This window comes from Bacillus sp. AY3-1, from assembly GCF_008368785.1.
GTDB classification, from domain to species: domain Bacteria; phylum Bacillota; class Bacilli; order Bacillales; family Bacillaceae_G; genus Bacillus_A; species Bacillus_A wiedmannii.
In genome coordinates this window covers 518243-575608 of sequence record NZ_QORZ01000016.1, presented here as the reverse complement: position 1 = coordinate 575608, position 57366 = coordinate 518243, and the positions used below count along the sequence as shown (strand labels likewise).

68 protein-coding genes and 4 pseudogenes (2 of these 72 only partly in view) are annotated in these 57366 nt (G+C 32.9%); 21 read left to right on the top strand and 51 right to left on the bottom strand.

All coding sequences use genetic code 11. From position 1 onward, the window contains the following. Positions 1–1234: the 5' portion of an APC family permease gene (locus DN389_RS14265; protein ID WP_098802876.1), read on the bottom strand. Its footprint begins 35 nt before the window's first position; only the first 1234 of its 1269 coding nucleotides appear in the window; the start codon lies at positions 1232–1234; its stop codon lies off the left edge, out of view. Positions 1235–1376: 142 nt separating this feature from the next. Between DN389_RS14265 and DN389_RS14260 the strand changes: the two are divergent. Continuing rightward, positions 1377–1810, top strand: a pseudogene (locus DN389_RS14260) (Lrp/AsnC family transcriptional regulator). A 31-nt stretch (positions 1811–1841) separates the two neighbouring features. Here DN389_RS14260 and DN389_RS14255 read toward each other — a convergent pair. The 4 genes from DN389_RS14255 to DN389_RS14240 all read right to left on the bottom strand — a co-directional run bounded on the left by DN389_RS14255 (position 1842) and on the right by DN389_RS14240 (position 4844). Then, positions 1842–2702: a DegV family protein gene (locus DN389_RS14255; protein WP_060487101.1), complete on the bottom strand. Its 861-nt coding sequence runs from the start codon at positions 2700–2702 to the stop codon at positions 1842–1844. A gap of 475 nt (positions 2703–3177) precedes the next feature. After that, entirely contained in the window at positions 3178–3630 is a 453-nt protein-coding gene (locus tag DN389_RS14250; protein ID WP_060631216.1) for a spore coat protein, read from the bottom strand. Positions 3631–3644: 14 nt separating this feature from the next. Beyond that, positions 3645–3845 (bottom strand): spore coat protein W, encoded by a 201-nt coding sequence (locus tag DN389_RS14245; RefSeq protein WP_000342253.1) that lies wholly within the window; start codon positions 3843–3845, stop codon positions 3645–3647. Positions 3846–4211: 366 nt separating this feature from the next. After that, positions 4212–4844 carry a spore coat protein gene (locus DN389_RS14240; RefSeq protein ID WP_149237294.1) on the bottom strand — a complete coding sequence of 211 codons (633 nt, stop codon included), beginning with the start codon at positions 4842–4844 and terminating at the stop codon, positions 4212–4214. 829 nt (positions 4845–5673) lie between these two features. Between DN389_RS14240 and DN389_RS14235 the strand changes: the two genes are divergently transcribed. Beyond that, positions 5674–6105: a GNAT family N-acetyltransferase gene (locus DN389_RS14235; protein ID WP_060487105.1), complete on the top strand. Its 432-nt coding sequence runs from the start codon at positions 5674–5676 to the stop codon at positions 6103–6105. A gap of 247 nt (positions 6106–6352) precedes the next feature. Further along, on the top strand, positions 6353–6526 hold the full coding sequence (locus tag DN389_RS28445; RefSeq protein ID WP_088122379.1) for a hypothetical protein: 174 nt from the start codon (positions 6353–6355) through the stop codon (positions 6524–6526). Between the two features lie 118 nt (positions 6527–6644). Here DN389_RS28445 and DN389_RS14230 read toward each other — a convergent pair whose 3' ends face one another. Both DN389_RS14230 and DN389_RS14225 read right to left on the bottom strand, forming a co-directional pair. Beyond that, positions 6645–7415 carry a GNAT family N-acetyltransferase gene (locus DN389_RS14230; protein WP_098189787.1) on the bottom strand — a complete coding sequence of 257 codons (771 nt, stop codon included), beginning with the start codon at positions 7413–7415 and terminating at the stop codon, positions 6645–6647. A gap of 259 nt (positions 7416–7674) precedes the next feature. Further along, positions 7675–8454, bottom strand: a complete 780-nt coding sequence (locus tag DN389_RS14225) for a BC_2878 family exosporium-associated protein (RefSeq protein WP_098802880.1) — start codon at positions 8452–8454, stop codon at positions 7675–7677. Positions 8455–8707: 253 nt separating this feature from the next. Here DN389_RS14225 and DN389_RS14220 point away from each other — a divergent pair, with 253 nt between their 5' ends. Further along, positions 8708–9028: a hypothetical protein gene (locus tag DN389_RS14220; protein ID WP_046954336.1), complete on the top strand. Its 321-nt coding sequence runs from the start codon at positions 8708–8710 to the stop codon at positions 9026–9028. 54 nt (positions 9029–9082) lie between these two features. Here the strand turns inward: DN389_RS14220 and DN389_RS14215 are convergent, their stop codons facing one another. The 5 genes from DN389_RS14215 to DN389_RS14195 all read right to left on the bottom strand — a co-directional run bounded on the left by DN389_RS14215 (position 9083) and on the right by DN389_RS14195 (position 14609). Next, a complete protein-coding gene (locus tag DN389_RS14215) occupies positions 9083–10618 on the bottom strand; it encodes an MDR family MFS transporter (RefSeq protein WP_098189785.1) in 1536 nt (511 codons plus the stop codon). 23 nt (positions 10619–10641) lie between these two features. Continuing rightward, the gene (locus DN389_RS14210) at positions 10642–11349 is read right to left on the bottom strand and encodes a cytoplasmic protein (RefSeq protein WP_098189784.1); all 708 of its coding nucleotides are present in this window, start codon (positions 11347–11349) and stop codon (positions 10642–10644) included. 18 nt (positions 11350–11367) lie between these two features. Further along, positions 11368–12078 carry a bactofilin family protein gene (locus DN389_RS14205; RefSeq protein ID WP_098189783.1) on the bottom strand — a complete coding sequence of 237 codons (711 nt, stop codon included), beginning with the start codon at positions 12076–12078 and terminating at the stop codon, positions 11368–11370. Positions 12079–12091: 13 nt separating this feature from the next. Beyond that, positions 12092–12715: a YhbD family protein gene (locus DN389_RS14200; protein ID WP_098802882.1), complete on the bottom strand. Its 624-nt coding sequence runs from the start codon at positions 12713–12715 to the stop codon at positions 12092–12094. Positions 12716–12872: 157 nt separating this feature from the next. Further along, positions 12873–14609 carry an ABC transporter substrate-binding protein gene (locus tag DN389_RS14195; protein ID WP_149237293.1) on the bottom strand — a complete coding sequence of 579 codons (1737 nt, stop codon included), beginning with the start codon at positions 14607–14609 and terminating at the stop codon, positions 12873–12875. Positions 14610–14710: 101 nt separating this feature from the next. Here DN389_RS14195 and DN389_RS14190 point away from each other — a divergent pair, with 101 nt between their 5' ends. After that, positions 14711–15937, top strand: coding sequence for an MDR family MFS transporter (locus DN389_RS14190; protein WP_098802884.1), 1227 nt, complete (start codon positions 14711–14713; stop codon positions 15935–15937). A 77-nt stretch (positions 15938–16014) separates the two neighbouring features. Here DN389_RS14190 and DN389_RS14185 read toward each other — a convergent pair whose 3' ends face one another. From DN389_RS14185 to DN389_RS14150, 8 genes are all read right to left on the bottom strand, one after another. Further along, on the bottom strand, positions 16015–16683 hold the full coding sequence (locus tag DN389_RS14185; RefSeq protein WP_098189779.1) for a YjgB family protein: 669 nt from the start codon (positions 16681–16683) through the stop codon (positions 16015–16017). A gap of 16 nt (positions 16684–16699) precedes the next feature. Next, on the bottom strand, positions 16700–17557 hold the full coding sequence (locus tag DN389_RS14180) for a gluzincin family metallopeptidase (RefSeq protein ID WP_098802886.1): 858 nt from the start codon (positions 17555–17557) through the stop codon (positions 16700–16702). Positions 17558–17772: 215 nt separating this feature from the next. Next, positions 17773–18168 carry a hypothetical protein gene (locus DN389_RS14175; protein ID WP_000847587.1) on the bottom strand — a complete coding sequence of 132 codons (396 nt, stop codon included), beginning with the start codon at positions 18166–18168 and terminating at the stop codon, positions 17773–17775. Between the two features lie 77 nt (positions 18169–18245). Beyond that, entirely contained in the window at positions 18246–18488 is a 243-nt protein-coding gene (locus tag DN389_RS14170; protein WP_000638305.1) for a GlsB/YeaQ/YmgE family stress response membrane protein, read from the bottom strand. 172 nt (positions 18489–18660) lie between these two features. Then, positions 18661–19626, bottom strand: coding sequence for a nucleoside hydrolase (locus tag DN389_RS14165; protein WP_098189777.1), 966 nt, complete (start codon positions 19624–19626; stop codon positions 18661–18663). Between the two features lie 77 nt (positions 19627–19703). Next, a complete protein-coding gene (locus DN389_RS14160; protein ID WP_000621879.1) occupies positions 19704–19892 on the bottom strand; it encodes a DUF3970 family protein in 189 nt (62 codons plus the stop codon). Between the two features lie 69 nt (positions 19893–19961). Further along, positions 19962–20747: a class I SAM-dependent methyltransferase gene (locus DN389_RS14155; protein ID WP_098189776.1), complete on the bottom strand. Its 786-nt coding sequence runs from the start codon at positions 20745–20747 to the stop codon at positions 19962–19964. A gap of 196 nt (positions 20748–20943) precedes the next feature. Next, complete coding sequence (locus DN389_RS14150; RefSeq protein ID WP_098189775.1) at positions 20944–21312, bottom strand: hypothetical protein; 369 nt, start codon at positions 21310–21312, stop codon at positions 20944–20946. A 451-nt stretch (positions 21313–21763) separates the two neighbouring features. Between DN389_RS14150 and DN389_RS14145 the strand changes: the two genes are divergently transcribed. The 7 genes from DN389_RS14145 to coaW all read left to right on the top strand — a co-directional run bounded on the left by DN389_RS14145 (position 21764) and on the right by coaW (position 27152). Then, entirely contained in the window at positions 21764–21916 is a 153-nt protein-coding gene (locus DN389_RS14145; RefSeq protein WP_071723536.1) for a YqbF domain-containing protein, read from the top strand. Between the two features lie 290 nt (positions 21917–22206). Continuing rightward, a complete protein-coding gene (locus DN389_RS14140) occupies positions 22207–23409 on the top strand; it encodes an MFS transporter (RefSeq protein ID WP_000269247.1) in 1203 nt (400 codons plus the stop codon). A gap of 153 nt (positions 23410–23562) precedes the next feature. Beyond that, positions 23563–23862, top strand: coding sequence for a hypothetical protein (locus DN389_RS14135; protein WP_098802889.1), 300 nt, complete (start codon positions 23563–23565; stop codon positions 23860–23862). A gap of 170 nt (positions 23863–24032) precedes the next feature. Continuing rightward, complete coding sequence (locus DN389_RS14130) at positions 24033–24395, top strand: hypothetical protein (protein WP_060487121.1); 363 nt, start codon at positions 24033–24035, stop codon at positions 24393–24395. Positions 24396–24574: 179 nt separating this feature from the next. After that, positions 24575–25774, top strand: coding sequence for an LL-diaminopimelate aminotransferase (locus tag DN389_RS14125; RefSeq protein ID WP_142343662.1), 1200 nt, complete (start codon positions 24575–24577; stop codon positions 25772–25774). A gap of 56 nt (positions 25775–25830) precedes the next feature. Beyond that, complete coding sequence (locus tag DN389_RS14120) at positions 25831–26229, top strand: 3-hydroxyacyl-ACP dehydratase FabZ family protein (RefSeq protein ID WP_087983795.1); 399 nt, start codon at positions 25831–25833, stop codon at positions 26227–26229. A 92-nt stretch (positions 26230–26321) separates the two neighbouring features. Further along, on the top strand, positions 26322–27152 hold the full coding sequence (gene coaW, locus DN389_RS14115) for a type II pantothenate kinase (protein WP_098189772.1): 831 nt from the start codon (positions 26322–26324) through the stop codon (positions 27150–27152). A gap of 6 nt (positions 27153–27158) precedes the next feature. Here coaW and DN389_RS14110 read toward each other — a convergent pair whose 3' ends face one another. The 6 genes from DN389_RS14110 to DN389_RS14085 all read right to left on the bottom strand — a co-directional run bounded on the left by DN389_RS14110 (position 27159) and on the right by DN389_RS14085 (position 30975). After that, positions 27159–27668: a 2'-5' RNA ligase family protein gene (locus DN389_RS14110; RefSeq protein WP_098189771.1), complete on the bottom strand. Its 510-nt coding sequence runs from the start codon at positions 27666–27668 to the stop codon at positions 27159–27161. Between the two features lie 117 nt (positions 27669–27785). Then, positions 27786–28265 (bottom strand): CcdC family protein, encoded by a 480-nt coding sequence (locus DN389_RS14105; RefSeq protein ID WP_064469807.1) that lies wholly within the window; start codon positions 28263–28265, stop codon positions 27786–27788. Between the two features lie 41 nt (positions 28266–28306). After that, the gene (locus DN389_RS14100) at positions 28307–28978 is read right to left on the bottom strand and encodes a DUF4052 family protein (protein WP_060487127.1); all 672 of its coding nucleotides are present in this window, start codon (positions 28976–28978) and stop codon (positions 28307–28309) included. Beyond that, a complete protein-coding gene (locus tag DN389_RS14095) occupies positions 28975–29847 on the bottom strand; it encodes an ABC transporter ATP-binding protein (RefSeq protein ID WP_098189770.1) in 873 nt (290 codons plus the stop codon). The genes DN389_RS14100 and DN389_RS14095 overlap by 4 nt, the downstream gene beginning before the upstream one ends. A gap of 2 nt (positions 29848–29849) precedes the next feature. Next, entirely contained in the window at positions 29850–30224 is a 375-nt protein-coding gene (locus DN389_RS14090; protein WP_000805192.1) for a GntR family transcriptional regulator, read from the bottom strand. 163 nt (positions 30225–30387) lie between these two features. Next, positions 30388–30975, bottom strand: coding sequence for a DUF4825 domain-containing protein (locus tag DN389_RS14085; protein ID WP_149237292.1), 588 nt, complete (start codon positions 30973–30975; stop codon positions 30388–30390). Between the two features lie 439 nt (positions 30976–31414). On the opposite strand from DN389_RS14085, the gene DN389_RS14080 reads away from it, so the two are divergent. From DN389_RS14080 to DN389_RS14060, 5 genes are read left to right on the top strand one after another with little or no spacing between them, the layout of a single operon-like run. Beyond that, positions 31415–31555: a YrzI family small protein gene (locus tag DN389_RS14080; protein WP_000156189.1), complete on the top strand. Its 141-nt coding sequence runs from the start codon at positions 31415–31417 to the stop codon at positions 31553–31555. Between the two features lie 27 nt (positions 31556–31582). Then, positions 31583–31726, top strand: coding sequence for a YrzI family small protein (locus DN389_RS14075; RefSeq protein ID WP_000142721.1), 144 nt, complete (start codon positions 31583–31585; stop codon positions 31724–31726). Between the two features lie 28 nt (positions 31727–31754). Next, positions 31755–31898, top strand: coding sequence for a YrzI family small protein (locus DN389_RS14070; protein WP_060487131.1), 144 nt, complete (start codon positions 31755–31757; stop codon positions 31896–31898). A gap of 25 nt (positions 31899–31923) precedes the next feature. Beyond that, positions 31924–32064: a YrzI family small protein gene (locus DN389_RS14065; protein ID WP_000669812.1), complete on the top strand. Its 141-nt coding sequence runs from the start codon at positions 31924–31926 to the stop codon at positions 32062–32064. 25 nt (positions 32065–32089) lie between these two features. After that, a complete protein-coding gene (locus tag DN389_RS14060) occupies positions 32090–32230 on the top strand; it encodes a YrzI family small protein (RefSeq protein WP_064473550.1) in 141 nt (46 codons plus the stop codon). Between the two features lie 241 nt (positions 32231–32471). On the opposite strand, the gene DN389_RS14055 is transcribed toward DN389_RS14060, so the two are convergent. Then, positions 32472–33557, bottom strand: a complete 1086-nt coding sequence (locus DN389_RS14055; RefSeq protein WP_000837880.1) for an AI-2E family transporter — start codon at positions 33555–33557, stop codon at positions 32472–32474. A 149-nt stretch (positions 33558–33706) separates the two neighbouring features. Here DN389_RS14055 and DN389_RS14050 point away from each other — a divergent pair, with 149 nt between their 5' ends. Further along, positions 33707–34528 carry an HNH endonuclease gene (locus DN389_RS14050; RefSeq protein WP_060487133.1) on the top strand — a complete coding sequence of 274 codons (822 nt, stop codon included), beginning with the start codon at positions 33707–33709 and terminating at the stop codon, positions 34526–34528. A gap of 228 nt (positions 34529–34756) precedes the next feature. Here DN389_RS14050 and DN389_RS28805 read toward each other — a convergent pair whose 3' ends face one another. From DN389_RS28805 to DN389_RS13940, 23 genes and pseudogenes are all read right to left on the bottom strand, one after another. Then, positions 34757–34849 carry a putative holin-like toxin gene (locus DN389_RS28805; RefSeq protein WP_001289320.1) on the bottom strand — a complete coding sequence of 31 codons (93 nt, stop codon included), beginning with the start codon at positions 34847–34849 and terminating at the stop codon, positions 34757–34759. Between the two features lie 223 nt (positions 34850–35072). Further along, the gene (ssuD, locus tag DN389_RS14045) at positions 35073–36185 is read right to left on the bottom strand and encodes an FMNH2-dependent alkanesulfonate monooxygenase (RefSeq protein WP_098802896.1); all 1113 of its coding nucleotides are present in this window, start codon (positions 36183–36185) and stop codon (positions 35073–35075) included. A 76-nt stretch (positions 36186–36261) separates the two neighbouring features. Beyond that, positions 36262–37110 (bottom strand): ABC transporter permease, encoded by an 849-nt coding sequence (locus tag DN389_RS14040; protein WP_098802898.1) that lies wholly within the window; start codon positions 37108–37110, stop codon positions 36262–36264. A 16-nt stretch (positions 37111–37126) separates the two neighbouring features. Then, positions 37127–38113, bottom strand: coding sequence for an aliphatic sulfonate ABC transporter substrate-binding protein (locus DN389_RS14035; RefSeq protein WP_149237291.1), 987 nt, complete (start codon positions 38111–38113; stop codon positions 37127–37129). 18 nt (positions 38114–38131) lie between these two features. Then, entirely contained in the window at positions 38132–38887 is a 756-nt protein-coding gene (locus tag DN389_RS14030; protein ID WP_088122400.1) for an ABC transporter ATP-binding protein, read from the bottom strand. A 171-nt stretch (positions 38888–39058) separates the two neighbouring features. Beyond that, positions 39059–39583, bottom strand: coding sequence for a ribonuclease FAU-1 family protein (locus tag DN389_RS14025; protein WP_088122401.1), 525 nt, complete (start codon positions 39581–39583; stop codon positions 39059–39061). A gap of 169 nt (positions 39584–39752) precedes the next feature. Continuing rightward, positions 39753–40239 (bottom strand): annotated as a pseudogene (locus DN389_RS14020) (NUDIX hydrolase). After that, positions 40232–41281: a hypothetical protein gene (locus DN389_RS14015; protein ID WP_149237290.1), complete on the bottom strand. Its 1050-nt coding sequence runs from the start codon at positions 41279–41281 to the stop codon at positions 40232–40234. Before DN389_RS14015 ends, DN389_RS14020 begins: the two are co-directional and overlap by 8 nt. A gap of 12 nt (positions 41282–41293) precedes the next feature. Beyond that, positions 41294–41767, bottom strand: coding sequence for a tetratricopeptide repeat protein (locus DN389_RS14010; protein ID WP_137036125.1), 474 nt, complete (start codon positions 41765–41767; stop codon positions 41294–41296). 137 nt (positions 41768–41904) lie between these two features. Continuing rightward, the gene (locus DN389_RS14005) at positions 41905–42594 is read right to left on the bottom strand and encodes a phosphopantothenoylcysteine decarboxylase domain-containing protein (RefSeq protein WP_048566190.1); all 690 of its coding nucleotides are present in this window, start codon (positions 42592–42594) and stop codon (positions 41905–41907) included. A 12-nt stretch (positions 42595–42606) separates the two neighbouring features. Further along, a complete protein-coding gene (gene aacC / locus DN389_RS14000; RefSeq protein WP_131233603.1) occupies positions 42607–43407 on the bottom strand; it encodes a BA2930 family N-acetyltransferase in 801 nt (266 codons plus the stop codon). 324 nt (positions 43408–43731) lie between these two features. Then, positions 43732–44979, bottom strand: a complete 1248-nt coding sequence (locus tag DN389_RS13995) for a glutathionylspermidine synthase family protein (RefSeq protein ID WP_149237289.1) — start codon at positions 44977–44979, stop codon at positions 43732–43734. Between the two features lie 20 nt (positions 44980–44999). After that, a complete protein-coding gene (locus tag DN389_RS13990) occupies positions 45000–45611 on the bottom strand; it encodes a hypothetical protein (protein WP_149237288.1) in 612 nt (203 codons plus the stop codon). 197 nt (positions 45612–45808) lie between these two features. Beyond that, on the bottom strand, positions 45809–46999 hold the full coding sequence (locus DN389_RS13985) for a DUF418 domain-containing protein (RefSeq protein WP_149237287.1): 1191 nt from the start codon (positions 46997–46999) through the stop codon (positions 45809–45811). 300 nt (positions 47000–47299) lie between these two features. After that, complete coding sequence (locus tag DN389_RS13980; protein ID WP_088063933.1) at positions 47300–47710, bottom strand: GNAT family N-acetyltransferase; 411 nt, start codon at positions 47708–47710, stop codon at positions 47300–47302. 56 nt (positions 47711–47766) lie between these two features. Beyond that, entirely contained in the window at positions 47767–48705 is a 939-nt protein-coding gene (locus DN389_RS13975; RefSeq protein WP_098802909.1) for a DMT family transporter, read from the bottom strand. 69 nt (positions 48706–48774) lie between these two features. Further along, on the bottom strand, positions 48775–49296 hold the full coding sequence (locus DN389_RS13970; protein ID WP_098802911.1) for a DinB family protein: 522 nt from the start codon (positions 49294–49296) through the stop codon (positions 48775–48777). Between the two features lie 15 nt (positions 49297–49311). Beyond that, the gene (locus DN389_RS13965) at positions 49312–49812 is read right to left on the bottom strand and encodes a GNAT family N-acetyltransferase (protein WP_098047767.1); all 501 of its coding nucleotides are present in this window, start codon (positions 49810–49812) and stop codon (positions 49312–49314) included. Positions 49813–49846: 34 nt separating this feature from the next. Beyond that, the gene (locus DN389_RS13960; protein WP_088063774.1) at positions 49847–50392 is read right to left on the bottom strand and encodes a GNAT family N-acetyltransferase; all 546 of its coding nucleotides are present in this window, start codon (positions 50390–50392) and stop codon (positions 49847–49849) included. A 15-nt stretch (positions 50393–50407) separates the two neighbouring features. Beyond that, entirely contained in the window at positions 50408–51109 is a 702-nt protein-coding gene (locus tag DN389_RS13955; RefSeq protein ID WP_149237286.1) for a nucleotidyltransferase domain-containing protein, read from the bottom strand. 16 nt (positions 51110–51125) lie between these two features. Continuing rightward, on the bottom strand, positions 51126–51809 hold the full coding sequence (locus DN389_RS13950) for a DNA alkylation repair protein (protein WP_075307548.1): 684 nt from the start codon (positions 51807–51809) through the stop codon (positions 51126–51128). Between the two features lie 241 nt (positions 51810–52050). Then, positions 52051–52236, bottom strand: a pseudogene (locus DN389_RS13945) (cysteine synthase family protein); the annotation flags it as partial. An 11-nt stretch (positions 52237–52247) separates the two neighbouring features. Continuing rightward, complete coding sequence (locus DN389_RS13940) at positions 52248–52637, bottom strand: VOC family protein (RefSeq protein WP_098802914.1); 390 nt, start codon at positions 52635–52637, stop codon at positions 52248–52250. A gap of 565 nt (positions 52638–53202) precedes the next feature. Here DN389_RS13940 and DN389_RS13935 point away from each other — a divergent pair. The 3 genes and pseudogenes from DN389_RS13935 (at position 53203) to DN389_RS13925 (ending at position 55660) form a co-directional block, all read left to right on the top strand. After that, the gene (locus DN389_RS13935) at positions 53203–54030 is read left to right on the top strand and encodes a peptidoglycan-N-acetylglucosamine deacetylase (protein ID WP_060487153.1); all 828 of its coding nucleotides are present in this window, start codon (positions 53203–53205) and stop codon (positions 54028–54030) included. 184 nt (positions 54031–54214) lie between these two features. Further along, a pseudogene (locus DN389_RS13930) lies at positions 54215–54876 on the top strand (DUF3841 domain-containing protein). Between the two features lie 112 nt (positions 54877–54988). After that, positions 54989–55660 (top strand): TerC family protein, encoded by a 672-nt coding sequence (locus tag DN389_RS13925; protein WP_088082048.1) that lies wholly within the window; start codon positions 54989–54991, stop codon positions 55658–55660. Between the two features lie 58 nt (positions 55661–55718). On the opposite strand, the gene ltaS is transcribed toward DN389_RS13925, so the two are convergent. Next, positions 55719–57366, bottom strand: partial view of a lipoteichoic acid synthase gene (gene ltaS / locus DN389_RS13920; RefSeq protein WP_149237285.1) — the 3' portion only. The gene runs 326 nt beyond the window's last position; only the last 1648 of its 1974 coding nucleotides appear in the window; its start codon lies beyond the right edge, outside the window — the gene reads right to left on this strand; the stop codon is at positions 55719–55721.

The following is a 57366-nucleotide window of genomic DNA, read 5'->3' as shown; positions in this document are numbered from 1 at the left end:
CATAGCATAAACAGATAAACGATACAGCTACTGGAATCAGTATTACTCCTCCAATAAAAGGATAAACTACTACGCAACATGTAAAAGCTACTATAGAAAAAATTTTACCTAACCTATTCCTTATTAATTTCATTCCAGCTGCAGTACCGACTATGTATGTAACAATCCCCAACGAATTCGGTATTAAAACAATTTTATCTATGCTAATATGGAAAACGAAACTTATTAACAAACCTATTATTGCAATAAAACTTACAACTTTTACTGCATTTGTTGGTGTTTCTCTTTTTTTATTAATCTGCGCTAAATAACACGGTGCAACTTCTTCTTTTCCTAGTGAATAACCTAAGCGCCCGATACTTGCGATAAATGCATTTGTCGTCCCTAAACAAATGATAAAAGCTACAAATCCAATTATCCATGCAAATTGGTCGCCTAATGCTTGCTTCATTACAAGCACAAGAGCTGTAGTATTATCAGCATTTATATGATAGGATTTCGTTCCAATTACTGATAATGCAATACCTATATATAAAACTCCAATAATTATAATCGCAAATCCCGTAGATAGAATAATATTTCTTTTTCTAGGTGTTTTAAATTCTGGAGCTAAACTTGCAATAGCTTCCCAGCCGAAAAAAGACCAAAAAATTAATAATGATGCTTCTAAAATCGGATTTATTTCTTGCATAGAAATATGTATATTTATATTTTTCATTTCAATATAAGGTAGTGAACTAATAACTGTTACAATTAAAATAAAGAAAGTTAATACACCAATACATATTTGAAACGATCCACTCGTTTTTAACCCGAATAAATTGAAACCTATTGAAATACTTAAAATAATAAGCGCTATAACGTAAGAAAAATATGATGATAAAGCAAACACTCTCACTATATACATTCCACCAGTCATTGAGACTACGATTTGTCCAATGCTACCTGCAATAAAGAAACACCATCCTATAATAGCACCTATATTTTTACCGAAAGCTTTTTCTGCAAACGTGGCAATTCCACCTGCACTTGAGTACTCAATCGATAAAAAAGCGAATGTGAATGCAAGTGGAATACTAAGTAATATCATAATAAGCCAAGAAACAATCGCATTCCCTTCTGCAACACTCGCTGTCATACCAGGTAATATAAGAATTCCTGATCCTAAAACCGCTCCGACGTATAAGGCTGTTCCCTTTTTAATAGAAATTGTTTCATCAAAATGATTAGACATTTCATGCACCTCCATTTATATTTTAATTATAGAAAGTTATCAATCTATTCAATATACAAAAGTGCATGTAATTTAACATAGGATTTTATATTATGTATTTGTTTAAGAAATTTACTTTTAATTTTGCAAAGGAGCATAATTCATGGATGAAATTGATAAGAAAATAACGCTATTACTACAAGAAGATGCCAGAATGACAATTACAGAAATGACCGAACACTTACACCTCAGCCGCCCTAGTGTTACCGAAAGACTAAAGAGATTACAAGATACTGGAATAATTGAAAAATATACGCACGGATATCATTAGATGCTGTTGGAAAATCAATTCAAGCATTTTTAAGAATTGAAAATCTAAAGATTCCTTGTAAAAAATTTGAGGAAAAAATATACGGAGAACATAGAATACTTGAATGTCACCGAGTAACAGGTGAAAGTAGCTATTACTTAAAAGTAGCAGTTCACTCTATGAAGGAATTAGAAGAATTAATTGATATCGTTATTCCGTTTGGAACAGTCAAAACTTCGATGATTTTATCTTCACCAATACCATATCGACCGGTAATCACAGATTAAAGAAAAAAGGATTGATCAAATGATCAATCCTTTACTCTACTTCATTTAAGAAAAATAACGTTATAACGCCAGGTCCTGTATGTGCTCCGATTGCTGCACCAATTGTATTTACGATAAATACTTCACAACCGAATCTTTCCGTAATTAATGATTTTAATGCTTCAGCTGTTTCTAAGTCATCACCATGAGTCATACCGATTGTTTGACCTTTAAGGTCTTTACCACGCTCTTCCATAATATCAACAATTCGGCTTAATACTTTCTTTTTCCCTCTTACCTTTTCAAGTGGTACAAGTTTTCCTTCTTCCACGTTTAAGATAGGCTTAATGTTTAGTAAACCACCGATAAAACCAGCTACTTTACTTAAACGTCCACCTCTAACAAGGTACTGTAAGTCAGCTACAGTGAAGATGTGCTCCATATGGTTCATTAGAAAAGCGACACGGTTTAAAATATCTTCTTTTGATGCGCCGCCTTTTGCCATTTTAGCAGCTTCTAAAACGACAAGACCTTGACCAAGCGAAGCACATTTCGTATCAATAATTTCTAAATCTAAATCTGCATATGTTTCTTTTACTTCCTCTTTAATGACAACTGATGATTGATATGTACCAGACAGTTCAGATGAAAAAGCTAAATATATACAAGGATTACCTTCTTTTGCATAAGAAACAAATTTTTCTTGGAAAGTTTCAAGTGAAGGCAACGACGTTCTATAAACAGCGCCTTCTCTCATTTTTTGCAATAATGTAACTGACTCTAATGTAACTCCATCTAAATACTCTGTTTCTGCTTCATCATATACACGGAGTGGAATTAAATCAATATCATATGCTTGCAGCAATTCTACTGGTAAATCCGCCGCACTATCCGTAATGATTTTAACACCCATTTTTAAACCTCTATTCTGTTATAAATATAAAATAATAAAATAAAAAATAGTACTTTTAAATTATATACGTAAAACTTAAATGAAGAAAGGAAAACACTTTATATTGTATGCACTATTCTTCAAAACTTGAACCTTTACTAAAAATCATTCTATTTTAACTATTTATTATTCTTTCTATAACACAAATGATTTTATAATTATTTTGCATTTATATATTTTATTTTTTAATTCAATATAGTCTTTTCAAATTTATACTATTTAAAATTTAAAAGCCAAATCCAATAAAGGAAACGGCTTTTAAATTTTTTAAAAAATAACCAAACTTTATTTTCCATCACATTGTTTGTTTACATTATTATTTATGCAATGTTAAATATTATTCCAGTTATGATTAATATTTATAGCCTGTACTAGAATTAAAACAGTGAATATTTATCACTAAGAAGCAGCATATATAAAAAACAGGTTAAATATTTTATAGAATATTTAATTTTACTAGTAAAGCTAATAAAATTTGGAGAAGAATTTGAACATTTACTGCTATGTCTGTATCCGTAGTCGTAACTGTAACATTTCTAGAATTTCTAATAACAGTTTCTTGTTTATTAACTTGTTTAATAGATGATTTTTGAAACAATTCTTGTGCAACACGATCAGCTTTTTCACTATCTGCTATAGAAATACTTATTATCACCACGATAGCTGCTTGTAATGCAGCTTGAATAGATAACGCAGCTTTTGTGTCTGTAGTAGTAACTTCTACATCTGCTGAATCAACAATTGTAATTGATTCTTCAGAAATTTGGTAAGTTTTACTTTCTTGCGCAGCTGCTTCTGAAACGCTAGCATTTTTAAAAGATGGATGAGGATTTGAGTAATCTAATGCACTCCACTTTTTATTTTCATCTGAATGACATGTTTTGTCCATACGTTCACCCCCTTTCAATCTAAATAATTATTAACTTGTGATTGTATTTCAGAAACAATACTTTTAATTTGCTGCTTTTTTTCTGGCGATAAATTTTTTAGTTTTTCTTCATTTATCCCATGCCTATTAAAAATATCTGAGAGTAAAAGGTCTATGATTATATTCTTTTGATCCTTATCAAACTTAAAGGAAGAAAATTTGTTTAAATCATCCATTTACAATATTCACTCCAATCAATTTTCTATAAAATTTTTAAATAACTACCAGCATTATATGTAATTTAATAAAAATTGCTTGGACAAGTAACTCAATCTTCTATTTCCACTTATTTTTACTAATAAAATCAAAAAGCTGGCTTCTAATAAGAAGACAGCTTTCCTTCACATAAACATAAGTTTCATTTACTGTTAAATAATGTATTTAAATTTTGCTATTTTGCAGTTTTCCACACTTACTTTCCCATTAATATTGAATATTAATTCAGTCATAATAAGAATTCCAAGCTTGTACCACATATATTACAACAAAAAATATTTACTTAGAGTGAACCCTTATAGCTAAATATAAACAGATTAGAAACATTATAAAATGTTTAGTTTAACTAATAAAGCTAATAAAATTTGAAGGAGAATTTGAACATTCACTGCAATATCTGTATCAGTAGTTGTTACGGTTACGTTTCTGGAATTTTTAATAAATGTTTTTTGTCTATTAATTTGTTTAATAGATGATTTTTGAAATAATTCTTGTGTTATTTTATCTGCCTTTTCACTATCTGCTATAGAAATACTTACTACAACCACAATAGCTGCTTGTAATGCCGCTTGAATAGATAGCGCAGCTTTTGTATCTGTAGTAGTAACTTGTACATCTGCTGAATCAACTATTTCAATATATTCCTCAGAAACTTGATCGATTTCATCTGCTTGTATAGCTTCCTCTAAAAAATTTGAATTTTTACTAAATGAATAAGAATTTAATATTTCGGAATCCTGTCTTATTGATTCAGAGTCCCCTTTTTTTGGTTCGCAATCCTGTTTTATTGGCTCAGAATCCCCTTTTTTTGGTTCGCAATCCTGTTTTATTGGCTCAGAATCCCCTTTTTTTGGTTCGCACTCCTGTTTTAATGGCTCAGAAACTCGTTTTTTCGGCTCAAACTCCCGATTTAATGGATCTCGGTTTTTCTTTCTTCTACAAACTTCACAATCACACATAAAATCACCCCTTGTAGTCTAAAAAATTAGCAATATGACAATATTGGCTAACTACTAGCATTTTATGTATTTTAAAAAATATTGTTTGGACAAGTAACTTGAATTTTTATTTTATTTCTAATTCTTTTTTCTAATAACAAAAAGCTGCCTTCTAATAGGAAGACAGCTTTTTTTGTGACTATTCTAGAATAGATTTCATACAATATAATTTTTCCTTTCTTATAACCTAAGCTCGTCACTTTAGTTATAAAAATATGAGTATATCCTATAGCCTTTTTGAGGAACCATCCATAATTTATTTCAGAAAAAGTGCTTTGTTTTACTGAAAGGTAGTTGAGGAAACAACCGCCTATTTATTTAAAACAAAATAAAACTTTTATATAAAGGCCCATAATTAAATACACTTAACTTCATATGATATATTGCATCCTTTCTTTTTAGAATGAGTAGTCGTTACTGAAGGGCACTTTTCGAAGTGCTCTTATATTTATATCCCTTTTCTTTTTCTGGAGGATTTTTATCACTCAGACTGATGATTACCAATTTTCCTTAATAGTTTCAATTAATACAGTAGCTACTAACCCTATAAACTCTATACGCTTAAACAATAATGCGTTACCGAACGCATGAACTAATTTTCATTTTGACTATGTAACACTAAATTCACAAGGTTATTATCCTCTGTTTGGTGAAGCTATCATTTCAATACCAACAAACCCACACCTTCAACTAATAACTTAAACAAATGTGCTATAGCTAGTTTTTTTTGATATAGCATCTTACGTTCTATATACTGAAGATAGAGCTAGTATTCTGAAGGAGGGTGTATATGAGTATTCAACTAGCCACATCTAATGATTTAGAATGGATTAATAATCAATATGACTCAATAGGTTTTGTAAGAAGTGATTTAAAAAGGGATAAAGTTGCAATTATTACTTACAACAACGAGTATGCAGGTGTTGGCCGATTAGTCCAAATAGATGAAGATACGATAGAAATGGGCGGGATTTTTATTCTCACTAAATTTAGAGGCCTACAATTAGCTGGGGAACTTGTTTCATTTTTAGTAGAAACTGCGAAGAAATTACAAGTACAACATGTATACTGTCTTCCTTTTGAGGAATTACAAAACTTTTATAAGAAATATGGCTATACTGAGGTTGATACTACGAAAGAAGTAGTTCATCCAATTATTCTAAAAAAATATAATTGGTGTTTAGATCATTATGATAAGCATGTTTTATTATTTAAGTTGTAAGTATGCCTAAAGAGAGCGTATACAAAAATATAAATTACTAGACCACTCAAATAATAACCGTACTTTATTTGGTCACCATCAGCTTCTACAAGTTATACAATTACTACATACGTTTCCTTTTTCCACTAACCTTACTTTTGTATAAAAGATTATTTTGTTTAAAATTACCTTAATTCGTATTCCAATAAACTAATCTGAAGGTGAATTCCTATATAATACAATTAAGTAATTAAAAGGAGCGTTATTCATGATAGATGTAATAAGACTCGTTATCTTTATTGTAGTTGCAATTGGTGCTATTTTTAACATTTACCTAGAATTTAAAAAACCTAAAAAAAGTATATTCTCAATCGTTTTTTTATCAGTACTCTTTATCGGTGCCTCAGGTTTAATCAAAGATATTTTATCTAAACTTTTATAGTTATTGGATTAAAAATTACTGTTCTGTCAATAATGTAAGTAACATGATTGTATTTCTCCATTCTGCTTTGGAGAGGAGCAGTTAGCTTTTGCTATCTGCTCTTTTATTTAAAACAATTTCATCTATTATCCACAAAATACGTATCATACGCCTTATCAAAAGCATATCCTAACTTTTCTGCCAGTTTAGCAGACGTAGTATTCGCAGCATCCCAGTTTGGATATATCTCTTTTTCTAAACAGGACAAGATTAGCGCTGCACTAACTATAGTCGCCAACCCTTTTCTTCTATGATTGTGATCAGTCGCCACTTCGATTTCAATCCCATTATCATAAATGCTATACGATGATGCACCGCATACAACTTCACCTTGGTACAAAATACTATACCCTATACCTCGTTTTAAATAATCTTCTACTGATTGAAATTGACTTGTAAAATCTTCAGAGACCTTATGTAGTGTAGGGATATTTACGATATGTTCATCTATTCTTCGTAACTCGTATCCTTTTGGAAGCGCTGATATAAAAGATTGTAATTTTGAACGATTAAAAACTTCCGCATTACGTTTGAATTTATAGCGTAAAAACTTATCTATTTTTCTTTCGTAAAATGTTTCTAAACGCTTTTTCCACTCTTCACTATTTACGATTACTAACATTCTATCAGGAATGTTACGTAGTAATTCTTCTGTTTCTTTCCTATTTGGATCCCCAGCATAAAATGTGAAAATCCCTACCGTAACTTGCGCTACTGTTGGGTTTTCAAGATCATTTACCCAAGCAGTACCCATATGTCCTTGTAAATAAGAAAGTAAAACAACGTTATTGAAATCCTCGAACATAGTAACTAATTTTTCTCTCGTATGTATACTCGCTTCATATATCATTTACATTCCCGCTTTCTTTGGAATCAGTTTAACTCTACTTTTCATATATAAACAAAAGTTTATTAAACTATATATAATCGTAAAATATTCGTAAATATAAAATTATTATAACATCTAATAAATAGTAAGCGACTGTCCTGTATAAAGGTTAACAGTAAATATACTTAATAATAATTTGCAATCTACATGTAACCGATTATCATCTTTTATTATGTAATAGCCCTCAATACTCGTTTGAGGGTTCATTTAAATACGTATGTTATAACTCATTCTTATAAATATATGATTCTGTTTCTCCATTTTTATATACTTTAGTCAATTTAACAACTGACATGTACGTATTATTGTCATTCGTCACCATCTTTTTCATATCTTCTATTTCAGCATTACCAGTTCCACTCTTAATTTTCAAACAGTTCGAAATATTGAGGTATCCACTCGATGCGAAAAGAATAATAAACGTAAGATCAGGGAAATTAATGAACAGTATTCCAAACTTTAAAGGATTCGTAGCCGTATCAGATAAAACTAATCGAAAGTTTAATAGTTCCGGCACTTGAACAAAATCTTTAGAAACAATCGCTTCACCTATTATAGTAATTTGCTTTACGACATTCCCCATCTCATCTATAAATTCAGTACAACTAGGTACATCAATTGTTTTTGCTTGTAGTGATAAATTCAATTCTGGATTGTAAAAGTCAAAAAAGAGTGTACTACCCTCTGTTAAACATTGCGGACAAACATTTCCAAGCAAACTAAAATCCTCTTCAATAAATTTAACTTTCGTTTTACAACTACAAACTTTTCCTATTCGAATTGCATCAATCCTAGAGCAATCTACAAAGATAACCTCATTGTCCTCTTGTACGAAGGATACGATACCATTCCTCTTATTAAATGAAAGAAAATAAGATACTACAATTTCGTTTCCGGCGATTACAATACTCTCAACTTTTGTAAAAGGCTCTAGACTTCGCAAAAATTCACAAATACTATTTTGGCAGCATTGATAATTTCGTTTCGGCTCACAACCCACTTACACTCCATCCCTTCCCTATATGTTTTATCTAATACATATACTATGAACGGAGTATAAAAAAGCTTGGACAATATAACTTTAACTCAGGAATATAGGTACTTACTTATCACATTAATAATGAAATTACGCCAATAATGAGTAATAGCACATAAATTTCCCTATAAATACATATAACAATTTCATCTTTCATGAAAAAAACGTTATAATAAGGTGTAGCCTCTACGATTACGTTATAAAGGAGAATAAAACAATGGCTAAAATTAAAGTATACCAAGCAAAAGAAGAAAATATGGATGCAGTAAAGAACATCATTGATGTTGAGGAACAAAACCCAACTACTGAAAACTTACAAAATCTATATGCATGTGTATTAGAAACAGAAGATATGGCATTGCCTGAATCATACATTGAAGAAGATATCTTAATTGATTCTATGGAAGTTATGGTTAACGCTTCTCAAAACAAACTAAGAGACTTAGGTGCATACGATGTAATCGAAGTTCAAAACAAAGGTAAGAAAACACAAATTTTATTATTAGCAGACGAAGAATACGAAATTATCGAAGGCTAATCTAAATCCGTACATACGAAAAAGCTCCTTTCCAATTGGAAAGGAGCTTTTTCATTACGCTTTTGATGTTTCACTCTTTTTATTCGTTTGCTGTTTCTTAATTACCATACGCTCATTTCCCATAAAGAAAATAAATATGAATGCTAGACCTGCTGGTACTAATGCCCACATAAATGTTTGAACAATGGAGCTAGAAAGAGCGTCAATAATTTTATCTAATATGTGCGGCGGGATTTGAGATCTTGCCGATTCTGATAGAATAGCTCTTGAATCTCCTAAAACGTTTGTATTCATTCCTCCGCTCATACCTTTAAAAGCTTCTTCTAATTGATCTTGGAAACCTGTTCTTTGAATCATTCCGAAGATTGTAATACCAAGTGTCATTCCTAATGAACGAATAAAATTACTCGTTGAAGTTGCAGATCCGCGCTGTTCCATACCGAAGTTGTGAATAGCTGCCATACTTAGTACAGAGAATGAGAAACCTACTCCAAATCCAATAATAATCATATAAACCGTTAATAATATACGACTTGTTTCTGGCGTTAATGTGCTTAATAAGAATAGTCCAATTAGCATAATAACAGCAGAAATAATCATAATGTTTCGGTAGCTAAGCTTCGTCGTTAAAAATCCACCTAACTGCGCTGTTACGACTGATCCTAACATCATCGGTAAAAGTAATAATCCTGAGTTTGTTGCGCTACCACCGTATACACCTTGAATGAATAACGGTATGTATACAGTTGCTGACATGAACGCAGCACCGTAACATAATGCAATAATGGTACTCATTCCGAATAAACGTTGTTTAAACATTTCAAATGAAATGATCGGTTCTTCTACTTTACGCTCAATAAAAATAAATGCAATAATTAAAATAGCGAATCCGCCAAATAAACTTAATATAAAGTTAGAATCCCAATCATACTTTTGTCCACCTAGTTCTAAAGCAAACATTAGAGAAACTACTGCACCAACTAAAGTAATTGCGCCAAACCAATCAATTTTTTGCTTTCTATGAACTCGTGATTCTTTATAAAAGAATGTAATAAAAATAAGTGCTAAAACGCCAAGCGGTAAGTTAATGTAAAATACCCAGTGCCAGCTTATGTAATCTGTAATATACGCACCAAGCAACGGACCAAAAATACTTGATAAACCAAATACTGCTCCGAATAATCCACCCATTTTCCCGCGTTTTTCTGGAGGGAAAATATCAAAAACGATAGTAAACGCGATCGGCACTAATGCCCCGCCGCCAATACCTTGGATGGCACGATAAATACCTAACTGTGTAATATTTTCAGCAGTACCACAAAGTGCCGAACCAATCATAAAGACGATTAAACCGAAAATAAAGAATCTCTTTCTACCATACATATCTGATAGTTTTCCAAATATCGGCATACCTGCCATTTCTGCGACCATATAGGCAGAAACAACCCATACAAAATTTTCAAGGCCTCCTAAGTCACCAACGATCGTTCCCATCGCCGTTACGACAATGGTATTATCCATTGATGCCATTAAAATACCTAGCAATAAGCCCGCCACAATAAAGCCGAGCTTATTATTCTTCTCAACCATAACCTTACTCTCCCTCGTACTACTTATATTTGTTTATGTTCTTTTACGACTGCATTCCCTTTTTGGTTAAAACTAGTATGATATTCTACAACACTAATTTCACATCCTGGACCAATAGTAACGTTGTTTCCTCTTACTACTTCAGCAATCGTATGCTCTAAATAAATTTCATCTCCTTCAATGATAGACGTTTGGAGGCTTCCAGCATGACTTGTAAATGGAATAAATCTCGCTTTTTTACGAACGGTAATCTTTTTACCGCCGATTTCTCTCACTTTGCTGCCTTCATAACGAAGTGAAATTTCAATATTTTCAGCATTAAGTAATCCATCACTTTCAAGGCCACCAGTTAGTGATAGTTCTTCAACTTCAATATCTCCTTTCACATTTAAAGCGCCTTTCACATCTACGAAATCACCAGTAAACTTCCCTTTAACTTCTATCATACCTCTTACTTTCGTTTTTTCAATATGGGCATCACTATTCATTTGTGTATTTCCGTATACTTTTACATATTCCGCAGTTACATTTCCTTGTACTTCACTATCTCCATACACAACATAATTTTTCACTTTCATATTACCTTGTACATCACTCGTTCCGTATGTTTTAAATTCATTACAACTCATATCATTAGAAATCGTTCCTTCGCCGCGTATCTTCACTTTGTTATAATCCCCACCTGCTGAACTACCAGAGCCATTGACAGTAAGACTATGTTGATGTTCCATATTACTTTCTCCCTCCCATTAAACCTGCTTAATTTCTTTTACATTTGCGCTTTTATCGACAGTAAGAACACCCGTATATTCAATGAGTTCAATCTCACAGTTCGCTCCTACTGTAACATTGTTTCCTCTTACCGTTTTTATGTGAGCATAATCAATATCGATATTGTCACCTTCTAATAGTTCAGCCTCTAATTGCATACCAAATACTGATTTAAACAGTCTACTAAAAGTACTTAGTCTATGTTTTACTTTAATCGTTTGACCACCAATTTCTTTCGCTCGACATGTACCGTGAATATTAATATTTATTTCATCGGCGCTTAATAATCCACCAATTGTAAATTGTCCTTCTGAAGAAAAAGTATCCACTTCACAATTCCCATCAATCGTCGCTTGACCATTGACTTTAAATTCTTCACCAGTTACATTTCCACCTACTGTACCTTTTCCTGCAATTTTTAAACTGTTCGCCTTCACATCTTGCGTAATTGTTGCTTTCCCATCAATTCGCATCGTTTCCGCAATAACTGTACCATCAACTTTACCTGATCCACTAATTCTTGCATTGCTACTTTTCAAATTTCCAGTAACAGCACCATATCCGTTACATTCAAATTGGTCACATTCAATATTTCCATTAACAGTCCCTTTTCCATTTAATTGCACTTTATGAAACTCGCCGCCATTCGATGAACCGTAACCATTTATAATCAAATTATCTGTACGCATACTTTCTCCTCCACTACAACAGTTTCGTTTTTAATGCTTGGGTATATTTCATAATCGCTTCGCGTAAAACAATTTTGGTACCTTTTTCAAAAATTAAATCTTCCACGTTTGAAACTAAGAAACATGTAGAAATCCCTAACTTTCGGACGATGATTAAGTCACAAGTTTTATGCTTAATCGCTTCATAATTTTCACGTAAAACTTGCAAGACCATTTTTCCTTCTTCTAAACTAATCTCTCCCGATTGTAGTAACTCTTCTAACATATACACATAAAGAATATCTACAAATTGAAACTCTGTTGTTTTATTCATTTGTTCTATGAAGAATTGTAAAACTGGCTCTGATGCAATTCCTTTACGTAAGACGTCTTCTTTTGTTAAAAGAATTTCTCTAACACTCGGTGAAAACATATTTGCTAGTTCATCAAGTGATAAATCTTCTTTCATCGTTTGGATTTTATCAATACGCTCTAATATCTTTTCTTTCGGAAAAAATGTCTCTTGACCCGTGAATGTTGACTTTCGTACAAACCAATCTTCCGGTATTAAATTTTTTCTTTTCCACCTATATAACTGTCCGTATGAAATACCAGTTAGTTCTAATAAATCTTTTTTTGAAATTAAATCTGTACTCAACTGTATAACACTCCTTCCTGACAACAATGTAACATAACACTGTTACGCTGTAAATAGACTTTTATCATAAGTGGCGTAACAGTGTGTAAAAAAACCTGTTTCACACACAAAAACAGGGTTTTTATGCATCCTATAAATGCGTAAAAACCCTTATATATCAACATGTAAACCATATTTCATAAAAATCAATCCATCCTTGTGAATTAATCATTATATTTTGTACTTTTTCATGAGAAGTTACTTGTTGTTTGTTACGGTATAAAGGAATAATATGAATATGACGTAACAAAGTGTCCTCAATATCGCGTAACAATGTAACTCTATTCTCTAATTGTTCTTGTTTAAAATATGGGAACAACGTTTTATGAAAGTCCATACTGCTTTGCCCATGAATAAAACTGTTTTTTGTCAGATACATATAAAGCAGACTATCTTCTATTCGCTCGCTAATTGTTGCACTATCATGCATCATATCAGCCTTTTGTATCGTACTCATTTCTAATAAATCTTCTATTTCAAGAAAATTATTTTCTACATAAATCCCGTACTTCGCACACTCTTTTTGTATCCATTGTGCATCTTCAACGTGATCTCGTCCTGTAAATGTATAAAGTTGTAGCACTTCATTATGATATTTACTTCTCTTAATTAAACTTTCTATATCTTCCTCAATTTCTACTATGCTTTCATTTGCTAATATTAGTTTCTTTGCCACTTCTCCGCGTTCTTCGCCGAGTTCTTGAACAATTTTATCGCCATGAATAATTTGATGTAGCGCCTTTCGAAGTAGCTCATCTTGCATTGGTCCTTCTTTTACAAGATTGCACGTTACATATGTTACGTTCGATTCAAGCCGAGAAATTTCTTTATTATGTTTTTCTTTATCTTTATACTGCGCCTTTACTAACACGTCATATGTATTTACACTTTGCTCCACATTCAACAGTTCAATTCGATCAAGGAAAGGTCTTTCACGATAATATAAATCATGTGCTTCTAAAACAAATAATTGTGCATTTTTCTCGCGTAATATAAAAGGTCCTGTACCAATAAAGTTTCCTGCTTCATCTTCATTTACGATAGAACACTGTTCTGCACTTAGCATATGTAAAAACATCCTATTTTCCGTATGTAATTGAATTTCAACAACACATTCATCCACTGCACGGACGCTTTCAACATGTTGTAACATCCATGCATGTGGGTTGTTTTCAGTTTTCATAAATCGATTCAATGAATGGATAACATCATGTGCAGTAAGTCGTTTTCCATTATGAAGATAAATGCCTTTTCTTAAATAAAATGTCCAAACCTTGTCAGCGTCATTATATTGCCAGTGAAAAGCAAGTCTTGGCTCTATACAATTTGTTTCCTCATTCACATATACGAGTGTATCAAAAATATGTTTAACCATATGACATTCTGAGCGCATCGTAGCGTAAACTGGATCTAAAGCGATGTCCAGGTTCATTTGTACTTGTAAACGAAGTACGTCTTTTCTTCCTTCAGGTGTCCGTTCTATTTGATGACCAAATATGGAATCTACCCAAGCTTCATACTCTTTCTTTATTGATGGAAATTGTGAGCTGTAGCGTTCTACAAATGAGATTCCACTTTTCACATCTCCTTTTTTCGTTAATTCTTTTCCTTTTTCTAAAATTAATGTCATCGGTTGCTTTTGAAATATTAGTTTAGAACGATTCCCTCTTCCACGCCCTGGAAACCAAGTAATCCAACGTAGTTCTTCTAATTTTTTTATTATTAATTTACTATTACGTTCCGTACAAAATAATGTTTCTGCTATCATTTGTACGGTTACTTCTAATTGTTCTCCTTCTTGTCTCCCTTTACCATAGGCACACCATAGTTCAATGTATTGATCTAAAATAAACATCATATTCCCCCTAAAAGGTGAAAAATACTCCTTATTCTTTCTACCCTTTTTCCAATTCTCCTTTCATCTTATCATTTCAATATAGAAAGGAGGAATTAATATTGAACAATCTTTTACTACGTTATAATAAACCAATCATTATAAGACTGTGGGGCGAATTATTAACCCGAACGACTGAATCTATGTTAGCCATCATTATGATTATTTACGTTAATAAAATGTTAAACGGTAATATAATAATAACCATGCTCATTTTCGGATTACAACCGCTTTCAGATATTTTATTTACAATTATTGCTGGGGGAGTTACTGATAAATATGGACGAAAAAAAATTATGTTACTCGGCTTATTACTACAAGGCATTGCAATCGGCTGTTTCGTCTTTGCTCAATCCGTTTTTATATTTGCATTGTTATACGTCATAAACGGGGTTGGCCGTTCCTTATATATTCCCGCTCAACGGGCACAAATTGCTGATTTAACAAAACAAAAACAACAAGCAGAAATTTTTGCTCTTTTGCATACGATGGCTGCAATTGGTTCCGTAATTGGTCCAATAATTGGTGCTATCTTTTATCAAACTCACCCTGAATATTTATTTATAATGCAAAGCATTACACTTATGGTATATGCAGTAGTTGTATGGACGCAGCTCCCAGAAACTGCTCCAGTACTTACAACACCAAAGCAAAAATTTGAAGTATCATCTCCAAAACAATTTGTACACAAACATTACGCCGTTTTGGGACTTATGATTTCTACAATTCCTATTAGCTTTTTTTATGCTCAAACTGAGACAAATTATCGCATTTTCGCTAAAGATATATTTCCAGATTTCGTATTCATGCTTGCTTTTATTTCAACATGCAAAGCTATTATGGAAATCATTCTGCAAATCTTTCTCGTGAAATGGTCTGAACGATTTTCTATGGCGAAAATTATACTTATTTCTTACACCTGCTTTACGATAGCTGCAATTGGCTACGGATTTTCAGCAACAATCTTGTCACTATTTTTCACATTACTCTTTTTAGTCATTGGAGAAAGTATTGCTTTCAACCATTTACTTCGATTCGTTTCAGAAATCGCTCCTACAGATAAACGTGGATTGTATTTTTCAATTTATGGATTACATTGGGATATATCTCGAACGTGTGGTCCTGTTATTGGTGCGGTTTTACTAAGTAAACTAAACGGTAGTATGCTATTTTATATTTGTGCTTGTTTCTTAATAATTGGGGGGATTATTCAAGCTCTTTTTGTTCAAAATTTAGAGCGTAATAAAATAAAAAAAGATATTTCAGAACATACTCCCCATGTTTTATAGGCTGCGTCCCTCATCCTTTTAACAGTAAAAAGAAGGATGTCACAAAAGTCTCCAGACTTTCGTGACATCCTTTTTTTTTACCCTGCCATTTTATTAATACTATCCTCTGGTGAAAATACTGAAATATGATTTACCTTACCAGTCGATTCTGGAATAATGAATTTCAGCTCAAACTGATTGTTTACTTTATATACATATATTTTATCTTCCCCATTTACCTTAACTGAAGCTGGTTTTCCTAATGCTTTCTCTATTTCTTGTAATGTAATTGATTTTAGCTCTGCATGATAGGAGCGTACATCAAAAACTTGTGATCCTTTATTAAAACCGAAGGAAACATTTTCATTTGTAAAGGTAGCGTACATTCCGTTACCTGCTTGTTCCGTTTTATCTGCTTTTCCCCACGCTTTTTCTATTTCTTCAATATCTCCTGTATGAGCTGCGAACGGAACATTAGGTACTTTTCCTTCTTTCGCTAGTTCAAACAAATCTTTAATGTGGTTAATTGATTTTTGATTTATTACTGTATCTTTCGTGCTTGAATCTGTCTTTGGTTTTGCTGATCCTTCATTATTTGATTTTGCTTCAGGCTCTTTCTTTTCTTCAGAAGAATTATTTTGTTCGTTTTTACTATTTTCAGAGGTTGGGTTTGTTTCCTTTTTTTCGTCTGTCCCTTTACATGCTACTAATGCCAATAGGCATGTAAAAGCGAGAAATAACATAGCTATCTTTACATACACTTTCATACATTTCAGCCCCCTATTATAATCTTATTCCTTTCGATAACCAATCCATTACGCTACTTTTCAAATTATATTTATTCCAAAAAATAAATGCTTCACTTTCTCCTAGTGCTTTTACAACATCCTCTACAAAAGCTGTTCCTAAAAAATAACCAATTCGGTTGTATCCAAAGTATTGTCCGCCAGATAACCGGAACCACTCTTTCTCTTTTTCGAACGTCCATCCTTCTATATAATCTTCCAAAAAACGATTCTTTATTTGTTTTTCATTTTCTATATAGCATTGTAACCAACGTTCACCATCATTGTTATATGAGTAGTACACTGATTCATTTACGCCTTTTATAATTTGCTTTGATAAATATGTTGCAACACCTTCACGATACAAAGTAACTGCCGCGTCAGTCCACTCAGCTTTTGTCCAATCCATTCCATCATTTTGTAACATAACATTATGATATATATGTCCTATTTCGTGAGCGACAATAACACGAAGGTGATTTACATCTGGAGATAATTTTTCTGCCGCAAAAAATATGTCCCCAATAATTTCCCTTTCTACAAATGCATTAGAGCCAAACCCTCCAACAAATAGATGAAAATTCATATTTACATCAAAGTTATATTTATAATGATATTCATTCGTTATCTCTTGAATAATAGTCGGTAAGGTTTCTGCAATGATACGAATTTCTTCTATTTTTGCGGGATATCGTTTAATGGCATTAGAAACTCGTTCTCTCGTATGTGGACAATGATACTTAAAGTATTCTTCAAATATCTCTGGATGCGAAGTAAAGTATTGGTTGAGGACTGCTAATTCTACATCGTTACTTTCCCATAATTTTAAAAAACTTGGAATTGTATTATTTATCATTTTTTCCATCTCCTTATATATCCCTTCTCGCCATTTACACTGCAATCCTTCCTGAAACGTAGAAAAAGCAACAAAGATGAGTCTTCTTTGTTGCTTTTTCTGTTTAATCAAACCATTTATCACTATCAGAAATCCATTTACCATTATGCAAACCATAACATTCATCATAATAATAAGAAAAGCTGTCCAAAAAGGACAGCTTTACATATGTATTTTTACACTTCGATTGACTTACCATCTTCAACAATATGATAAAGTAAGTGAGCTAAATGATGAATTGGGCCATACTCTTCCTCTTCTTCATCTGTTTCACCTTGGAACTCAAGATCATTTAAGTATAGTGCTAAAAATTGATAGTATAGTTTTAAATCAAATCCGTAGCACGCAGTTGGCTCTTCATGATCGCCTTCGTATTGTAACATTAAATATTGATCGTTTCCTTCTGCATCTTCTGCGTCAAAGAATACGAAGAATCCAACGTTTGTATCTAAATCAAATAGATGACGAGTTCCTTTTTCTGTCGCTTTATTGAAGTCCTCTTCACTTAATTTATGTACTGTTGTCGCTTTAGCATTATCTTCTTGATGGAAATTTACTGTAAATGTTTTCAATGCTGACACCTCCTGATTGTATAATACTAGCATAACATATAAAAAGGACTGCTTACAAATGTAAACAGTCCTTACATTCATTTTCGCATTGCTCGTAATAAGAAGCTTACGATGAAAATTAAAACGATCGCACCGATTAAAGCGGGAATAATTGCATATCCGCCAATGACTGGACCAAAACTACCAAGTAATTTCGAACCAATCCAAGAACCGATAATACCAGCAATAATATTACCAATTACACCACCAGGTACGTCCTTTCCAGTAATTAAGCTCGCAAGCCATCCTAATATACCACCGACGATTAAAGACCAAATCATATGATAACCTCCTTTATATTTTACCAATCAAAATATAATTAGAAACAATTGCTTACCATTAGTTATGTTACATTTTTCAATAGTTATTCATACAGATCAACTATTAGATTATTTCAAAGTAATGAACGGCCAGTTTTTCGACTCGAGGTTGATGTTATTCGTAATACACATATTAAGGACAGTCAGGCTTTAATATTGTCCGCATAAACTCTTCTTTAAATGCAGGATAGTTAAAACCAACTGCAATTTTTTGAATTGGTCTATTATCAAATGTTGTTGGCTCGGCTATTTTTCTAAAGTCTGCCACACTTTGTCCTCTTGTTACGTCATTTGTCGTACTAATCCAAACTGCTGACTTTTTATATTCAAAAATATCATCATTAATAAAGGAAATGAACGGAAGTAAATCGTGAATCGGACTTCCAGCAATACCCGGGTATTCTTTTTTATAAAAGTTCTCATAATAAAAATCGATCATCGGTTTAATAAGTTTCGCCTGTCCTGTTCCTTCTTTATTAATAATATCTACCATATCAGGAGTAATGAGGGCTGCTTGCGTTACATTTAACGGATAAATAGTCGCATTTTTTGCGTACTTCATCACAATATTTGCGGCGATTGGATCCCCATAAAAATTAGCTTCTGATACAGGAGTAACGTTACCAGGAAATAAAAACGCACCGCCCATAATATAATATGAACATACCTTATCCATTACATTTGGATATAATAAAAATAACGTTGCCAATGTTGTTAACCGTCCAGTCGCTACGATAATAATATCTTCTGGACAAGGCTCGATTAATTTAATTAACTCACAAAAATTTTCCCTTTTACAAATCCTCATATCAGGTGGAATAATCGGTCCCAAACCGTGATCCCCATGAATTTCAGGAAAGAACAAAGGTTCTTCAGCAGTCATCGGCCTCGCTGCACCCTCAATGATTTTTACTTCTGTAGCATAGTATCTTTCTAAAAAATACACATTTTCCGTTACGATTTCTCGCGATACATTCCCATATTCAGCAACAATACCTATAATATCCAATTGACATGTTTTATTTGCATAAATTAACGCCACCGCATCGTCAATACCAAAGTCTCCAAAAAAGATGATTTTCTTTTTAACTATCCTCACCCCTCTTCAACATAATCTACTATTATTATTATGTAAAAAAGACAAGGCTGTGAAACAGTGCAAACTAAAAAAGCCGCCTATTTATTGGCGACTTCAATCTTTTTATATGATAAATATGCTAATACATTCTTACTTGAATCGTATTTTGGATTATTCCCTTTTCTCGGTTCTCTCATATGTGTTTTTTCAAATCCAGGAATGTCCGGCATTTTCTCCATAAATTCAAGCATTTCTTCTTCAGTTCCTTCAATACGTACGCGAATCATTATTACTTTTCCTCAATTCTCATTTTCTCTGTACTAAGTATAACGTACTTTGAAAAGACTGCAAGAAATTTATCTTTTTAATGTCGCGCTTTTTTTACATACAAACAATGCCATTTCAGTATAAAACGAATTTATTTTATTATTTTCAATTTGAATATTAAAGAATTCTTGCATTTCAACTGGTGTTTTCATCATACACTCTGTTAATTTCATACGTTTCTGCAAAGGTACATTCATCATATCGCACCACCAGTCAAATTCAAATTTCTTGTCAAAAGTAAGACATGACTGCATTTGCAAACCGTGTTTTTCTAACAAGGTAATCCATTCTGTTTTTTTCAGCGCTCGTTCATGACTCGGATCCCGCTTTCTTTCTATAAAATTATAAAATGTATCGTATTCATTATTTTCCGGTGAAACATTATCTATTAAAATAAACAATCCATTATGTTCTAACGTACGATTTACTTCATATATAAACTGAGGTGGATTCGTAAAATGATGTGCTGCAATTCGGCACGTAATTGTATCAAAAAAACCATCAGCAAACGGTAAACTTTCAGCATTTCCAGCAATAAAAGATACATTTTCATGTCCATTACTGATAATAAAATTTTTCGCATTCTCTAACATTTTTTCTGTTAAGTCTAAGGCAACTACTTCTTTAAACAATGGAGCTAATATATTCGCAACATGTCCACCGCCAGTAGCAATATCAAGAAGACGATTATTATGACGAGACTCAACTTGTTGAGCTACATATTGTAAGTCTGGTCCATTAGCATGAATTTTACTTTTTACATATTTTTCCGCATTATTACCAAACTGTTGTTTCACAAGCTCTTCTTTACTCATTTTATCATCTGCTTTCTATTGTTATTTACATATAGGATTCATATAATAATTAAAGTTCTCTTTATGTATTTTCAAATCCTCTTTTCAGCTTACTTCTTATCATGCTTTCCTATCATCAATATAATATAAATTTTACGTTTTATTCCTAAACAAAAAAGGCTACGGGAACTTGTCCCCTAACCTGACTAAATATTTATTACATTTTTACTTTTTCATATACATCTATATAATATAAATCCTCTTTTAACTTCATAATAACGTCTACTTCGTTATAAGTAGCCTCACGAGCATGTAAACCAAATTGATCTATACCAATCCATATCCATCCAGGTGTATGCTGTAGAACATCTATGTTAAAATAATCTAATTTAATAAGCTCCGATTTTATAAATTTATCTTTATTAGCGATTTGTTTATCCATTAAGCCGTATTCTTTTCCATTTTCAAGTAGCGATATAATTTTCCCTAAAATCGGATGTTCACGTATAATAAAATGATATTCCCTTTCGTCTACATTCGCCATAATTAAACGAGAATTAGATAAATCTAATCCCAAACTCGGCATATTTATTTTAATCACCTCCAATATTGGTTTCATCTCCATCCTAACAAACAAATATTTAAATAATATTAATATAATGTAAAAATATAAAGGCTGATTTCCTTTTAGAAATCAACCTTTATATTTTTATATCGTTTCTTTTTCCTCATTATTTCTAGAAACTAAATTTCCAACAGCATCTGCCGTTACTTCAACTACAAATTCACAAATACCTGCTACAACTTCTCCAATTACTTCATCCATCTTTTTTCCCCCTTATTTTATATAACTTATTTGTAGTATAGAAGAGATTGGTTATTTTTAACTATCGGAAAACGTGACAACAACATTACAGTTTTGTAATCTTTTGTAATTTGTTTAGTTTCTATCCTTTGAAACTCCAAGTATGATTAACAAGCATATAGGCCATCATAATATTAATTAAGTTCCAATTATGCTAGAGGAGGTGTGTAAAATATACTACGTAAAATTAATTAAAGGTCAATCATTCTATGCTTTTGATCATCGTTTCTTAATGTCTGAAGAAGAAAAGGTTTCCGAGAAAGTTTATAATTACTTACGTCGTAATGAATTTTTCGAAGTACGTAAAGAAGAATATTCGGCCTGATGTATTAAAAGCATCAAGAAAAATATCATTTAATAGTGATATTTCCTTGATGCTTTTATTTTATTTATCCTTACTTTCACTGAATATGTAATCATTGATTTTATACATTTCGACTTACTTGTTTCATCTATTAACACATCAAATTTTTGACAAATCAAAAAGATTGAAATCCACTCATGAAACACGTAATATAGACTCTGACTCTAAAAAAGTTCGTTATAAATTATACATAAAATAAGGAGGTTTTATATACGAGTTTTTCATTTTAAAAGACGGAGAGGTTTTACATTATGTGGCGTAATAAAAATGTTTGGATTGTGTTAATTGGGGAGTTTATTGCTGGTCTAGGGCTATGGCTTGGTATTCTTGGCAACCTTGAATTTATGCAAAAATATGTCCCTTCTGATTTCATGAAATCAGTTATATTATTTATCGGACTATTAGCTGGTGTACTAGTTGGTCCTATGGCTGGTCGTATTATCGATCAGTATGAAAAGAAAAAAGTTCTTCTTTATGCTGGGTTCGGTCGCGTTATTAGTGTTATTTTTATGTTTTTCGCTATCCAATTTGAAAGCATTGCCTTCATGATTGCATTTATGGTTGCTCTTCAAATTTCTGCAGCATTTTACTTCCCTGCATTACAATCTGTAATTCCACTCATCGTACGTGAGCATGAGTTATTACAGATGAACGGTGTACATATGAATGTAGGTACAATCGCTCGTATTGCAGGTACTTCACTAGGTGGAATTCTTTTAGTTGTAATGAGTTTACAGTATATGTATGCCTTCTCAATGGCAGCATACGCTTTATTATTCCTCTCAACTTTCTTCCTACAATTCGAAGATAAGAAATCAACAACACCAAGTAAACAAGCTGCGAAAGATAATAGCTTTATGGAAGTATTTCGTATTTTAAAAGGAATTCCTATTGCTTTTACAGCACTTATATTAAGTATTATCCCTCTATTATTTATAGCCGGATTTAATTTAATGGTAATCAACATTAGTGAAATGCAACATGATCCAACGATTAAAGGCTTTATATATACAATTGAAGGTGTCGCATTTATGTTAGGGGCCTTCGTTATTAAACGTTTATCTGACCATTTCAAACCTGAAAAATTATTATATTTCTTCGCTGTTTGTACCGCTTTTGCACACCTTTCCTTGTTCTTTAGCGATATAAAATGGATGTCTCTTACATCATTTGGTTTATTTGGTTTTAGTGTTGGTTGCTTCTTCCCTATTATGTCGACAATTTTCCAAACGAAAGTGGAAAAAAGCTATCATGGTCGTCTCTTCTCATTCCGTAATATGTTTGAGAGAGTTATGTTCCAAATTGTCTTACTCGGCACAGGCTTCTTCTTAGATACGATTGGATTGCAATATATGGTTCTCATTTTCGGTGTGATTTCATTATTAATTATTTTCATTTCATTATCTAAACAGAAACAATATGAAAAACAACCTTCGCAATCTGCGAATTTATAGCATAAATAAAGACGCATGGATCATATTAGATTAATCCATGCGTCTTTGTTATATAAAGCCTTATTTATTACGCTTATTATAATTATTTAAAGGAGTACCCTCTTTCACTTTCGAATACAGTATACTAACATGATATATACAGGAGGTGCGAAATTGTCTGATGGTATGCAGTTATTTAGTATCTTTATTTTTGTATTAGCTCTGTTTAGCATCATAAACTTTTTAGCAATTTCCTTATCTGGACATAACTTTAAAAGAAGAATTGTCGCAGGTTTCATTTTTTTACTACTAACTCCTATTGTTTTTTTTGCTACCATAGCATTCGCTTCTATATTCGATAAAGCTGGATTTGGCGCAGGTGGGCTAGCCTTCATTGTTGCAATTATATATATTTTAAATGGAATAGTAATCCTACTTTCCTCTTTATTTTTCCTCAAAAGAGACATAACATAGGCTACTGTACTCGGCATGGATCTGACTTTACACTAGATTCATACTTTTTCAATTCCCCCTTAATTTTTATATGAAATTAAATAATTCTTTATAAAAATTTAAACTTTATTTATTACAATATTCGTATCGTATTCGCACGTTTATTAAAAATGAAAAGAAAGGAGTACAAAATGAAAAAGGTTCTATTAATTATTCCAATATTCATCGTTCTACTTAGCGGATGTAGCAATAATGATATATACGGTTCTTGGGAAGTCATTGACAACAAAAATGGTCTTTGCCCTGCATCTTATAAATTTGAAACAGTTGTAAAAGAAGAAAAGAAAGAAAAAATTATTCAAAACTTAGTAGAGATGCAAACAACGAAGAAAAAAGAAGATTTATACAAAGGCTCATTTGTAAAGAACTCTAATGTATATCACATTGATTATGGTAACTCATTTACATCGGATCAAACTTTAAAAGTTGTCGATGGCAAATTAAATGTATACTTTTATGCAGTGGAAAAGTTATGTACATATAAAAAGAAATGATTACACTTCATATAAGACGCAGAAAATATTTTCTGCGTTTTTTTATGTTTCTCCTTATTATTCTCCCTCTAAATTTGTCAATCGTTTTAATTTTCATAAAAAAATGATAAAATGTAAACATGTGTTTTCAGAATAATTAAAAACGCAGAAAGAAAACACTGTTTTTAGGAGGGGTTTTGATGACTTACACGTTAGCAACTAGAATGAAAGCATTCCAATCTTCTATATTTAGTGAATTAGGGGCTTATAAAAAAGAAAAAATTGCAGCAGGTCACAAAATGATTGATTTAAGTATCGGGAATCCTGATATGCCGCCTGCTGACTTCGTAAGAGAAGAAATGGTACATACAGCAAGTGAAAAAGAAAGCTACGGATACACATTAAGTGGTATTCAAGAATTTCACGAAGCTGTAACTGAATATTACAACGACACTCATAACGTTAAATTAAATGCCGATAAAGAAGTTTTATTATTAATGGGTTCACAAGACGGACTTGTTCATTTACCTATGGTTTATGCAAATCCGGGAGATATTATATTAGTTCCGGATCCAGGGTATACAGCTTATGAAACTGGAATTCAAATGGCTGGTGCAACATCTTACCACATGCCATTAAAGAAAGAAAATGAATTCTTACCTAACTTAGAGTTAATTCCTGCAGAAATTGCCGAAAAAGCGAAAATGATGATTTTAAACTTCCCAGGAAATCCCGTTCCAGCAATGGCTCATGAAGATTTCTTTAAAGAGGTAATTGCATTCGCGAAAAAGCATAACATTATTGTTGTCCATGATTTTGCTTATGCTGAATTTTATTTTGATGGTAAAAAACCAATTAGCTTCCTCTCTGTACCTGGTGCTAAAGAAGTTGGCGTGGAAATCAACTCTTTGTCAAAAAGTTATAGTTTAGCAGGTAGCCGTATTGGATATATGATTGGAAACGAAGAAATTGTTCGTGCACTTACTCAGTTTAAATCCAATACAGATTATGGTGTGTTTTTACCAATTCAAAAAGCGGCATCAGCGGCACTAAGAAATGGCGCTGCGTTTTGTGAGAAAAATCGCGGTATTTATCAAGAACGTAGAGATACTTTAGTTGATGGATTCCGCACATTTGGCTGGAATGTTGATAAACCAGCTGGTAGTATGTTCGTCTGGGCCGAAATTCCGAAAGGCTGGACTTCTATAGATTTCGCTTATGCATTAATGGATCGTGCAAATGTCGTTGTTACACCAGGTCACGCATTTGGACCTCATGGTGAAGGATTTGTACGTATTGCACTTGTTCAAGATAAAGAAGTGTTACAACAAGTTGTTGAAAACATTCGAAATAGCGGTATTTTTTCTCTTGAAAAAATAAATGAATTAGTCAAAAATTAATGGTAACTCCCCTGCTTAACTGTAGCAGGGGTATTATTTATTGGAGGTACTTTCATATGCATATTCAAGACACTCTTCCTCATCGTTATCCTTTTTTAATGATTGATAAAGTAACAAATGTAAAACATGGTGAATCCGTTACGGGATATAAACTGATTTCAAATAATGAGTGGTTTATAAATGATAATCAAAAACATATGCCTCATATGTTAATTGTAGAAGCACTTGCTCAGCTTAGTGCATTTGTAAATACAAGTGACTCTGAAGGTCTAGGCTTCCTCTCTTCGTTGGATGGGGTTGAATTCCACGGAAACGCATATCCCGGTGATAAACTTGATTTACATTATAAGCTTACTCGCAATCGTCGAGGTTTTATTCTCGGTAAAGGTACTGCAACTATTAACGATCAGCCGATTGTAACTATAGAAAAGCTATTAATATATCAAGCAGAATAGAGACGATGTAATTCGTCAGGATATCTCTCTCCTACAAATTCGTCTCACCAACATGAACAGAGTAAACAAATTACTTGGTTAGGAGCAGGAAAATGGAAAGTACTATCGGTATCGATGCTGGAGGAACATTAACGAAAATTGCTTATTTGAACGAACAAAAGCAATTAGCTTTTGAAAAATTTTATTCAAATGAACAAGATAAAATAATAGATTGGCTTAAGAAAAACACTCGTATAAAACAAATATGTATAACAGGTGGTAAAGCAACACGATTACAGCAACTACTTTCAGACTCATATAAAATAGTAGAACTAAACGAATTTGAAGCTACTCTTGTAGGTGTCCGATACATATTAAAAGAAGAGCAATATGATATAAACAACTTTATTTTAACAAATATCGGTACAGGTACTTCCATTCATTACGTTTATAATGACAAATATATTCGAGCTGGTGGAACCGGTGTTGGCGGTGGTACTATTATGGGGCTTTCAAAAATATTAACAAATATAGATCATTTTGAAGATGTAATTCCTTTAACAAAATCAGGTTCTAGAAAAGAACTAGATATTACGGTTGGTGATATTTATGGTGGCATTCTCTCACCTATTGATAATAGCTTAACTGCAAGCAATTTTGGTAAAGCTACCAAAACAGATTCAAATTTTAGTAGTGCTGATATACTAGCAACTGTGCAAGGACTTGTCGGTGAAGTTGTTACTGCATTAAGCCTTCAATTCGCCGAAACAAAAAACATTGACCATATTATTTATATTGGTTCCACTCTATGTAATAACGTACACCTTCAAAATATTATTAGTAGCTACACAGTATATCAAAATAAAACACCAATCTTTTTACAAGATGGTGGTAATAGCGGTGCGATTGGTGCTTTACTTCATGCTACGAATAAAAAAGGCTGACTTTTGTCAGCTTTTTTGCAACGGTACTTCAAATTCAATAATTGATTCTCCACCCTCTCCAATTCGCTCTACACTAATTCTATCAATTACACATTGTAACTTTTCAGGTAAACTACGAATATCCTTGGCTACTTTAGCAGCTAACTCCTCACTACTTTTTCTTCTCACTGTTACATGCGGTATGTATAGAATATCTGCTCTCAAAAATTGTAGCAAAGGACCTGTATATAATTTAGCGTGTAATTCTTCTATCTGTTCTTTCCCTCTCTCCACTTCCAAATACAAATAGTTTCCTACATTAGTGATACAATTTGCAAACTCAATTTCAATTTTGCCTATCCCTTTTGCTAAATTCAAAATATGAGATCTTAATTCATCATTTGAAATATTACTCTTAAACGGAAATACAATTGTTATATGCGGTGGAATTAATTCAAATAAAGGATCATGTATTTGTCTAATATTCTCTATTTTATCGATGGACATATTATTTAGAAAAACTAAAATTGTACGCATTTTTATCCCCTCTACTTTCCCTTATTTTAATATGTATCATATTCTATAACTGTCTTGCACTTCAACAAATTATTTTACTTACATGTAAAAATAAAAAACTTCTCAAATGAGAAGTTTTCATATAACATGATTACTATTTTCCCGCCAAACTTTTCTAAACTTTATATAACAAGCAATTCTCCAGGGAATGATATACGATACTGCAACTACGTAAAATAATAAACCAATCGTTTGTTGATCTAAATCAACAATATATTGCCTTGAACCATATCTCAAAACGACAAGTCCAATAAAAGTAATTAAAAAAGCAGCACTTTTTTTCGTATAAATATTCCCATCATCTCTTCGCTCATAATTTGTTAAAACTATAAGTGGTACGGCGAAAAGAATTCCAATGAATGCTGCTATTATAACTTCTAAGATAGCTGGATGCACGGGACCAAAAAACCATAAAACACCTGGTGTTAAAAATAGTAATGGCCACAAAATACTTTTCCCCGTCCCCTTTATTGGCTTATGCATAGATCGGTAACGACGCCAAAATATTAATAGTGCAATGCATAAAAAGACGGTTATTAATGAAGAAGTATCTCCCATTTACTCTTCCTTCTCTCTAAAATAATAATCTATTACTATTTTCAAACTGTTCGTTCAAATGATACTTTCCGAATAAATATACTACTAGTTATACTATAAAGAACAGTTAATCCAATTGAAATAACGGTAAAATATGGAATATCCACTAAAGATCCATCACTCGTAAATAATAAACCAGTTACCCCTGCTTCCCCATAAAGCACACTATTTGTTGATAAGAAAAGGGATCCACCAATCATAAGACCAATCCACTGAAATCGTTGTTTAAAAACTACTACAACTTGAAAGAAACATGCTGTTGTAACATAAAATAAAAATTGCAAAATAAATTGTTGTACCGATTGCTCCCCAAAACTAACATTTACTAAATTGTATTTTACATCTTGCAAAAGCATTACTTGAAGAAACGAAAACATTGCGGATTGCAATACGATATAACAAATCGCTCCGATGAAATATTGGATTCTCGTTACACCGAATGAAACTGCTAAACGAAATAGCTCATCTTGTATGATGAAAACACTCCCTACTATAAATAACATAATTGCTATTGAAGAGTTATTTATAATTTCAGGTAAATAACCAATGTTCGCTCCAGTTAAATGAGCAGCATTTAAAGCTCCTTTTATTAATAAAGCTACAATCCAAAATATTATAATTGCTTTATAATGAAAATTTATATGTAACTTCAACTGCTTCATTAACATCGTCATTTCACTTCACCACCCGTTATGTGTATAAATAGTTTTTGTAATGTAATACTATCAATCAGTAACCCTTCTTTTTCAAGAGAGTAATAATCTTCATTAGATAGTCCTTCCCATATAACAGCAATCCCCTTATTTCCATAAACTTCTCGATTTATTACTTTTTTATTGATTGAAAACTCATCCACTTTATCTTTTTTCCCTGAAATAATATGACCTTGTTGTAATAAATCATCCACAGATGATTGAACAACCAGCCTTCCTTCTTTTATGATAATTACCTCTTCGATAACATGAGTTACTTCTTCTACTAAATGTGTTGATAATATAATTGTTCTTGGATACTCACCGTAATCTTCTAGTAGTAAACTATAAAACAACTCGCGATGTGCTGCGTCTAAACCTGTAGTTGGTTCATCAAAAATTGTAATTGGCGCTCTACTTGCCAGTCCTTGAATAATTCCGACAACCGTTTGCATGCCATGTGATAGTTTGTGATATTTCTCTGTCATATTAAGCTGAAATTTGCCCGCTAGTTCTTCAGCAAACTGCTGATTCCAATTTTTATAAAACATGTTACATAACTTAAAAATTTCTTTTACTTTATAACTTAAATGAGCTTCTTCTTTCACTCTAACGAAACAAATATTCTGCATCGCTTTACTATTTTCAAAAACATTTTCACCAAATATTGATACGCTACCACTACTTGAAGTAATTTGTCCTGCAAGTAAATTCAATAGTGTCGTTTTTCCTGCCCCGTTTCTACCGAGCAAACCATATATTTTATTCTCTTCCAATGAAATCGTTACTTCATTTACTGCTATTTTCTTTTTATATTTTTTCGTTACGGTTTTTGTTTCAAGTGCAATCATCCCTATTTCCCCTCCTTCGTAATTTTTTGAATCATATCCATCAATTCATCTTTTGATATTTCTAGTACTTTTGCTTCTTCCCACACTTTAGGTAAATATTCAGTCATAAAAGTATTTTGTCTTTTTTTAAGTACGACTTCTTTCGCTCCCTTTGCAACAAACATCCCAATCCCTCTCTTTTTATATAGAATCCCTTCATCCACTAATACATTTACCCCTTTAGCTGCAGTAGCTGGATTTATTTGTAACATCTTCGCAAATTGATTTGTTGATGGAACTTGTTCTTCTTCAAGTAATATGTCTTTTAAAATATCCGATTCAATCGTTTCTGCAATTTGTAAGTATATTAATTTATTTTGTTCCAGAGTAGGTTTCACAATTTCACCACCTTAGGTTCATAGGTTCATTACTTATGTAATTAACCATACCACACGAAAATATTTATTTCCATATATTTCTTTCACAAAAAAAGAGTCATCCGTTTAAGAATGACTCTCTTTCTAAAATGTTGAAGTTTCAACTCTTGTTCTCAAATTCTTTTCATTTCAACTGCTGCACCGGATATTTAGCAAATAAAGCTTTCCGAAACTCTTTATCATTTATAAGCATTGTAATTTTTTCATTATTATCGTTAAGGAACTTTACTACTTTCTTTTTATCCCATATATCATTTTCTTTTGGAAAATCATCAAATTTTTCATACAAGATTGATAGTATATCTTCTCTTTTTATCGTGAAATTTTTATTTTCTACTTGAAACTCGTAACTTTTCGCATTTGGTACTAAAATCGCTAGATAAATAACGTTAAAGAGAAAATTCTTCTCCATTGTGTCCTTGCCATCAAACCAATACGTCTCAACCATGTCTTCTGTCAGAGTTCCATTTGCACCATAGTTTACCTTTATACTTTCATTCTCCAAACTAATACTTTGAAATGTATCACCACCGGGTAAATGATTAACAATTGCAACTACATCTGAGTTATTACCAACGTATGTCCCAGCATATTTCTTAAAGTCACTAGGTTCAACATCAGATATTTCTTTTATTCTTTCTCTGCTAGAACAAGCAGTAATACATAAAAAAATTGTTAGCATAACAACTACATTACGATGCATATATTTCATTTAGCATCCCCCATTTTTATCGATATTTCGCTAATTACAATACATCTTCTCAAAACCCTTTAAATATACGCATTTTAATCAAAATTAAAAATTTTCGCTTTTTATGTTTACAATTATCCATTAATTGTATATACTTACTAACGTAAGAAAAATATTCTAAAAGGAGGTCGAAGGAAATGATGAAATTACAATTACATGCTTTAACTTTAGCGTTAACTGCACCTTTGTTTTTCGGACAATTAAATATGAATTCGACCACCCTAATGGAGAATTGAAAATCGCACTTTATTTCTATTAATTCATAAATTCGCCACAGGAGGTCGTATACTTTCCTGTGGCTTTTTGACGCCCAGCCATAGGAGAACTATATCTTCCTGTGGCTTTTTTGTGCGATTTTTTAGCCTCTTATATTATTTTTTAAAGAAAGGAGCAACATTCGATGACTATTAGCGTATTGTTTTTAAGTATTACGATTCAAAGAAATACAATTTCCAAAGATGAAATTTTTCATAATGAGCAAATTGAAAAAGCTATGAATGATGTTAAGGAGCGCCAAGCGCTTTATTGTGATCACCTGTAATTCCTTTTCGAAAGGAGGAATTCATTTATGACTTTTCATATTTTCTTTTTTACAACTGTACTTCAGAAAAATACTTTATCTGAAGATGAAATCATTCGTAAACAACAATTAAAACAACTGACTGATAAAATGACTGACATTAAAAGTTCATACTATACGCAAATGTATTAAAAATATATTTTAAAGGAGCATTCCCTTCATGAAATTTAAAGCATTCTTTTTAATAATCACCATTCAAAAACGTAAGCTTTCTCAAAGTGAGATTATGCATGAGCAACACATTCAAACTATTATGGACGAAGTAAAAGAGCACCAAGCTTCTTATTATAGCCGTCTTTTCTAAATAACTTTTAAAGGGGAAAAAACAAATGAAATTTAAAGTATTCTTTTTAACTATTACGATTCAAAAAACTAAGTTCTCAGACAGTGAGATATTGCATGACCATCAAATTAATAAAGCTATGGAGGATGTAAAAGAACGTCAAAGTCACTACTGTAGCCATCTATAATTCCTTTCGAAAGGAGGAATGTATCATGAAGTTTCACCTTTTCTTTTTAACAATTACAATTCAGAAAAAAAACTATTCTGATGCGGAATTAAAACAAGAACAACAATATAAACAGGTTATAGACGAAATTCGAGATCGTAGAAGCAAGTACTACTCTCATCTATAATCTTTTAAAAATATAATATTTGAAAGGGGTCGATTATGATGTTGCTAGCACGCTGTAAGGAAATGATTTGGATAGTTCAGAGGGATTCCACATAGTTTTATTGGGGCTATATCATACAAGTTTATCGTTATATTTGATATGTAATAAATATATAATAAAAGTTTATGCATACACTTTTTTACATTGATTAACAAACAAAAGATACACCACTTAAAAAGCGGTGTATCTTTCTCAACTTATACTATTTTCGATTACTTCGTTTCGTCTTAAACAATCTCACTAAGTTCGATACAACTGTTTTTGTTACTGCATAAACTGGTACTGCCAAAATCATTCCGATAATTCCCGCAAAGTTACCTACCCCTAAAATTAAAATAATAATTGTTAACGGATGGATATTTAATTTTGAACTCATAATACGCGGTGAAATGATGTTACTTTCAAATTGTTGTACAATTGTTACGATAATAATTACGTACAACGCTTGCATCGGAGATACGAACAGACCTACAATAACAGCTGGTGCTGCACCGATAAATGGACCTAGGTTAGGAATGATATTTGTAAATGCTGCTATAATTCCTAAAACGAAAGCGTACGGTAAATCGATAATTAAATAACCGATAAAAGTAAAAGCACCTACAAATATACAAACGAGCGCTTGTCCTTGAATATATGCAGATAATGTTTCGTTCGTTTCCTTAATGATACGAAGTCCTTCTTCACGGTAAGACTCAGGTAATAGACTAACTGCTTTCCCTGGAAACGCATGTCCATCTTTAAACATATAAAATAAAATAAACGGTACTGTAAAGATAACTAATGCGACGTTCGTTATAATACCAAATAAAGCCGTTGCACTCGACGTAATTGTGTTTGGTATATCCTTTAAGTATTCAATTGCATTTTTTTCAATTGTTTCAATGGAAACATAGTTTTGTGTAGATAACCATTCAAACAATCTATGATGGGATAAATCTTGTATGTATAGTTTTCCCTCTTTAATATAACCGGGCATATTTTTTACTAAATCCATTAACTGTTGCGAGATCGTTGGAACAACTACCCCAACTCCAACTGCAGTTAATGTTATAATAAAAAGATATAACAGTAAAATCGCTAAATTTCTAGGTACTTTTTTATTCTCCAAAAAGACTAACAATGGGTTAAATATGAAGTATAAAAATAACGCGATTAAGATTGGGAAAAACAACGTTGATATGAAGATACCAATCGGTTGAAATAGAAACGATATTTTTGTGCAAATAAATATGATCGCTACAACCATTAGCACTTCTAATGTCCAAAAGTGCACTTTCGATTTCAAAAAAACGTCCTCCTTTAAACTAGCACTTCTCTTCATTGTACCAAAATAAGCAAGAATTTCACATAATATTTTCCTTTACAATATTCCAAAATACCAATAAATACACTACAATGAGATTACATACAAATTTGCAGGTAAAGGTGATAAAAATGACACAATGCATCATATGCAGAAAAGATACGAAAGAACTTAGTGAACAATATGTCATCCCCGAAATATTATGTGGATATTATTTCACAAACTCAATTTGTGATACTTGCCATGAACAAATGACAGCAAATATTGATCGCCCCTTAATTCGGCATAAATTAAGTCAATTTAAGATTGAGCAAATGAAAAAACAAATTGATTCCCCGCTCTATACGAATGAACATGGTGAGGAACTTGCGGCTGCTGAGACAGATGTTGTTGAAGTAAGTGATGAAATACTTTATTCCAATGCATTAATTATGAAACTATGTAAAAAGCACGATATTTCGCTACATAATGAAATTTGGAAAGAAGAACGTGTAACGAAAGTAGCTAGCTCTATTCAACGTGAATTACTTTTAGATAACCGTAAATACAAAATGAGTGTATTAAAAACAGCTTATACTTTCGCTGTCCAAGCTGTTGATGGCTATTTTGAAGATCCAGATGCGATTGTTATTTCTAACATTCTATCAAATGCCGATTTTATGGAATTAAAAGAAAAAAGTATAGTTCGCGATTTAAGTAAAAGTTCTTTATGGAATACATTAAATACAAATAGCGAGAACCATTACTTTATTTTATTAAGTGATAAAGATGGCCTGTTCTGTTTCATTCGTCTATTTGATATATTTGACGTTGTCGTTCATTTATCAGAAAAGAGATATGAACTTTCATCTCCAATTGTCGGCGTAAATGATGTAAATAGGCAGGAATTTTATGTCCAAACTTTAAAACAGTATATGGATGGGCTATTTAAAGAAAAAAAACCTACTATTTAATCGAAATCAGAACATACGGTCTCCTTTCTTGATGAAAAGACACTGTGTTATAATAAGTATGAAAAGAACAATACAATCACATAAACCAATTATTAATTGTAAATAAATAAAAAAGACCAGTGTGCGGCTACACACTAGTCCACGTAACTTAGCAGATTGGATTGTTCATTTATCCTATTTGTTTCTTACAAACAAAACAACCCACATTCTATTGGCATAGGTGGGTTGTTATTTTTTGAGCTTGTCTATTAAAACGACGACGAACGTTAACAATGCAACGAGAAACAGTCCACCCTGCAGTAGCAACGCTATTTCACTCACGTATTATCACCCCCCTCCTATTTGGAGAAGTGATAATTGAACAACCAACCGTACCTTAAGTTACTATTTAATTTTACCATATTTTCTAATAGTTTACGACGAAAACCCGCAAGTGAAATACTTGCGAGTTTTTTTATCCCGTATTAACAGGCAGTAAACAAAATGAAGCAAAACATAGGTGAAACTGCCTGTTAATGGCCGATTGGTTCAACTTTATTTCTCACTATTTTTTTAATGCATATGCATCAGCTATCATTTCACCAACAATTTTATTTTCTTGTTCCTTCTCGTCTTTCAATAAAGGAAATAACAGTTCTGCCACTTCATATGCCTCTTCTAAATGGGGGTATCCTGATAATACAAACGTATCAATTCCTAACGCTTCATATTCTTTTATTCTTTCTGCTACTGTATGCGGATCTCCAACAAGCGCAGTGCCAGCACCACCTCTTACAAGCCCAATTCCAGCCCATAAGTTAGGACTTATCTCTAACGACTCTCTCGTTCCTTTATTTAAATGTGTCATTCGTTTTTGTCCAACTGAATCATATCTTGCAAATGTTTTTTGAGCGAGCTCAATTGTTTCATTATCTACATATTGAATTAACCTTTCAGCCTCTTCCCATGCTTCTTCTTCTGTCTCTCTTACAATTACGTGTAGTCTAATACCAAATCGTACGTTACGCCCCTTCTCTTCCGCAAGTTTTTTTACTTCATCTATTTTCTCTTTCACTTGCTCTGGTGGCTCTCCCCAAGTTAAATATACATCACTATGTTCAGCCGCAACTTCTTTACCTGCAGCGGACGATCCGCCAAAATAAATTGGTGGATACGGTGTTTGAACCGGAGGAAATACAACTTTACTCTCCGTAACTTTAATATGTTTTCCTTCTAAAGAGATTGTTTCACCTTGTAATACTGACTTCCAAACCTTTAAAAATTCATCTGCTGCTTCATATCTTTCATCATGTTCAAGATACAATCCATCACCTTGCAATTCAACAGGATCTCCTCCAGCTACTACATTAATAAGTAATCTCCCATCTGAAATTCTATCAAATGTAGATGCCATCCTCGCTGCAACTGTCGGTGACATTAGCCCTGGTCTAACTGCTACTAAAAATTTTAATTTCTCTGTCTCAGCCGCAAGAGCTGATGCCAACACCCATGGATCTTCACACCCTTGACCAGTTGGAAGTAATACACCCGAATATCCTAAATAATCAGCTGCAGTTGCAACTTGTTTATAATAACCATACTCAGCTGCTCTTCCTCTTTTTGTCGTTCCTAAATATCGACCATCTCCATACGCCGGAATAAACCATAATAATTCCATACCTTTACACACCCCTTATTTATTTTGAAACGTATACTAACATACTCTATATAAATTACCCCTAATAATTTATATGTTAATTCCCTGTCTCTCCTTTAAAATTATCTCGCCATCTTAAAAACTTCACTTCTAGTAAACGTACGAGTGAATCAGAAAACTTTCCAACGAATGCAAAAATAATAATGCCGACAAATACGATATCTGTATTTGAAAATTGCCTTGCATCCATAATCATATAACCGATACCTTCTGTAGATCCCATAAGTTCTGCTACTACTAAACTCACCCATGCAACTCCTAATGATAATCTTGCTCCTAGTAATAGGTTCGGCAATGCTGCTGGTAAAATTAATTTTGTAATTAATTTTCTTTTACTAAACTCTAACACTCTGGCAACATCGAATAACTTTGAATCTACACCTCGTATCCCTAAAAACGCGTTTACGTATAGAGGAAAAAATGCACCGTCCGCAATTAATAATACTTTCGATGTTTCTCCAAAACCGAACCATAATACGAAAAGTGGCGCAACAGCTAAATGGGGTACAGTTCTTAACATCTGTACAGATGGATCTAAATATTGCTCACTTCTCGTTGAAAATCCAACAATCGTTCCTAAAATAATTCCTAAACTCCCGCCGATAAAGAAACCAGCCGCAGCCCTAAATACACTAATACTTAAATGACCGAATAACTCTCCTGTTTTTATAAGTTCTTGAAAAGCTAGTAATATATCTAATGGCGTTGGTAAAACTGTTTTAGAAACTAAATCGAATACGCCGGCTAACTGCCAAATAATTAATACGATAATCGGTATAGTAATCGCTCTTACTAGCACTTTTCCATTCTTCTTTCGCACTTTCTTTACATTGTTTTTGCCAATCGTTATACTCGCCCTTTTCATAAAAGCTTTCGTATTCTCCAATTTACAAAACCTCTTTTCATTTCGCCTTTAATGCTTTTTCTACGAAAGAATTATCTACAACTTTATCTGTTTTGATTTCTTTCTTTATAGAGCCGAGCTTATATTGAAAATCCGCTGTCTTTTGCTGTTCGGCTATTATTTCTTTCGTTACCGGAACTAAAATTGGTTTGTCGTGATTAAACACTTCTTTTACAATTTCGGCATCTATTTTCTTTGCAGAAGTATATATTTTTATCGCTTCATCTAAGTTTGACTCTTGCCATACACGAGCTTTTTCATAAACTTTAAGGAATTTCTCAACTAATTCTGGATGCTCCTTCGCAAATTTTGTTCTCGCAATTAAAAACTCTGGTGAAGAAACATTTAATCGTTCACCATCTGCAATAACCTTTGCCCCTTTATTTAACGTATGTAGTGAAATGAATGGATCCCAAACGGCCCATGCATCTACTGATCCGGATTCAAATGCCGGCTGCGCTTCATCTGGTTGCAGTTGAATGACATTTACATCTTTCGCATTTATACCTTCTTTTTCTAATGCTCGATATAATAAATTAAATGCGCTACTTCCTTTTGCTACTGCAATTTTTTTACCTTTTAAATCTTTTACACTCGTAATCTTGCTATCTTTTTGTACAAGAATCCCTGTTCCTTTTCTCGCATAACTTGTATTAGCAATTTCAGTAAATTCAATACCTGCAGCTTGCGCTGAAATAACTGGGGAGTTCCCCACTTCACCAAAATCCAACCGATTTGATGCGATTGCCTCAAAATAAGGAGGTCCGCTTTGAAACTCTGTCCATTTCACCTTAACTCCTTCTTTTTTTAACTCCTCTTCAAACCACCCTTTTTTCTGTGCCAGTAAGAGCGGGCTTAATCCTTGCTGTATACCAATTTGTATTGTTACATCTTCTTTCTTGCTACTCGCTGTGCTTTTGTCACACCCTAATAAAAATATAGATATAGCTAATGCAAAAGAAAGAACTTTTCCTTTTTTATACATATATAATCCACCCTTTTCCTATATACTCGTTTGAATCAGTCCTCCGCGTTCAAACTGCTGTAATACTTTCGTACGAATTTCTTGGAATAATTCCGATGTTTTACTACGTGGATAAGGTAAATTATTTTCAATCACTTTATGTATTTTTCCAGGCTTTGCACTCATGATGATAAGTCGGTTTGAAAGATATATCGCTTCGTCTATATCATGAGTAACAAATAACATTGTCGTTTTCTTCTGCTCCCAAATATTTAACAGTACTTCTTGCAAATGACTTCTAGTAAAAGCATCAAGTGCCCCGAATGGTTCATCAAGTAACAATACATTCGGATCTCTTAGTAAAGCTCTCGCAATCGCAACACGTTGTGACATACCACCTGAAATTTCTTTCGGATAAGATTTCTCAAAACCGTCTAATCGAACGATTTCAACCCATTCCTTTACTTTATCTTTTACATATTTATCTTTTAACGATAAATCTGCAGCGATATTTTCTTCAACTGTTAACCATGGAAATAAACGATGTTCTTGAAAAATAAAACCTTGTTTTTTACTCGGTTTTACAATTTGCTCCCCATCGATGATAACTTCACCTTCAAATTCGTTATCTAATCCCGCAACAATTTTCAAAAGCGTACTTTTCCCACAACCACTCGGTCCGATGACAGTGACAAAATCCCCTTTCTCTAATTGAAAATTAATATCTTCTAACACTTGAACCGTACCAGTTTGTTTCGAAAAATATTTTGATACCCCATCAATTGAAACAGTCACAATTTCCCCTCCTTGAAATGATTCATTTAAATGAATAGATTCAGCATTTGTATAATAAAAAAACCAAAGGCATTTTATCAATAGATAAAATGCCTTTGGTTTCTCCAATCAGCAATACGTTATAGAATTAACTACATATTATACAAATATTTCCGATAAGTCAACTAGGTTTTAATGAACGATATTTATTTTTTTATAAAGAGTAGCAGTTTCTGAAATGATTTTTGGAAGTGACTCTTGAATTGTGTTTTTGACTGTATGAAGAGCCTTTTCTACATACCCGTCTTCAAATTGTTCTAACGACTCAGGTAATTCATCCTCATCCAATATAAAAAATTCTCCACTTGGAAGTATCATAATATCAAGGATTAAATCTTCAAAGGATACCACTTCATCCGTTATACATGTATTCTTTACAATATTAAAATACGAACCTAGATACCCCCCATCCTGATCTCTCCAAACGTATAAATTATATGGACGATTTCCCCAGTAATATGCAACTGTATAACTTCCTTTCGGGATTGTTAACTTCTTATCGTTTGCTGCCATCGTAAAAGAATACTGTACTTCATGATATAAAATAATTTTGTCCTGCTGCGCTTCTATTAGTAAACAAGCATGATCTATGGTTGTACCATCATATCGGATTTTTCTTTCAATAATTTCAATGTCTGACGTACGTAAGCAACTCAATTTTTATTTCCCCTTTTATTTTAGTTCTTTCATTATATCCCTTTATATTTCCACTAAGAAAGCGTCCAGTCAATTCATTCATTTTTTTAAGTTAATATTTATGTAATCTCATTTTCTACTTCACAAAAAAGCCCCTTCTAAATTAGAAGGAACTCCAGTATTATTATTATTATTTTATAACCCATGATTTGTAAGCCTTTACTTCTAAACTAAACTTAGATTCTTTTAACCACTCTACAGCACTACATACAAGAGGAGATGAATTATCTTCAGTAATACTTTCTATTGGAATCCATCTAGCTCCTAATGAATCTTGCTCTTCAAATTGTTCCGGTAACTTTGAATTCACTTCCGCACCTTTCTACAAAGTAAAAAACTGCGATATGATGTACATGTGTGTACTCATTAAATTTTGATGGAAATTGAAAATCAATTGTACCTACTTGTTTTACTACCGTTACATTTAGCCCAGTCTCTTCTTTAATCTCTCTATGAAGTCCAGCTAATAATGATTCTCCATCTTCTAAACTACCAACAGGTAGATCATTACGATTTCTATATGGACCTTTAATTTTATCAATTACTAATAAATTATTGTTTTCGATACAAATGCCATACGCACCAAACGCACGATGAAAATTAGTAGCATTATTCATGCTTCAACTTCTCTATAACCGCATCATAAAATTTCCGTTCCTCATCAACATTTAAGTGAACACGACTTACTGTTTTAGAAAATCCATATAACAATTGTGCTTTCACTGGCTCTTTTAGCGTTATTTCAAATGTTGGAGGTTCCTTTATAAATTCCATCACAGTTGCGTCAAGAACTTCTTTTTCTTTCTTTAAAGGTTCGCCTTTATAAAATGCAATTTTATCAATTTGTGTAAATGGTATAACAATTTTCTTTCCTAATCCGATTTGAATGATTACTCGTTCTTCTGTAACAATAATTGGATTTTTACGCATTGCTTGTATTTCAGCTAAAAAATAAAACATTGCATATACGTTTAATATAAGTAAAATCCATGCTATTACTGGATTCCATTGATGAAGCAAATAATGAAAACCAATACTTTCTATTAAGGTTGCATGGATAATCATAATATATACACCTATTGCACCAGTCTTTTTGTGATATGAGTATACAGATTCACCTTCCTGTACTGTTGCACGCCACGATAAAAATGCATAATAGATTAAATTACACTCTGTTACAATGATATCTACTAATTTATTTCTTTTCATAGTAGCATCCAACGCTGCATCAATCGCATAAGAAAATGAAGAATATTCTCTTCTATATTCTTTATATCTTTTGATTGTATTAGGAAGTACTTTAACAATTTTATACAACAAGAATAGTTCTAGACCTACAAAAGCAATTTCTCCCGCAACTATAATATAAGAAACGTTTGAAAAAGCTTGTAAATAGTCACTTGGAATAATAAATCTCGCAAATATATATCCAGCTATTACGACAGGAAATATATACGTTAGCGAGTATCTTTTTCGAATAATAAAGAAATATGTAATAACCGGAATTACAAACATACAATCTAATAAAGAACCAAGCACTACTTCTTTCGGAGCGGCTGTTACAATCGGAAGGGCATACAATAAATAGTTTGATAACAAGATGAAAGATACGAGTCCAATCCAAATGCCTTTTCGCCTTCGTGATAGTGTGGCATTCATACGTTCACTCCTCTATTTAAAAACCTCGTTTAAATGATCTTTATAAAATGTAATCGCACGTTCAAATTCTTTAACTTCGTCTACTTTTATAACCGTTTCAAGTAATAATTTCATCGCGGATTCATGATCGTTAACGTTATATTTTGCTAATGATAAAAATACTTTTATCACGTCATTATCCGGAAACTGCTGCAAACCTGTTTCTAAAACTGTAATTGCTTTGTCATACTCACCTATACAACGATATGTACTTCCAAGACCGATATATGCACCGCAAAGTGACTCACCATCAAGACCATTTGCAATTGCCTGTTCATAATACGGCACAGCGTCTGTTTCAAGTCCCATTACATCATGTATCCAGGCACATTGAAAAAGCACTTCTGCATCCCGCGTAAAATTGGTTAACCCCATTAGTATCTCTCTAGATTGCGCATATTTCTTTTCATTTCTTAGTTTAATCGCTTGCTTTAATAAATGTTCCATAGAATCCACTCCTCACCAATTATTTTATGTATCCCTCTTGAATGGTTAACGTTTGTGTAAAAGTAAAATTCCCATAAATTAAAGTTTCGCTTACCTATATATACTATGCGGATTCACTCTTATCCAAATACTTAAAATTATAAAGCAGTAATGTGATTACATAGTACCTCTAACCTTTTGACAATTTCTTTCGCCGTTTCATCTTTCCCATTACATAACTTCCCTTTACCGTCCTGTCCAATTACGTAGTGCACCGCTCCACGTGAATATAAAGAATGTGGTGAATTTGCAATCATTACATTTGCCTTAGATTCTTTCATTCTATTTTTCGCTCTTTCAAACAATTCTTCTTCATTTACATCACTTTCAAGTTTAAAGCCAACGAGTACGGTTTCTGGATCCCACTCTTTTATTTGCTTTAATACTTTTGGAGCCTTTTGAAAATGAATAATTGGCGCTATATCACTTGAAATTTTCCCATTCATATTAAGAACATTACCATCTTGATCACAAATTTTGTCTACAACCCAATCTGATCCAGCCGCTGCCATAATGACCGCATCGACTTTTTCATGTGTAATTATACTTTTCATTTTATCTTGTAAATCAACAATTCCTTCAAATGGGTGTAATTCTAATTGATTGTTTACATCGTTCGGTTTCTCAGCGAAATAACCGTGTAAATATATAACATGTGCTCCTTTACTTATAAACTCTTCAGCGATTATTCTACCAATTGTTCCTTTTGCCATATTCGTATGACCACGCACTTGGTCCCATTTTTCTAAACAACCACCACTCGTAATTAATACCTTTTTCCCCTTCATTGTAACCATCCCCTACTGATTTTTCTTACGAAACCATTCTGTTCCAAAGTCAACTATATCTCGTTGCTTCATAAGACGGCACGTTGCATTTCCTATTTTTCCATTTGTTACAGTTCCTTTTCGCTCAAACTCTACACCGATTTCTACAAACTTATCAGAATCGTAATCCATATCAACAAACTCTTTCCATACTCTTGCACCATTCTCTATAATTGGTGCCCCTACTTTTATTAACTCACATGCACCAGTACGTACTTCAGATAAATGTACAGACGTATTGGAATCATATCCAACACCAATTAATAATATGTATCCATCTAAATCGTATATTTTTCTTAATGGAGATTCCTCTCCTAAACTCATTGATAGCGACTGATTCATCGTTATTTCTTCCGCATGTTTTCCCCATGCAGCAAAACTTCCTAATGGATGGTTGCTACGTACTACATTCGGATATGTACGAAAACATTCAACTACTTTTCCCATTGCCCTTGTTGGTGTTATATGTGGCTCAAACGCCGGGACGTTATCTCGAATAATTTGCCACCATTCTTCAGGTACAGGTGGTCTTGACCAATGTTTCGGATCAGATAAATCCGAAGATTGAGTTGGCATAATAATTGTTCCCTCTTCCGTAATAACTTTCATTAACGCCTCTACTACCGCAACGGCTCCGCCAGATACCCAGCCAATAGAACTGAGCGAAGAATGCACAATAACCGTCATTCCTTTTTCTAACCCTAATTCTCTTAAATCATTTGTAATTGTTTTGATTGTATTTGGCAATTGTGTACTTGCCACTATGTCATTCATTTTCACGATTGTTCCCCCATTTTTTAAAACTAATACATACATATATTATCATATTTTTCTTAATTTTTAACTTAATCATTTCTGTCACTTCAAAAAAAGGTTATAAATTCACATGCATAATAATCAAATGACAATATATCGATCTCAAATAACAATAGCAGATAAATAAAAAAACTTTATTCTCTTTTCTACTATTTGAACTAATTTGCTTAATTACATACGTTTTTTCAGTATGAAGAAAAATAAAAGTGATACGTCAAAACAATACAAACACTATATATAAACGAAAGAGCCCATCACAACTGATAAGCTCTTCCGTTTCATTTACCCTTCAATTGTAACCCCTGTAAACATCGATAAGTTTCCCGTTATTTTCTCGCCTACACGTAAAAATAACCCTGCGGCTCTCCCGCTAATACAGTGTGAACCAATTAATAGTTTACCAGTATACGGACCATCCCATGTGTCAATTGTATAGTCAGGCATTTCTATGTATTGCTGATATATTTTCCGTTGTTCAAAGTAATACTTCGTTTTATCTTCAGCCAATAGTTCATCATTTTCGTATATAGATACTCCTCCGCCTTCACGGCCGTATAAAGGTTTAGAAACATATGATTCATTTCTTTCTATAAACGGTTTATTTGTAAAATATGTTGGCAAGAAGTAGTTCTGAATGATTTCTCGCTCTTCTTTCTCAAAGAAAATTCCCTCTTCGAACAGTTGCCAAATTAATGCGAGTACACTTTTATTTTGCATAAGAAAAGAAGCAGGTGGATTAATAATTTTCACTCTTCCTTGCGCTATATGATCTAAAAGCTGAAGTCCAATTCTTTTCCCATTTTTATCGGTATCTGAAACTAAATATTCAATTGGATATAGTCTATATAAATAATGGATTCGTTCGCCACTTGGCGTATATATACCATCATCTGTAACGACGATATCTTGTATTCCTATATAGTCTGTTGATTGATCTAAGCAATAGCTTCTTAAAAATTGAACTGTTTGATGATCTTCATCGTGCCAATCATAACTAGTAAAATATATCGTCTCTTCAGGACCTATATTATAGTCATGTTTAATTTGTTCCCACGCCTGCACAATATGCTCTTCTATATGATTTGGGTGATTCACGTCGTGATAACGGCATAACACTTCATTTGCGACAGACGGCTCTAAATAACCTGTTGGTGTGTCACAATTTACTTCTATTAACTTTATATCTTCACCATTTACGATAAAGTCAAACCTTGTAAAATATGAAAACAAACCAATATGTTTCATTCTCGCAATTTCCCACGTTTCAGCTGGAAATCCTAGTTTTTGAAAATCTTCTGTTGTATTGACAATATATTGATACGTTCTATATAACACGTACATAACTTCCTCTGTCGCTTTTGAAATAGCAGTATAAGTTTTTACTGGCATACGATACATACCTGTTGCCATATATTGATTCCATTCTTCATTTTCTAATAGACTCGGCCATGTAAAACCATTCCGACCAGCCTCTTCCGCAAGTGAAAACCATACTTTCATATACTCTTTCTGCTCTTGTTCTGTATACATGATCCTATTATCCTTTCGTGTTATGATCCGGCTGGCGCTTTTGCGTTTCCAATTCCACTTGAACCAGAATTCACTTTCGGCGTTTGAGTAGTAGATGATTTCGGCGTATTTGTATCTGGCGTCACTTTATTTGAGGAATTGGGCTGTTGTTTGTTTAAATCTACTTTATTGGAAGAATTATTGTTGTTACTGTTAGTTCCACCGTAGTATCCTCCACCACCGCTGCCACCAGTTCTACTTTGGTCTTTTTCACGATATGGAATAATATTATTTGCATACGTTTTTTTCATTACATTGGGTTTTGCTGAATAATTCATATTTGAAGTTCTGCTTGCTAATAAATATCCCGCTACGAATGGCAGTATCGGTAAATGTGAGTTTTCATTATACGATGAAAACGATGGATTAATTTCCTGGCATAACTCATCATTTTCTACATTTTCATTGGTAGGAGTTTTATCATCACAATGTAAAGTTTCTTGTTCATTTCCTTGTTTTCCACCATCCGTTTTAACAGCAGTACTTTCTTGTTGAGCAGTATCTTCTTCATAATCGCCACATCCAGTTAATAAAAAAGATGATACCCCTATTGAAGTAGCAATTTTTATAAATTTACTTTTATCCATTCTCATGTGTTATACACCTAATTTCTTTTATCTATATTTTTCCATATAACTTTATTATATAATGTATATGTTAATTTTTTCAAACTAAAGCCTATATGCACATTTGCATATTTGCATATTTTATACTTTTTATTCCATGAATAAAAACAAACTATCATTAGATTATAATTTTATTTATAGACTATAATAAATTGAAAGACGACCTAATATCCGGGTCGTCTTTCAATTGTTTTATTTTTATATATTAAACGTCTCAATAAAATCTCTAATGGTCCATTCAGATTGTTTTTCTCCATTATTGTAGCTAATATGACAGACAATATCCAAATACTTATAGCTATCAATGCAGCAAGAGCGTTACTTACATGCCCTCCTAAATCAAATGCTACAGGTGATAAAAGTATAACAAGCAGTGCCTCATTCAAAACAAAAAATGTTAATGAGCGCTTTCCCAAAGCAATTAATGAAAGGCTAAAGTACCCTAGATTTTTCAATCTACTCCCTATTATACCGAAACCCGTTGCATATGCTAATCCTCCAACAATTCCAGTTAAAATATGAATTCCATTTATCATTCCAGCTGTAAATACACTTGGATACCATAAAGTCCCTATAAAAGATAGAGGCAAAGCACCTATTAAGGAAATTGCTAATCCTATAATTGTTATATAATATAATTTTTTCAAATTTTGCTCTGGTTTTATTAATAACTGATATCTAGCAATCCACAAACCAAGAATTACCGAAGGAAGAATTGGGAACATAAAATGGATGAGAACAGGTATAACAGGAAAGAAAAGTAATCGTAACATTGTAGTACTTAGATACGTGTCTTTTGCTGAAACATCTGGTGAAAAACCGTAATCGCCTATTGCTTGCATATTAAATCCCCATATTATTGGAATAAAAATGATATACAATATAGTGATAATCGTAAATGTTCGAATTAATGTTTTCATTTTACACTTTAATAGCGGGCTAACAAGAAGCCCCGCTACACCATAGGCCATAAGAATATCTTGCCCTCCAATTAAGACTGCTAACACAACCCCAAACAGTATTAAATACCAAGAGCGTCTTCTTACTATTTTTACAGCATGATTTTCATTTTTCCCTTTTGATATTTGCCCTTCAAGTGCTAGAACCAAACCGTAGCCTAATAATACGGCAAACATCGCTCTTGCACGGTTATCAATTATGAATATACCAAAAAGGTTTACAATTTGATCAAAGAAACTTCCGCTTTCCACCCTGTGCATAATTCCAGGATCTGCAGCATACAAGTAAAGCGGTGCATGAGCAAGTACGATTAATAGTAACATAGTACCCCTTGCTAAATCTAAAGAGACTGCACGCTTCTTCTCAATTGTTACATTATTTATTGACTTACTCATATTTTACTTCCTTTCTTAGCATCAACTAACCTTTCTTACATTTTTATCAAAAACTAATAACTAGTTGCTATTAAAATTAAAACAAATAAAGTGAAACTTTAAGCAGTGGCGGTTTCGTTCATCACCCACTAATTATTATTCCGTACCAATCGGGTTTTTACGAGCTTCAGGGCTTCCACCTAGCTTCCTTACTCCAGCCAAATTTTGAGGTGGGAGTTTTACTGTGCACAAATAGCGGGATACATATAAAACGAACTATTTCTTCAAATCCTATTCCGGATATTATATTCTAAGATGATTTTAATATGTTTTATTTTTAAAATACACATGAAATCTTTCAATCCCCGGATATCTTTCTCCTAAACTTTTAACCTGAAAACCAATTTTTTCATAAAATTCTACTGCCTCATTGTCTGTCTCTGCTTCTATATAAGTTAATTGAAGCATTTTTACTACTTCTTTTATCATTTGCAACGCAATTCCTTTATTACGATATTGTGGAGCGACTGCTATGTGACATATTCTCGCTTTATTTGCTCCGATTATTTCAATACCTATACAAGCCTCTTCTTCATATCTGTACAAAGTCCCTTTATTACTCTCATAATATAAAACTGCTTTCTTTAAGCTAGTTTCACTTGGCCCGACTGCATACTGTAACACATTTAAAATTGGATCTTTCACAATTTGTTCCACGCGTTGCAAATTCATTTCTACATTCCTTTCCATGAAAAAAGATTAGCTCTTTCTATAAAGAGCTAATCTCATTACGCTGTTATTTTTTCTTCTTTTTTCACAACGACCGCTACATAACTATGTAGTATCATTCCGACAATAACAAGACTCATTCCGATCCAAGATAAAGATGACGGAATTGGCGCAGATAGTAAGATAAGCTCTCCTACTAGCGCAAATAAAACTTCACCGGACTGTGTTGCTTCTACTGTTGCTAGTTTTTGTGGATCATCTTTTACAAGATCTGTCGCAAAGAAGAATAGTACTGTCGCGATTAAACCAGAACTAACTGCTACAATAAAACATTGGAAAACTTGGCTACTTGACGGTAATCCGCCTGTTGATACTTCATAACCAGATAGTAAAAACCAAAATGGTAAACTTGCTAATGTCATACCGAGAACTCGCTGGAATACATCTAATTCGCCTTTACAAACTTGCATCATTTTTCGATTTCCAAGAGGATACGCAAACGCTGCAATAAGTACAGGAACTACACATAAAACGGTTTCTCGAATTCCTAATGAAGAAGCATGTTCTACTTGCATGAGTACAACACCGCATAAAATAACCCCAGACATAACTAATTCCTTTATTGGAAGTTTTTTATGTAATGGATCTACTGCAAAAAATGGTGTTAACAAAATTCCTGCGACAATCGTAATTTGCCATGTTGATGCAACAAGCCAACCAGGTCCAAAAGCTCCGGCAAAACTAAGTGGTGCATAAAAAAGACCAAATCCAACGACACTCCACACTAACCATTCTTTCGGATTATTTTTCATATATTGAAGGAGTTGCTTTAAGTTCCCTCTATACATGACAATAAGTAAAAGCATTGGAACCATAAAGTAGTACCGTAATGAAGCACTCCAAATCCAGCTTCCACCTTCTAAGTCCATCGCCCGGTTTAAAACAAAGGTAAAGGCAAAGAAAAATGATGCCAATATCCCTACTGCAATAGCTTTCATTATAAAACTCCTTGTTTAGTTTCTTCTTATACTATACAACAAATTAAATATAATTAAAATTCGAAATCTTTATCTCGCATCTATTCTAGCTCTATATAGTCTTCTTAACTGACTAATATGAGCTTGATGGTACCGATTATGATCGGCTATATGCCATATTCCCCACCTTATAGTCGCAGTTTCTCCCTTCTCATAAAAAACTTCCCTTGTTAAATCATTTTCTGTTAGTTTCATACACTCCTCATAAAACATATGTTGCACCGCTTCATAAGCTTGCATTAATTCTTGTAATTTATACTTTCTTAAACTAGGCAATCCTCCCATTTCATTCAACATTGGTCCATATTTATTTTCAAGTGTCGGTGGAACTTCCTCTCCTTTTAAACGGTACACCCAGTGTAAATCGACTATTGCTAAATGCTGAAGTAGTTGCCCAATACTGTTTTCATTATTTTCTGCCCCTTTGAAGGACAGTTCTTTCTCATCAGTACCTTCTACTAACTTTTGCAGTCGTTTAAATGTATCAGTAACCGTCGCATACAAAATTGCTACTTGCGGGTTCATATTTTTTTCTAAATGGAGATCTTTCATACTAAACTCCCTCTATTAAAAGAACAAGACCATATGTTCATCATCACTATACACACCATTCATCTTTATAGCTCTCTTTTCAATCCCATACGTTTTAAAGCCCATTGATTCATACAATTTTTTTGCTGGTTCGTTTGTAGATACAACACCTAAGTTCAATTGTTCTAAGCTCATTTCTCTTGCTCTTTCAATTGCCTTACGTATTAACTCACGTGCAAGACCACTTCTTCGATTACTTGCATCTACATACATCGCAACGATATGACCTTTATGTTTATACGCCTCTTTCTCTTCTGTTAGTAAAGTAACCACTCCAACTAATTGATTCTTTTCATTAAAAGCACCGAATGTACAGCTAGTAGTAGCTGTTAAATTATTTTCCACTCGCTTAATAGGATTTTCTTGACGAATCGCCTCTTCATAAGTTGTTACAAATGCCTCTGGATTTACTTGTAATGCCTGTAAACGTAACTCCCAATATTGTTTTGCATCTTCTTTCGTAAGTAATCGAATCATATTTCTCCAGCTCCTTTAAGTTAACATAATATTTTTATAAACTACTATTTATAGATTCGTATTCTTCTCTTAACATACTATAACGATAACGATGAATGAACTTTCCTTGACGTAATCGATCATTTCTCATTAATCCTTCACAAACAAAACCAGCCTTTTCATAACTCTTTCTAGCTTGAAAATTATCTTCATCTACACGTAGCCAAACTTTTTCTAATTCAAATTCAAAGAATCCCACATGTAACATTCTATATAGGGCTGCTAATCCATATCCTTTACCCCAATACTCTTTATTACCAATTACGATTCCCAGTTCTGCATTTTTATTTGTTTTATCAAAGTTTTTAAGATCTACCCACCCAATATGTATGCCGTTTTCTGTAGTGATAGCTCTTTGTTCATAACCATTTTTTCGATTTATACATGCTTCAATCCACTTTTTCGTATCTTCACGAGTGAACGGTGGATATTGATCCGGTACAACTAAATGATTTGTCACTTCTTTATCTAATGACCATTGATATCGCTCTTCTACATCATCTAGTGTCAGTTCTCTTAATTGAACGATTGGTACATTCATTATGCTATCCCCTTTTTATTTTCCTATAGAAAACCCTTCGAACATTCTTCCTCCATACTGTTCTAGCGTTTTTTCTACAAAAGTAATTAAGTTTCTTTTCTCACCCGTTGTATAAAAATGATCGAACGCCTCTACAAATTGATCTGCGTAATGTTCATCATATTTTCTAAGTACCCTTATAAACCATTTTGAACTTCCAAGCCATTTCCCATTTACTCTTAATACATATTCATGTAATAAATCAGCTAATAAATTCGCGATAAACAATTCTTCTTCTCTTTTTGATGCACCAATAAAATCGTCCAAAGTATCCGTAATAAAATACCGTTTTTGCTTCATCATTTCTTCAGTCCATTTAGCTGGCCCTTTATTTAGTAAATCATTTGCTTCTCTTTTTAATTTCTCAACAATTTCATTTTCTCCTTTTAATACAATACCCTCTGAAACTAATTGTGGTAACGAAGGTCTTCCTCGGTCACAATCCATTTTAAAAAAGGTTTTACACGTTTCAAAATTATGTACAAACACTTCAACAGGCCATCCATTACTATAGAAAGATTCTCTATAACAAGACGTTAAACTTTGATCAACTATAACAATGTCCAAATCAGATGTTTTTGTCGCTTCACCTCTTGCAACGCTTCCTCCCAGTAAAGCTACATCACAATTCGGAAATTGTGATGTAATTATGCTTTGTGCTGCTTTCATTGGTTTCATAACCGTTCCCCTTTTCTTATTTCACTTTCTTTTTTTCAGCTCTTTCTCTCGCCTTTTGTATATACGGTTCTGCGTCTGGTGTTTTGCATGACGTTGCCCCATGGTCAACTTGTACTTTCCCAATTTCACGTGCAATTTCAATCGCTTTTCTCTCTAAGTCTTCATTACGAATTCCTATCGCGATTAAAGCACTATTCATCGCTTCTTTTTTTCTATTTTTTTCATTATGTATATTTGCTTTAATCTCTTCTAGATACGGAGTGAAGAATTCATCATGTAACGTTTTATTTTTAATCGCTATATTTGCTAATAGAGACCATCCTGCTCTTCCAATCCATTCATCATCAGACTTTGTCCATTCTTCCATTCTTTCTATCGCGATTGGCGACGTACAAATAGCTGTCATCAAAACGTCCATTAAACAATAATAATCAACTTCCTGTACCCATTTGTTTAGCTGTTCTGTCGTAACTTTCTTTGGTTCTAAAATCATTGTTGCTAAAGTCATTGCATCCATATTTTTTGTTTTCCATAATGAAATTGCTAAATCATGATCTTTTTTTATCTTCTTTTTTAACAATTTTAAATTGGCAAAACTAACTCCGAATAGTGGCTCTTTCGCTCCGTGGTTTTTATACGTTTTACGATTTTGTTCTGTTCCATATTCCTCTAGTTGCTGCATTACTTCTTCAAGTAACATATGCCCACCTCTTTATCTTTTATGTTGACTTCATATATGTATGTACGATATATTCTACATTACTTTTTGGTTTTCCTATATTTATTTCTTTAAATACGGTATGTGAAATTTTAAAGTTTCTACAGATAACTAACACAACCACGAAAAACCTGTACATTTTACATATACAGGTTTTCATTTCATCAATTTTCCAAAGTATAAGAAATAGAATATGAAAGAACTTTTATTTATTCGATTTTCTCTATATTTGTTGTAAGCTCTTTACATCTGACCACTCTTCTATAGACACTGCGTCCGGAAAAACTGTAACTACATTAAAATTCGCACCTTTTTCTTTTCCAATTTGTTTAGCAGCTAATAAATTCGCTGCCGCAGACGTCCCTATTTTCATACCAGTTTCATTATAAAAACGTGCTATTTCATACAAAAAGAGCTTCTTTATTCAAATGTGTTCATAAGTACAATTCTCCAACCATCTGGATCCTCTATTGTGGTCCCTTTCTCTATCCAATACGGATTTTCTGGTTCTACCTCATGATAGCCCATATTACTTAATCGATTCACTATTTTTTCAATTTCATTTTTATTAGGCATATAAAAAACTAGTAAATTATCTTTTGTCGGTGCCGGACATGGACTTCCATTAACATGCGTTGTAAACTCCAAATGATACTCGGCATCCGGTAATCCAAACATAACTCCATCATATCCTTCATGATTGTGAAATTCTCCTATACGCTTTAATCCTAACCCCGTCTCATAAAAACTTATAACTTCTTCAAATTTATCTGTTGGTCTTGCCATTCTAAATTGAACCCAATTCTTCATGCAAATCTCCTCCTTTTCATTTTCCAAAGCTTTATAGTAATTATTATAAGTTACATATATTTCCTTTCATATCCCTCATTAGTGTGAGAACTACCTAAGTTGAAAGACCTATTAGTTTATAAATAGTAGGTCTTTAGTACTAAATTCATATAAAAGTAGTTATGTAAATATTGAGATGAAATAAATAGTTCTTCCGATAATATCCAATGTTCCCCAGACTAAAATTTAATTTTTTCTATACCAATATTTTAATAGAAAACAAAAATATTCGAATCAATAATTGGAATGAAAATGAAATGCTACGAAAGTATGATTAGTCCCCTTTCATTTTGATATCGATTCTCCTAAAAACCACCTACATCATTATTAGAAGAACCAAATTTAATTCCTGAAAATTTTCATAATAAACATTCAAATCACCCTGTTTTTTCAAGACTGCAATTGATACAAAATCTTGCATATTTTTGAACAAACTTTTTTGCACTTGTAAAAAAGTTTTTTTGCAATTACCTCCCTATAATTGCTAATATAGTAGAGTAGAACTTTTATAGAGAGAAGGAAAATTATGCACAATGGAATTCGAATGACAACTTTAGTAAAAAGGGCTATGTTGATTTGCGCGGGGGTATTATTTACATACGAAGCAGCTTTAGGATCAGCACATATTGCTCTAGCAAGTACAGAGGATGAAGCAAAATCTGTTCAACTTGTAAGTGAAATTCAATCATCTCTTGCACCGAAAGAAGCTCCAAAACAATATAATGGGCAAGTTAGAAAAGTAGCTTATTTAACATTTGATGATGGTCCTGGAAAATACACAGCTGAGCTTTTAGATATGTTAAAGAGAGAAAATGCAAAAGCAACATTTTTCCTAATTGGTTCAAACGTAAAAGCATTCCCTGATCTTGTAAAACGTGAAGATGCTGAAGGCCACTATGTTGGGATGCACAGTATGACTCATAACTACAAGAAACTTTACACAGAAGGTCATTACGTAGATGAAATGAAGGAAGACCAAGGCTTAATCGCTGGCGTTCTAGGTAAATCACCAGTATTAACTCGTCCATCTTACGGTTCAATGCCAGGATTAAACGAAGCTCTTCGTAACAAAGTTGTAGAAAATGGCTTGAAAGTTTGGGATTGGACAATTGATTCTTTAGACTGGAAATATAACAAAATGCCTGTTGACGCTGCATCAGCTAAAATTGTCGAAAACGTTCTAAATGGTGCTAACAAACCGACAGAAGTTATTCTTATGCACGACATTCATCCACAATCCGTTAAAGCAGTACCTGGAATTATTAAAGGGCTGAAAGAAAAAGGATATGAATTAGAAAGTTATAGTGAGAACGAACACTTCCCATTAAACTTCTGGCACGATAATCGTATGTAATGAAAAAGACTCTATTTCCTCTAGTAGGTTATTGAGTCTTTTTTTATCGCATTGGGTATTACTTCTCGTATATTCAATTCAACTCCCTCCTCCCCTTATATGAATAGAAATTAAGAATCACATTAATTTAACTTAAAAACATGTCATGTTATACTATAGGCTAGTTTAAATGAGTAGGTGTCACATGATAGTATATACAGTTCAAACTGAAACAGCATGGAAACAATTTAAAAAACTTGGTTATTTAGAAGGAAGTAAAGAAAACATCGATCCCGATTTTATATACTCATACGATTGGATGGTACGTGTAGCTAAAAAAAGATTACCCCACTACGAAGGTAACTATCCTATTTGGGTCTGGGAAGCAAATAATTATCCAGATCGAAATGCTAAAGCCTGGGGTAGAGAAAATTCAAAAATGGTAATTTTAACACTTGATGTGCCGAATGAATGGGTACTATGGAGTGATATTAGTTACTGGTGTTGTGCCATGACTGCTAGCTCTATGTATTTTCATCAAACAAATAAACGAACATTAAAAGACTGGTTTACTTTTATGGATGAAGAGTACAGATTAATATTCGACTTCGACTATTTATTATCTCATCCTGATTGGTATAAAGGTAAAGAGGCCTCATTAGAAAAACAAGGTGTTATCGGCAAAATCCCCCTTTCCTTTGTAAAAAAAATCAGACGTTTTCGTGCTAAGGAAGATAAATCTATTAATGAAATCAGAAGTGATAACTGGGATAATAGAAAAGAAAATCGTATCAAAAAGATGAATCGAAAATTAAGAAAAAGAAACGACAAGCAAAAAAATTGCAAAAGCGACTTATACGGAATTAAAACATATATATCAAAATACAGTAAGAAATTATGGATTGAGTATACAAATTCAATCCTATTTTTTATATTATCAACACTTTAGCACATATTACTCTTAAGGAGTGATGTGTATATGGATTTTCTTTCAACCGAATATTTGTCTGCCTTACTTGCCATCATTGTAATTGATTTAGTGTTAGCCGGTGATAATGCCATTGTAATTGGGTTAGCAGCAAGGCGATTACCGAAAGATCAGCAAAAGAAAGTTATTATTTGGGGAACTATCGGGGCAATCGCGATTAGAGCCCTCGCTACTTTAGTTGTCGTTTGGTTATTAAAAATACCAGGGCTACTTCTAATTGGTGGTGTACTCCTTATATGGATCGCTTACAAATTAATTGCTGAAGGTAAAGATCATGATATTAAGGCAGAAGAAGGATTTTGGTCTGCTATTAAAACGATTATTATAGCTGATGCATTAATGGGAATTGATAATGTTCTCGCTGTTGCAGGAGCTGCGCATGGTAATTTTTCTTTAGTAATCATTGGACTATTAGTATCTATTCCAGTAGTAGTATGGGGCAGTACCTTAATTTTAAAATGGGTCGATAGATTCCCTGTCATCATTACGATTGGAGCAGCTGTTTTAGCTTATACTGCTGCGAAAATGATTGTAGATGAGAAATGGTTCGCTGGATTTTTCGAAAGTAATCCTTTCATAAAATGGGCATTTATCATTATTATCATTGCCGGTGTAGTATTCTTTGGAAAGATGAAACAAAAAACGAAAGATAATTCAATATAATGACAACGTTATATGTACAAACAAAAGCGCTACTCATATGAGTAGCGCTTTTTAATATTTATTTCGTTTCTCCGTCTTCAGTCGTCTTTACCTTCGTTTTATTTTTATCACGATGGTTATAGTTGTACTTCGAACGATCGACCGGTGTAAATCCTTCCGGTGTATAGAATCGTAATAAGTCACCGTTTACGACTTGGTCAGAGTATTTTAGTGATTTTTGAACCATTTGTTCATTTTGTTTTATTTCATCTGTTAATTCAACAGAGTTACCAGTTGCTGTATCATAGTATTTGCCGTTTAGCGCAGTCACTGTTGGACTTACGTAGTTACCGTTACGGAATGGGACGACTTGTTTATGCTCTGGTGATAATAAATCAGATCCAAACTGGACATAATTTTTCGTATCTGTACCTAGTAAGTGTAATAACGTTGGAAGAACATCAATTTCTCCGCCGTATTGATGTTGTACGCCGCCCTTCATTCCTGGAACACGAATGATTAATGGTACACGTTGCAGTTGTGCATTTTCAAATGAGTTCATTTCTTTACCCATTACTTGAGACATTGCTGCGCCATGATTATCTGAAATACCGTAATGGTCACCGTACATAACGATAATTGAGTTATCGTATAAACCAGATTGTTTCAAGTAATCCAAGAAACCTTTTACTGACTCATCTAAATAACGTGCCGTTTGGAAATACGTATCTACTGATGAATCACCTGTAGTCGCTGGTTCAATTGTTGTTTCCGCTTTATCAATCGGATAAGGGAAATGGTTCGATAACGTAATGAACTTCGTATAGAACGGTTGTTTCAATGTTTGTAATAACGGAATGGATTCATTAAAGAACGGTTTATCTTTTAATCCATAGTTTACTACATCTTTTTCATTCATATCATAGTATGACGCATCAAAAAATTTATTGAAACCAAATGATTTATAAATATCATCACGGTTCCAAAATGTTTTATAGTTACCGTGGAATACAGCTGATGTGTATCCTTGTTGTCCTAAAATAGCTGGTGCTGATTGATACGTGTTATGAGCTTTATTTGTAAAAACAGATCCTTGCGGTAACCCATACATTGAGTTTTCTAGCATGAACTCAGCATCAGATGTTTTACCTTGTCCTGTTTGATGGAAGAAGTTATCAAAGTATAGCGTATTCGCATCTTTTGTAAATGAATTTAAGAACGGTGTAACTTCTTGCCCGTTTAATTTATAATCAATTAAAAAGTTTTGGAATGACTCTAAATGAATATAAATTACGTTCATTCCTTTTCCTTTACCGAAGTACTCAGGATTAGGACTTGCATATGTTGATGCAAGATAATTTCTAACCTCTGTCATATTATCTCCATCAGCTAACGCTCGTTCTGTTGATGCTTTCGCACTTTGAATGCCATCATAAATCGTATAGTTGTATGCCCCTAAATATTTCACAATGTAATTGCGGTCAAATGTTCTTGTTAATAATTCAGGACGATCGGATTCTGCAAGACCTAAGTTAATGCTGAATAATAAAATACCTGCTACAAATACTAGTGATACTTTATGTTTCGCAACACGAATTGGTTTTGGATTTGCAAATTTTGTTGCAACTAAAACAATTAAAATGATTGTATCTAGGAAATATAGTGGATCATATGCGTGTAGCAATGCAAAAATACTACCACCTAAATCTCCAAAGTTATTCGTTTGT

Bases quoted from the DNA above. Each gene is read 5' to 3' on its own strand.
- DN389_RS14255 (WP_060487101.1), bottom strand. From the start codon at position 2,702: ATGGGTGTTAAAATCATTACGGATAGTGCGGCGGATTTACCAGTAGAA.
- DN389_RS14250 (WP_060631216.1), bottom strand. From the start codon at position 3,630: ATGGACAAAACATGTCATTCAGATGAAAATAAAAAGTGGAGTGCATTA.
- DN389_RS14245 (WP_000342253.1), bottom strand. From the start codon at position 3,845: ATGGATGATTTAAACAAATTTTCTTCCTTTAAGTTTGATAAGGATCAA.
- DN389_RS14240 (WP_149237294.1), bottom strand. From the start codon at position 4,844: ATGTGTGATTGTGAAGTTTGTAGAAGAAAGAAAAACCGAGATCCATTA.
- DN389_RS14235 (WP_060487105.1), top strand. From the start codon at position 5,674: ATGAGTATTCAACTAGCCACATCTAATGATTTAGAATGGATTAATAAT.
- DN389_RS28445 (WP_088122379.1), top strand. From the start codon at position 6,353: ATGATAGATGTAATAAGACTCGTTATCTTTATTGTAGTTGCAATTGGT.
- DN389_RS14230 (WP_098189787.1), bottom strand. From the start codon at position 7,415: ATGATATATGAAGCGAGTATACATACGAGAGAAAAATTAGTTACTATG.
- DN389_RS14220 (WP_046954336.1), top strand. From the start codon at position 8,708: ATGGCTAAAATTAAAGTATACCAAGCAAAAGAAGAAAATATGGATGCA.
- DN389_RS14215 (WP_098189785.1), bottom strand. From the start codon at position 10,618: ATGGTTGAGAAGAATAATAAGCTCGGCTTTATTGTGGCGGGCTTATTG.
- DN389_RS14210 (WP_098189784.1), bottom strand. From the start codon at position 11,349: ATGGAACATCAACATAGTCTTACTGTCAATGGCTCTGGTAGTTCAGCA.
- DN389_RS14205 (WP_098189783.1), bottom strand. From the start codon at position 12,078: ATGCGTACAGATAATTTGATTATAAATGGTTACGGTTCATCGAATGGC.
- DN389_RS14195 (WP_149237293.1), bottom strand. From the start codon at position 14,609: ATGTTTATTTTAGATCAATACATTGAACTATGGTGTGCCTATGGTAAA.
- DN389_RS14185 (WP_098189779.1), bottom strand. From the start codon at position 16,683: ATGAAAGTGTATGTAAAGATAGCTATGTTATTTCTCGCTTTTACATGC.
- DN389_RS14180 (WP_098802886.1), bottom strand. From the start codon at position 17,557: ATGATAAATAATACAATTCCAAGTTTTTTAAAATTATGGGAAAGTAAC.
- DN389_RS14170 (WP_000638305.1), bottom strand. From the start codon at position 18,488: ATGATTTGGTCTTTAATCGTCGGTGGTATATTAGGATGGCTTGCGAGC.
- DN389_RS14160 (WP_000621879.1), bottom strand. From the start codon at position 19,892: ATGATTCGCGTACGTATTGAAGGAACTGAAGAAGAAATGCTTGAATTT.
- DN389_RS14155 (WP_098189776.1), bottom strand. From the start codon at position 20,747: ATGAGTAAAGAAGAGCTTGTGAAACAACAGTTTGGTAATAATGCGGAA.
- DN389_RS14150 (WP_098189775.1), bottom strand. From the start codon at position 21,312: ATGCCGAGTTTGGGATTAGATTTATCTAATTCTCGTTTAATTATGGCG.
- DN389_RS14140 (WP_000269247.1), top strand. From the start codon at position 22,207: ATGTGGCGTAATAAAAATGTTTGGATTGTGTTAATTGGGGAGTTTATT.
- DN389_RS14130 (WP_060487121.1), top strand. From the start codon at position 24,033: ATGAAAAAGGTTCTATTAATTATTCCAATATTCATCGTTCTACTTAGC.
- DN389_RS14125 (WP_142343662.1), top strand. From the start codon at position 24,575: ATGACTTACACGTTAGCAACTAGAATGAAAGCATTCCAATCTTCTATA.
- DN389_RS14120 (WP_087983795.1), top strand. From the start codon at position 25,831: ATGCATATTCAAGACACTCTTCCTCATCGTTATCCTTTTTTAATGATT.
- coaW (WP_098189772.1), top strand. From the start codon at position 26,322: ATGGAAAGTACTATCGGTATCGATGCTGGAGGAACATTAACGAAAATT.
- DN389_RS14110 (WP_098189771.1), bottom strand. From the start codon at position 27,668: ATGCGTACAATTTTAGTTTTTCTAAATAATATGTCCATCGATAAAATA.
- DN389_RS14105 (WP_064469807.1), bottom strand. From the start codon at position 28,265: ATGGGAGATACTTCTTCATTAATAACCGTCTTTTTATGCATTGCACTA.
- DN389_RS14100 (WP_060487127.1), bottom strand. From the start codon at position 28,978: ATGACGATGTTAATGAAGCAGTTGAAGTTACATATAAATTTTCATTAT.
- DN389_RS14095 (WP_098189770.1), bottom strand. From the start codon at position 29,847: ATGATTGCACTTGAAACAAAAACCGTAACGAAAAAATATAAAAAGAAA.
- DN389_RS14085 (WP_149237292.1), bottom strand. From the start codon at position 30,975: ATGAAATATATGCATCGTAATGTAGTTGTTATGCTAACAATTTTTTTA.
- DN389_RS14080 (WP_000156189.1), top strand. From the start codon at position 31,415: ATGACTATTAGCGTATTGTTTTTAAGTATTACGATTCAAAGAAATACA.
- DN389_RS14075 (WP_000142721.1), top strand. From the start codon at position 31,583: ATGACTTTTCATATTTTCTTTTTTACAACTGTACTTCAGAAAAATACT.
- DN389_RS14070 (WP_060487131.1), top strand. From the start codon at position 31,755: ATGAAATTTAAAGCATTCTTTTTAATAATCACCATTCAAAAACGTAAG.
- DN389_RS14065 (WP_000669812.1), top strand. From the start codon at position 31,924: ATGAAATTTAAAGTATTCTTTTTAACTATTACGATTCAAAAAACTAAG.
- DN389_RS14060 (WP_064473550.1), top strand. From the start codon at position 32,090: ATGAAGTTTCACCTTTTCTTTTTAACAATTACAATTCAGAAAAAAAAC.
- DN389_RS14050 (WP_060487133.1), top strand. From the start codon at position 33,707: ATGACACAATGCATCATATGCAGAAAAGATACGAAAGAACTTAGTGAA.
- ssuD (WP_098802896.1), bottom strand. From the start codon at position 36,185: ATGGAATTATTATGGTTTATTCCGGCGTATGGAGATGGTCGATATTTA.
- DN389_RS14035 (WP_149237291.1), bottom strand. From the start codon at position 38,113: ATGTATAAAAAAGGAAAAGTTCTTTCTTTTGCATTAGCTATATCTATA.
- DN389_RS14015 (WP_149237290.1), bottom strand. From the start codon at position 41,281: ATGAATGCCACACTATCACGAAGGCGAAAAGGCATTTGGATTGGACTC.
- DN389_RS14010 (WP_137036125.1), bottom strand. From the start codon at position 41,767: ATGGAACATTTATTAAAGCAAGCGATTAAACTAAGAAATGAAAAGAAA.
- DN389_RS14005 (WP_048566190.1), bottom strand. From the start codon at position 42,594: ATGAAGGGGAAAAAGGTATTAATTACGAGTGGTGGTTGTTTAGAAAAA.
- aacC (WP_131233603.1), bottom strand. From the start codon at position 43,407: ATGAATGACATAGTGGCAAGTACACAATTGCCAAATACAATCAAAACA.
- DN389_RS13995 (WP_149237289.1), bottom strand. From the start codon at position 44,979: ATGTATACAGAACAAGAGCAGAAAGAGTATATGAAAGTATGGTTTTCA.
- DN389_RS13990 (WP_149237288.1), bottom strand. From the start codon at position 45,611: ATGAGAATGGATAAAAGTAAATTTATAAAAATTGCTACTTCAATAGGG.
- DN389_RS13985 (WP_149237287.1), bottom strand. From the start codon at position 46,999: ATGAGTAAGTCAATAAATAATGTAACAATTGAGAAGAAGCGTGCAGTC.
- DN389_RS13980 (WP_088063933.1), bottom strand. From the start codon at position 47,710: ATGAATTTGCAACGCGTGGAACAAATTGTGAAAGATCCAATTTTAAAT.
- DN389_RS13975 (WP_098802909.1), bottom strand. From the start codon at position 48,705: ATGAAAGCTATTGCAGTAGGGATATTGGCATCATTTTTCTTTGCCTTT.
- DN389_RS13970 (WP_098802911.1), bottom strand. From the start codon at position 49,296: ATGAAAGATCTCCATTTAGAAAAAAATATGAACCCGCAAGTAGCAATT.
- DN389_RS13965 (WP_098047767.1), bottom strand. From the start codon at position 49,812: ATGATTCGATTACTTACGAAAGAAGATGCAAAACAATATTGGGAGTTA.
- DN389_RS13960 (WP_088063774.1), bottom strand. From the start codon at position 50,392: ATGAATGTACCAATCGTTCAATTAAGAGAACTGACACTAGATGATGTA.
- DN389_RS13955 (WP_149237286.1), bottom strand. From the start codon at position 51,109: ATGAAACCAATGAAAGCAGCACAAAGCATAATTACATCACAATTTCCG.
- DN389_RS13950 (WP_075307548.1), bottom strand. From the start codon at position 51,809: ATGTTACTTGAAGAAGTAATGCAGCAACTAGAGGAATATGGAACAGAA.
- DN389_RS13940 (WP_098802914.1), bottom strand. From the start codon at position 52,637: ATGAAGAATTGGGTTCAATTTAGAATGGCAAGACCAACAGATAAATTT.
- DN389_RS13935 (WP_060487153.1), top strand. From the start codon at position 53,203: ATGCACAATGGAATTCGAATGACAACTTTAGTAAAAAGGGCTATGTTG.
- DN389_RS13925 (WP_088082048.1), top strand. From the start codon at position 54,989: ATGGATTTTCTTTCAACCGAATATTTGTCTGCCTTACTTGCCATCATT.